Origin of the sequence: Arthrobacter sp. HMSC06H05, assembly GCF_001807395.1 — a bacterium.
In the GTDB taxonomy this organism is placed as follows: Bacteria; Actinomycetota; Actinomycetes; order Actinomycetales; family Micrococcaceae; genus Pseudoglutamicibacter; species Pseudoglutamicibacter albus.
Genome location: NZ_KV789002.1, coordinates 1 through 57,671 on the forward strand (window position 1 = coordinate 1; position 57,671 = coordinate 57,671).

51 protein-coding genes (1 of these 51 running past the window's edge) are annotated in these 57,671 nt (G+C 59.7%); 26 read left to right on the forward strand and 25 right to left on the reverse strand.

The features are described 5' to 3' along the window. Positions 1-23 precede the first annotated feature (23 nt). Both HMPREF3160_RS09100 and HMPREF3160_RS09105 read left to right on the forward strand, forming a co-directional pair. A complete protein-coding gene (locus HMPREF3160_RS09100; protein ID WP_070508103.1) occupies positions 24-353 on the forward strand; it encodes a hypothetical protein in 330 nt (109 codons plus the stop codon). Then, positions 354-1,661 (forward strand): hypothetical protein, encoded by a 1,308-nt coding sequence (locus HMPREF3160_RS09105; RefSeq protein ID WP_070508104.1) that lies wholly within the window; start codon positions 354-356, stop codon positions 1,659-1,661. A 252-nt stretch (positions 1,662-1,913) separates the two neighbouring features. Here the strand turns inward: HMPREF3160_RS09105 and HMPREF3160_RS09110 are convergent, their stop codons facing one another. The 3 genes from HMPREF3160_RS09110 to HMPREF3160_RS09115 are packed head-to-tail and all read right to left on the reverse strand — an operon-like array spanning position 1,914 to position 3,846. Next, positions 1,914-3,152 (reverse strand): class I SAM-dependent methyltransferase, encoded by a 1,239-nt coding sequence (locus tag HMPREF3160_RS09110; protein WP_070508105.1) that lies wholly within the window; start codon positions 3,150-3,152, stop codon positions 1,914-1,916. Continuing rightward, the gene (locus HMPREF3160_RS10250) at positions 3,149-3,493 is read right to left on the reverse strand and encodes a YigZ family protein (RefSeq protein ID WP_256174334.1); all 345 of its coding nucleotides are present in this window, start codon (positions 3,491-3,493) and stop codon (positions 3,149-3,151) included. Before HMPREF3160_RS10250 ends, HMPREF3160_RS09110 begins: the two co-directional genes overlap by 4 nt. Next, positions 3,391-3,846: an IMPACT family protein gene (locus HMPREF3160_RS09115; RefSeq protein WP_256174335.1), complete on the reverse strand. Its 456-nt coding sequence runs from the start codon at positions 3,844-3,846 to the stop codon at positions 3,391-3,393. Before HMPREF3160_RS09115 ends, HMPREF3160_RS10250 begins: the two co-directional genes overlap by 103 nt. A gap of 87 nt (positions 3,847-3,933) precedes the next feature. On the opposite strand from HMPREF3160_RS09115, the gene coaE reads away from it, so the two are divergent. The 3 genes from coaE to HMPREF3160_RS09130 all read left to right on the forward strand — a co-directional run bounded on the left by coaE (position 3,934) and on the right by HMPREF3160_RS09130 (position 7,913). Beyond that, entirely contained in the window at positions 3,934-4,581 is a 648-nt protein-coding gene (gene coaE, locus HMPREF3160_RS09120; RefSeq protein ID WP_070508106.1) for a dephospho-CoA kinase, read from the forward strand. 9 nt (positions 4,582-4,590) lie between these two features. Then, positions 4,591-6,681: an excinuclease ABC subunit UvrB gene (gene uvrB / locus HMPREF3160_RS09125; RefSeq protein ID WP_070508107.1), complete on the forward strand. Its 2,091-nt coding sequence runs from the start codon at positions 4,591-4,593 to the stop codon at positions 6,679-6,681. 158 nt (positions 6,682-6,839) lie between these two features. Continuing rightward, complete coding sequence (locus HMPREF3160_RS09130) at positions 6,840-7,913, forward strand: TerC family protein (protein WP_083285619.1); 1,074 nt, start codon at positions 6,840-6,842, stop codon at positions 7,911-7,913. 118 nt (positions 7,914-8,031) lie between these two features. On the opposite strand, the gene hemL is transcribed toward HMPREF3160_RS09130, so the two are convergent. From hemL to hemE, 8 genes are all read right to left on the reverse strand, one after another. After that, positions 8,032-9,333: a glutamate-1-semialdehyde 2,1-aminomutase gene (gene hemL / locus HMPREF3160_RS09135; RefSeq protein WP_035755682.1), complete on the reverse strand. Its 1,302-nt coding sequence runs from the start codon at positions 9,331-9,333 to the stop codon at positions 8,032-8,034. 17 nt (positions 9,334-9,350) lie between these two features. Continuing rightward, the gene (gene hemB / locus HMPREF3160_RS09140; RefSeq protein WP_035755612.1) at positions 9,351-10,364 is read right to left on the reverse strand and encodes a porphobilinogen synthase; all 1,014 of its coding nucleotides are present in this window, start codon (positions 10,362-10,364) and stop codon (positions 9,351-9,353) included. 41 nt (positions 10,365-10,405) lie between these two features. After that, positions 10,406-11,167 (reverse strand): uroporphyrinogen-III synthase, encoded by a 762-nt coding sequence (locus HMPREF3160_RS09145; protein ID WP_035755614.1) that lies wholly within the window; start codon positions 11,165-11,167, stop codon positions 10,406-10,408. A 78-nt stretch (positions 11,168-11,245) separates the two neighbouring features. Further along, a complete protein-coding gene (hemC, locus tag HMPREF3160_RS09150; protein ID WP_070508130.1) occupies positions 11,246-12,145 on the reverse strand; it encodes a hydroxymethylbilane synthase in 900 nt (299 codons plus the stop codon). A 15-nt stretch (positions 12,146-12,160) separates the two neighbouring features. After that, complete coding sequence (locus HMPREF3160_RS09155) at positions 12,161-13,360, reverse strand: ferrochelatase (RefSeq protein ID WP_083285620.1); 1,200 nt, start codon at positions 13,358-13,360, stop codon at positions 12,161-12,163. 26 nt (positions 13,361-13,386) lie between these two features. Further along, positions 13,387-14,085 carry a hydrogen peroxide-dependent heme synthase gene (gene hemQ / locus HMPREF3160_RS09160; RefSeq protein WP_035755616.1) on the reverse strand — a complete coding sequence of 233 codons (699 nt, stop codon included), beginning with the start codon at positions 14,083-14,085 and terminating at the stop codon, positions 13,387-13,389. 57 nt (positions 14,086-14,142) lie between these two features. Beyond that, on the reverse strand, positions 14,143-15,570 hold the full coding sequence (locus HMPREF3160_RS09165) for a protoporphyrinogen/coproporphyrinogen oxidase (protein ID WP_035755618.1): 1,428 nt from the start codon (positions 15,568-15,570) through the stop codon (positions 14,143-14,145). An 8-nt stretch (positions 15,571-15,578) separates the two neighbouring features. Beyond that, positions 15,579-16,667 carry a uroporphyrinogen decarboxylase gene (gene hemE / locus HMPREF3160_RS09170; protein ID WP_083285612.1) on the reverse strand — a complete coding sequence of 363 codons (1,089 nt, stop codon included), beginning with the start codon at positions 16,665-16,667 and terminating at the stop codon, positions 15,579-15,581. Between the two features lie 110 nt (positions 16,668-16,777). Between hemE and HMPREF3160_RS09175 the strand changes: the two genes are divergently transcribed. Further along, complete coding sequence (locus HMPREF3160_RS09175; RefSeq protein WP_070508109.1) at positions 16,778-18,235, forward strand: glutamyl-tRNA reductase; 1,458 nt, start codon at positions 16,778-16,780, stop codon at positions 18,233-18,235. A 28-nt stretch (positions 18,236-18,263) separates the two neighbouring features. On the opposite strand, the gene HMPREF3160_RS09180 is transcribed toward HMPREF3160_RS09175, so the two are convergent. The 4 genes from HMPREF3160_RS09180 to HMPREF3160_RS09195 form a co-directional block, all read right to left on the reverse strand. Further along, positions 18,264-19,652 carry an alpha/beta fold hydrolase gene (locus HMPREF3160_RS09180; protein WP_176744732.1) on the reverse strand — a complete coding sequence of 463 codons (1,389 nt, stop codon included), beginning with the start codon at positions 19,650-19,652 and terminating at the stop codon, positions 18,264-18,266. A gap of 77 nt (positions 19,653-19,729) precedes the next feature. Continuing rightward, positions 19,730-20,350, reverse strand: coding sequence for a hypothetical protein (locus HMPREF3160_RS09185; RefSeq protein WP_035755623.1), 621 nt, complete (start codon positions 20,348-20,350; stop codon positions 19,730-19,732). A gap of 36 nt (positions 20,351-20,386) precedes the next feature. Next, positions 20,387-22,951, reverse strand: coding sequence for a DEAD/DEAH box helicase (locus tag HMPREF3160_RS09190; protein WP_052048382.1), 2,565 nt, complete (start codon positions 22,949-22,951; stop codon positions 20,387-20,389). Next, positions 22,951-23,625, reverse strand: a complete 675-nt coding sequence (locus HMPREF3160_RS09195; RefSeq protein WP_083285614.1) for an MBL fold metallo-hydrolase — start codon at positions 23,623-23,625, stop codon at positions 22,951-22,953. Before HMPREF3160_RS09195 ends, HMPREF3160_RS09190 begins: the two co-directional genes overlap by 1 nt. Positions 23,626-23,699: 74 nt before the next feature. Between HMPREF3160_RS09195 and HMPREF3160_RS09200 the strand changes: the two genes are divergently transcribed. From HMPREF3160_RS09200 to secG, 11 genes are all read left to right on the forward strand, one after another. Further along, on the forward strand, positions 23,700-24,071 hold the full coding sequence (locus tag HMPREF3160_RS09200; RefSeq protein WP_052048368.1) for a GntR family transcriptional regulator: 372 nt from the start codon (positions 23,700-23,702) through the stop codon (positions 24,069-24,071). Positions 24,072-24,213: 142 nt separating this feature from the next. After that, positions 24,214-27,096: an excinuclease ABC subunit UvrA gene (uvrA, locus tag HMPREF3160_RS09205; RefSeq protein WP_052048369.1), complete on the forward strand. Its 2,883-nt coding sequence runs from the start codon at positions 24,214-24,216 to the stop codon at positions 27,094-27,096. A 189-nt stretch (positions 27,097-27,285) separates the two neighbouring features. Then, positions 27,286-27,954 (forward strand): lysophospholipid acyltransferase family protein, encoded by a 669-nt coding sequence (locus HMPREF3160_RS09210; RefSeq protein ID WP_052048370.1) that lies wholly within the window; start codon positions 27,286-27,288, stop codon positions 27,952-27,954. A gap of 101 nt (positions 27,955-28,055) precedes the next feature. After that, the gene (uvrC, locus tag HMPREF3160_RS09215) at positions 28,056-29,981 is read left to right on the forward strand and encodes an excinuclease ABC subunit UvrC (RefSeq protein ID WP_070490640.1); all 1,926 of its coding nucleotides are present in this window, start codon (positions 28,056-28,058) and stop codon (positions 29,979-29,981) included. A gap of 26 nt (positions 29,982-30,007) precedes the next feature. Continuing rightward, complete coding sequence (gene rapZ, locus HMPREF3160_RS09220) at positions 30,008-30,901, forward strand: RNase adapter RapZ (protein WP_070508111.1); 894 nt, start codon at positions 30,008-30,010, stop codon at positions 30,899-30,901. Positions 30,902-30,903: 2 nt separating this feature from the next. Beyond that, positions 30,904-31,944 carry a gluconeogenesis factor YvcK family protein gene (gene yvcK / locus HMPREF3160_RS09225; protein ID WP_035755630.1) on the forward strand — a complete coding sequence of 347 codons (1,041 nt, stop codon included), beginning with the start codon at positions 30,904-30,906 and terminating at the stop codon, positions 31,942-31,944. Between the two features lie 65 nt (positions 31,945-32,009). Continuing rightward, positions 32,010-32,990, forward strand: coding sequence for a DNA-binding protein WhiA (gene whiA / locus HMPREF3160_RS09230; protein WP_070508132.1), 981 nt, complete (start codon positions 32,010-32,012; stop codon positions 32,988-32,990). A 251-nt stretch (positions 32,991-33,241) separates the two neighbouring features. Continuing rightward, the gene (locus HMPREF3160_RS09235) at positions 33,242-33,871 is read left to right on the forward strand and encodes a superoxide dismutase (protein ID WP_070508133.1); all 630 of its coding nucleotides are present in this window, start codon (positions 33,242-33,244) and stop codon (positions 33,869-33,871) included. A 104-nt stretch (positions 33,872-33,975) separates the two neighbouring features. After that, a complete protein-coding gene (pgk, locus tag HMPREF3160_RS09240) occupies positions 33,976-35,214 on the forward strand; it encodes a phosphoglycerate kinase (RefSeq protein WP_070490638.1) in 1,239 nt (412 codons plus the stop codon). Continuing rightward, positions 35,215-36,024 carry a triose-phosphate isomerase gene (tpiA, locus tag HMPREF3160_RS09245; RefSeq protein ID WP_070490637.1) on the forward strand — a complete coding sequence of 270 codons (810 nt, stop codon included), beginning with the start codon at positions 35,215-35,217 and terminating at the stop codon, positions 36,022-36,024. A gap of 74 nt (positions 36,025-36,098) precedes the next feature. After that, positions 36,099-36,350, forward strand: a complete 252-nt coding sequence (gene secG, locus HMPREF3160_RS09250; protein WP_141739900.1) for a preprotein translocase subunit SecG — start codon at positions 36,099-36,101, stop codon at positions 36,348-36,350. 142 nt (positions 36,351-36,492) lie between these two features. On the opposite strand, the gene HMPREF3160_RS09255 is transcribed toward secG, so the two are convergent. The 3 genes from HMPREF3160_RS09255 to tkt form a co-directional block, all read right to left on the reverse strand. After that, positions 36,493-38,124 (reverse strand): hypothetical protein, encoded by a 1,632-nt coding sequence (locus tag HMPREF3160_RS09255; protein ID WP_070508134.1) that lies wholly within the window; start codon positions 38,122-38,124, stop codon positions 36,493-36,495. Positions 38,125-38,132: 8 nt separating this feature from the next. Next, positions 38,133-39,248, reverse strand: coding sequence for a transaldolase (tal, locus tag HMPREF3160_RS09260; protein ID WP_070508135.1), 1,116 nt, complete (start codon positions 39,246-39,248; stop codon positions 38,133-38,135). A gap of 127 nt (positions 39,249-39,375) precedes the next feature. Then, the gene (tkt, locus tag HMPREF3160_RS09265) at positions 39,376-41,478 is read right to left on the reverse strand and encodes a transketolase (protein WP_070508112.1); all 2,103 of its coding nucleotides are present in this window, start codon (positions 41,476-41,478) and stop codon (positions 39,376-39,378) included. 216 nt (positions 41,479-41,694) lie between these two features. On the opposite strand from tkt, the gene HMPREF3160_RS09270 reads away from it, so the two are divergent. After that, positions 41,695-42,681 carry a heme o synthase gene (locus tag HMPREF3160_RS09270; protein WP_035755640.1) on the forward strand — a complete coding sequence of 329 codons (987 nt, stop codon included), beginning with the start codon at positions 41,695-41,697 and terminating at the stop codon, positions 42,679-42,681. A 124-nt stretch (positions 42,682-42,805) separates the two neighbouring features. Here the strand turns inward: HMPREF3160_RS09270 and HMPREF3160_RS09275 are convergent, their stop codons facing one another. The 3 genes from HMPREF3160_RS09275 to HMPREF3160_RS09285 form a co-directional block, all read right to left on the reverse strand. Next, positions 42,806-43,768: a COX15/CtaA family protein gene (locus tag HMPREF3160_RS09275; RefSeq protein ID WP_035755642.1), complete on the reverse strand. Its 963-nt coding sequence runs from the start codon at positions 43,766-43,768 to the stop codon at positions 42,806-42,808. Between the two features lie 87 nt (positions 43,769-43,855). Further along, a complete protein-coding gene (locus tag HMPREF3160_RS09280; protein ID WP_035755643.1) occupies positions 43,856-44,611 on the reverse strand; it encodes an ABC transporter permease in 756 nt (251 codons plus the stop codon). 1 nt (position 44,612) lies between these two features. Next, complete coding sequence (locus tag HMPREF3160_RS09285) at positions 44,613-45,620, reverse strand: ABC transporter ATP-binding protein (protein WP_256174337.1); 1,008 nt, start codon at positions 45,618-45,620, stop codon at positions 44,613-44,615. Between the two features lie 77 nt (positions 45,621-45,697). On the opposite strand from HMPREF3160_RS09285, the gene HMPREF3160_RS09290 reads away from it, so the two are divergent. The 6 genes from HMPREF3160_RS09290 (at position 45,698) to HMPREF3160_RS09315 (ending at position 52,583) form a co-directional block, all read left to right on the forward strand. Continuing rightward, entirely contained in the window at positions 45,698-46,546 is an 849-nt protein-coding gene (locus HMPREF3160_RS09290) for a helix-turn-helix transcriptional regulator (protein WP_070508114.1), read from the forward strand. Between the two features lie 350 nt (positions 46,547-46,896). Beyond that, entirely contained in the window at positions 46,897-48,357 is a 1,461-nt protein-coding gene (gene sufB / locus HMPREF3160_RS09295) for a Fe-S cluster assembly protein SufB (protein WP_035755647.1), read from the forward strand. A gap of 1 nt (position 48,358) precedes the next feature. Next, on the forward strand, positions 48,359-49,654 hold the full coding sequence (sufD, locus tag HMPREF3160_RS09300) for a Fe-S cluster assembly protein SufD (RefSeq protein ID WP_070490631.1): 1,296 nt from the start codon (positions 48,359-48,361) through the stop codon (positions 49,652-49,654). A 32-nt stretch (positions 49,655-49,686) separates the two neighbouring features. Further along, positions 49,687-50,442, forward strand: a complete 756-nt coding sequence (sufC, locus tag HMPREF3160_RS09305) for a Fe-S cluster assembly ATPase SufC (protein WP_070508115.1) — start codon at positions 49,687-49,689, stop codon at positions 50,440-50,442. A gap of 6 nt (positions 50,443-50,448) precedes the next feature. After that, the gene (locus HMPREF3160_RS09310; RefSeq protein WP_035755651.1) at positions 50,449-50,778 is read left to right on the forward strand and encodes a metal-sulfur cluster assembly factor; all 330 of its coding nucleotides are present in this window, start codon (positions 50,449-50,451) and stop codon (positions 50,776-50,778) included. A gap of 251 nt (positions 50,779-51,029) precedes the next feature. Further along, a complete protein-coding gene (locus HMPREF3160_RS09315; protein WP_370977599.1) occupies positions 51,030-52,583 on the forward strand; it encodes an ABC-F family ATP-binding cassette domain-containing protein in 1,554 nt (517 codons plus the stop codon). 77 nt (positions 52,584-52,660) lie between these two features. On the opposite strand, the gene HMPREF3160_RS09320 is transcribed toward HMPREF3160_RS09315, so the two are convergent. The 3 genes from HMPREF3160_RS09320 to HMPREF3160_RS09330 are packed head-to-tail and all read right to left on the reverse strand — an operon-like array spanning position 52,661 to position 54,345. Next, positions 52,661-53,620: an SURF1 family cytochrome oxidase biogenesis protein gene (locus tag HMPREF3160_RS09320; protein ID WP_070508116.1), complete on the reverse strand. Its 960-nt coding sequence runs from the start codon at positions 53,618-53,620 to the stop codon at positions 52,661-52,663. Further along, positions 53,621-53,932 (reverse strand): hypothetical protein, encoded by a 312-nt coding sequence (locus HMPREF3160_RS09325; RefSeq protein ID WP_070508117.1) that lies wholly within the window; start codon positions 53,930-53,932, stop codon positions 53,621-53,623. It abuts the gene before it with no gap. A gap of 2 nt (positions 53,933-53,934) precedes the next feature. Beyond that, positions 53,935-54,345, reverse strand: coding sequence for a DUF3099 domain-containing protein (locus tag HMPREF3160_RS09330; protein WP_035755655.1), 411 nt, complete (start codon positions 54,343-54,345; stop codon positions 53,935-53,937). Positions 54,346-54,515: 170 nt separating this feature from the next. Between HMPREF3160_RS09330 and HMPREF3160_RS09335 the strand changes: the two genes are divergently transcribed. Together HMPREF3160_RS09335 and HMPREF3160_RS09340 are read left to right on the forward strand one after the other, a co-directional pair. After that, complete coding sequence (locus HMPREF3160_RS09335; protein ID WP_052048374.1) at positions 54,516-55,262, forward strand: beta-ketoacyl-ACP reductase; 747 nt, start codon at positions 54,516-54,518, stop codon at positions 55,260-55,262. Positions 55,263-55,315: 53 nt separating this feature from the next. Then, a complete protein-coding gene (locus tag HMPREF3160_RS09340; RefSeq protein ID WP_035755657.1) occupies positions 55,316-56,074 on the forward strand; it encodes an SDR family oxidoreductase in 759 nt (252 codons plus the stop codon). A 149-nt stretch (positions 56,075-56,223) separates the two neighbouring features. Here the strand turns inward: HMPREF3160_RS09340 and HMPREF3160_RS09345 are convergent, their stop codons facing one another. After that, on the reverse strand, positions 56,224-57,671 hold the 3' portion of the coding sequence (locus tag HMPREF3160_RS09345) for a VanW family protein (RefSeq protein WP_070508118.1). Its footprint extends 703 nt past the window's final position; the window shows 1,448 of its 2,151 coding nt (coding positions 704-2,151); its start codon lies beyond the right edge, outside the window; its stop codon occupies positions 56,224-56,226.

The window sequence follows — 57,671 nt, forward strand, 5'->3', positions numbered from 1 at the left end:
GTTCTTTCAGAAAGATGTGACACATGCACTTTGATATCCATCACGCGGCCGCTACGCAGACTGTTACAGCAACCAACAGCGCCGCTGATGATCTCCAGGCTGCGTTGCTTGAGCTCTCACAAGCGTTCGCAGCCGCTGGGCACGCTCTGCCGCAATCACCGGTTGTGACAAATGGTTTGGCCGCGGTCTTCATGGGCGCGATCGAACCCGGTTCCAACACTGTGATCAGCCGAGTTAACATGGCAACGAGCAGCACAAACGCCGCTCTGAGCTCGTATGCCCAAGGGGATCAGCAGATGTCTGCCAACGTGTGCCCAGTCCCAGGCAATATTGATATGCCGGGGGTGAACTGAGTGGGCTTCAACGTCGTAGAGCTTGACGACGGGGGAGCCGCCCGCGCAGCAGGTAGCGGAATCAGTTCAGCTGGTGATTCCATCGTTGCAGCGATGAACAGCGTTCAAAGCAGTTGGAGCCCCATCGGCGGCCAATACTTTGCCCCGGAAGCCGGGCAAGTCATTAACGCGATGACCGCTCCATCAACATTGAGCAGGCAGCTGGATGCAGCGACCATGAGTGTGAAGTCCGCTCTTGACGCGTACGGAGCCGAACTTGATGCCCTCAACAGGGATCGGGACCGGATCCTCGCGAAGATCGCGGTCTACAACGCCATGAACCCTCCACCAGACGACCTCGAAGGGCAGAGAGAAAAAGAGCGCCTCAGGCAAGAGATCGAGGCCGACTGCGCTCGGCTCGCTGAGAACAAAGACCGTGCACAGAACCAATGCCGCGGCGCGTTGCTGGGTATTACTGTGGGCGGTCACACGGCGAGCAGCGTTGCAGGTATCGACCTTGCTAAAGCCGATGAGGCTGGCGGCAATATGGTCGGTAGCTTCTTCAAGGCGCTGTGGGATCGGGTTGCGCGGAACAACAGCTACGGAGGCGCAGTAGGCCCTCTGATGCAAATTGGTCTTTTGACGATCGATAAATGGAAGTATGCTATCCAATACACCCAGCTATCCAAGCACTGGACCACCGTGAACTTGGACGCCGCCGCGAAAGGCCTGTGGAAGGCGCCTAAGACACTGGACAAATTTGCCGATAGCAGTTGGACCGCAATGATATTAGTCCACAAAGCTACCGGCTGGACGCCAATGGGCGCCTCCTGGAACCCGATGGCGAAGCCAAACGGCTTCAAAGAAAGCGTCAAAGCCTTTGGCGGGCGTACACTGATGCAGCTCAACACTTCCGAGAACCGAATCCCTGTCAATCCTGCATATCAGTCCCACCTCGACACCCTCGGTAAAGTCAGCAAGAACCTTGGACACGTGGGTACAGCCGTTGGCGTAGCCACAACGAGTGTTTCGAGCTGGCAAGCCGACTCGAAAGCCTATCCAGAGATGGGTGGAGTCGAGAAGGGCGCCCGTGCAGCAACGATGGCCGCGTCCTCCACCGCAGGTGGCATAGCTGGGGCCAAAGCCGGTGCAGCTGTAGGTGCCGCAATCGGCTCCTTCGGTGGTCCCGTAGGCACAGCTGCCGGTGCCGTCGTCGGCGGTATCGTCGGCGGTGTTGGTGGCGGTAAGGCCGGCTCGTGGCTCGGAGATAAGGCCAAGGACACTGTCGGAAATGGTGCGGCCTTTATATGGGATAAGGTCTCCAACTGACCCGGCACGATGCTCAACCGGCATGGTGTGGGAAAGACCCGGGGAAAGATCCGGGGACAGACCCGGCAGTGCACCCTGTGGGTGCCCAGGTTTATGCCTGGGCACCCACGGCCGTTAACAAGCCTTGCTCACTGAGAACTGACTTATTGACCTATCGGGGGCGTGCGACCATCGACCGCCGAAACTAGAGCACCAGCCTTAGCCGCCAGAACTCGACGAGTTCCGCGGCGGTTAGGTCTATTCCAGCAGGTTCTAGACCTTCGTCTCTGTGACCGTGAAGGTTGCATCACGTCCCAGCTGTCGAGTCTGACCAATGTTCCCTCGCAAGAACGCGCGGTACCGCAGATGCGAATTCCACACAGCGATGACGCGGCCGCCACGCCCCGCAATCTCACGGGCCGCAAACAACAGCTTCTCGCCAACGGCACGCTCTACGACAGCGCCTTGATGAAACGGCGGATTCACCAAGACAAGACGAGGTGAAACCTCAGCATGCGAAGGCTGCTCGCCCAGCGGTGGAATCAAGTGCTCGCCCGCGTCAGCCGTTACAGCCCGTACCTGCTCTGCAACCCCAGAGGCTCGGGCGCTCGCGGCAGTTGCTGCAACAGCTGCAGCCGAATCATCCGTCGCATCGACGCGAACATCCGGCCAACGCCGAGCCGCCCACACCGCAACCGTGCCGTTACCACAACCAAGATCAACAACCCGCTGGCCCGGCTCCGGATCAATATCGTGCTCAGAGATCATCTCCAGCATGAATGCAGTACCAGGATCCAAACGGTTCTGACCGAAAACCCGCGCATCCCCATGTAACGTGACTCTATTCCCGGCAACCAGCACAGTGCGCGGCTCGGGATACAGAACACGCCTGGCAGCATCAGAATCAACCGGCCCGGCATTAGAAACGAGCGAGCCCGCGCCGGCAGAAACCTTCAGAACGCGGGACTTCTTGCGTCCACGCTGCGGCTGAACCGGACCTAACCAACGCTCGAGAGGCTTATTCATCGCCGGTGTCATGTGCTTGTCCCGGCCGCCAGCCCACACCGTTGCGCTATCGGCTACAAGCCCGCGCAAGGCAACAGCCCAATACTCAACCTCAGCAACAGAGCGAGGCAATTGCCACAACACTAAACCGAACCCGCCACCGGCAGGCCGGCGAACCTCATCAAGCGAAGAAAACGCAGAAAACCCAGCCATGCCGAGCTCATCAGCGTTAGCTTTCAACGCGGTCAACAACGCAACAGAATCCTGAACCGAGACAACCCCACGCAAGCCAGCCTCAACAAGCCCGAGTGTCAAAGCGCCATATCGGTCACCCAAAACCAAGACGTGTTCCCCGCACAAGCCCTCGGTGGCTGCCTGCTGGAGGCCATGCTGAAGAAGTAGCTGGTCAGTGGCATCCCAGGCACGCAACTCGGGGGACTCGATGTCCGGCCACCGCCGCAACGAACCCCAACTCGCTGGAACCTGTGCCGCATCACTACCCGTCATTGGGACCACACCGCCCGCCCTTCAACGATCTTGGCCTCGCCGGCGAAAGCCGTTTGCACAGCAGCACGCGCCGTGGCGAGGCCATCTGGCGAATCAGCCACCGCAACAGTGATGCAACAACCCGTAGCGGAATATGTTGTATCCAGAATGCTGTAACCCAGCCCACGAACCACGTGCTCAGCACGCCCCGCTTGCGCCATATTCACCGACACCACAAGCTCACGCTTCCGGTGCCACGTCACAAAGCGGGCGCCATCCAGAGCCTGCGACACCGAGTCCGAATACGCGCGAACCAAGCCGCCTGCACCCAACAGGATCCCACCAAACCAGCGCGTGACCACCCCACCGCGACGATGTCCGTGAGGTCGCGGCGCTCATCGGAGGTTTCACGCTGTACCAGGGCCGTTAGCATCGGGATGCCGGCAGTACCTGCCGGTTCGCCGTCATCCGAGGATCGTTGCGTGTCCTGATCGGGGCCCAGAATGAACGCAGAACAGTGGTGCCGTGCATCATGAAACGAGCGGCGTTGCTCCTCGATCACAGCGCGGGCATCGTCCTCGGTGCGCACGGGAGCCAGGACGGTGCGGAACACGGAACGTTGAATCTCGATCTCGTGCACGTGTTCAGCTGCCAAACGCGTAAAGCGGGAGGCCCGCACGTGCGGGTCAGCAAGCTCAATCGGGGAGGAAGTCATCGTTTCCAGTCTAGATGCCAACTACAGTGGATGAAGGACCCAGCGAGCGGGACCCAGCCAGCAGGACTGAGCACTCATGGAGGCAACGTGACGGATCAGCCGAGCAACAACCCGCGCATCGGGCTCACAGGCGGGATCGCGGCAGGAAAGTCGACTGTTGCGCGGCGGCTCGCTGAGGAGCACGGCGCACTCATCATCGATGCGGACGCGATCGTGCGCAAGCTACAAGAGCCGGGAGGTCGTGGGCTGGCTGCGATCGTCGCGGAGTTCGGCGACGATATGCTGACCGCGGACGGCACCCTGGATAGGGCCCGCCTCGGCGCCTTGGTCTTCAACGACGAGGGTGCCCGGGCGCGCCTGAATGCGATCATCCACCCGATGGTGCGGGAAGAAGCGCAGCGGATCGCTGACTCTGCAACGCCGGGGCAGCTGATCATCGAGGACATCCCGCTGCTGGTTGAAAGCGGGCAGGCGGGCCGCTTCGATCACGTGATGGTGGTCGAGGCTCCGCTTATGGAACGGGTGCGCCGCATGGTCGAAGACCGCGGGATGCACGAGGACGATGCCCACGCCCGCATCAAGGCGCAGGCGACGGATGAACAGCGGCGTGAAGTTGCAACGCATGTGCTGGTCAATCACGGCTCGGTGGATGAACTGCATCAAGCGGTCGATGCGGCGGTCGCCACGATTCTCGCGGTGCCGCGTGACGCTGATAGCGGCAGGGGTACCGACTAGGCTTAACGCATGTCGTTGGCGCAGAAAATTGATCGTGTCGTCCACCCGTTCGAGGTGGTTTCCGAATTCGAGCCCGCAGGGGATCAGCCGCAAGCGATCGCGGAGCTCAAGCAGCGCATCGAAGGCGGGGAGAAGGACGTCGTCCTGCTGGGCGCGACCGGTACCGGTAAGTCCGCAACCGCCGCATGGCTCATCGAAGCGGTGCAACGACCAACCCTTGTCTTGGTGCAGAACAAGACGCTTGCCGCGCAGCTCGCCAACGAGCTACGGCACCTGCTACCGAACAACGCTGTCGAGTACTTCGTCTCCTACTACGACTACTACCAGCCGGAAGCCTACGTCCCCCAAACCGACACCTTCATCGAGAAAGACTCCTCGATTAACGAAGAAGTAGAGCGGCTGCGCCACTCCGCGACCAACGCGCTGCTGACCCGCCGCGACTGCGTGGTGGTATCCACCGTGTCCTGCATCTATGGCCTCGGTACCCCAGAGGAATACATCAAGCAGATGGTCACCCTGAAGGTGGGCCAGGAACTGGACCGGGACCAGATGCTACGCCAGTTCGTGCAGATGCAATACACCCGCAATGACGTGGACTTCCACCGCGGAACGTTCCGCGTGCGTGGCGACACGGTCGAGATCATCCCGATGTATGAAGAGCTCGCGGTACGCGTCGAATTCTTTGGGGATGAGATCGAATCGATCCAGACCCTCAACCCCATCACCGGCGACGTGGTGCGCGAAGAAAACGAAATGTACATCTTCCCGGCCTCCCACTATGTAGCCGGCGACGACCGCATGCACCAAGCGATCGGGACCATCGAAGACGAACTACGCGACCGACTCCAAGAGCTAGAGAGCCAAAACAAGCTTGTTGAAGCCCAGCGCCTACGTATGCGCACCACCTATGACCTGGAAATGATGCAGCAGATGGGCTTCTGCAACGGCATCGAGAACTATTCACGCCACATCGACGGCCGTGACGCCGGTTCCGCACCGCACTGTCTACTGGATTACTTCCCGGACGACTTCCTGTTGATCATCGATGAATCCCACGTGACCGTTCCGCAGATCGGCGGAATGTACGAAGGCGACATGTCCCGGAAACGGACCCTCGTTGAGCACGGCTTCCGCCTACCTTCCGCAATGGACAACCGCCCCCTCAAATGGGATGAGTTCCTCGAACGCATCGGCCAGACCGTCTACTTGTCTGCAACACCAGGCAAGTACGAGCTGTCCCAAGCCGACGGTTACGTTGAGCAGATCATTCGCCCAACCGGCTTGGTGGATCCGAAGATCACGGTCAAACCAACCAAGGGCCAGATCGATGACCTGCTCGGGGAGATCAACGAACGCGTCGCGCGCAACGAACGCGTGCTCGTGACCACCCTGACCAAGCGCATGGCCGAAGACCTCACCGACTACCTCGCAGAAAACGGGGTCAAAGTCGAATACCTGCACTCCGACGTCGATACGCTACGCCGCGTCGAGCTGCTCACCGAACTACGCATGGGTACCTTCGATGTACTCGTCGGCATCAACCTGCTCCGTGAGGGCCTCGACCTGCCCGAGGTATCGCTGGTCGCGATCCTGGACGCAGACAAGGAAGGCTTCCTACGCTCAACGACCTCCCTCATCCAGACCATCGGCCGCGCCGCACGTAACGTCAACGGCGAAGTACACATGTACGCCGATTCGATGACGGACTCGATGAAACAAGCAATCGAAGAGACCGAACGCCGCCGCGAAATCCAGATAGCGCATAACGAGAAACACGGGATCACCCCGGCACCTCTCAAGAAGAAGATCGCGGACATCACCGAACAGCTCGCTCGCGAAGACGCTGACACCAACGAACTACTCAGCAACTTCGACTACGGCGCCGGCCACCGCGGCTACAACGCCCTACAAGACGACAAGAAGACCGATGCGCGCGGCACCATCGCCGCACCGAGCGAAGACCTCGCAACGCTCATCGCGCAGCTCTCCGAACAGATGCACGCGGCAGCCGCTGACCTTCAATTCGAACTCGCAGCACGCCTACGCGATGAAGTCGCCGATCTGAAAAAGGAATTGCGCGCCATGAAGTCGGCCGAATAAGCCTCCCGTAAAATTAAACGGAATATAGGATTCACCGGACCAACCGGTGATGTGGGAAGGACCAAGTGGTCAATTTAACTGCTCTGACCGTCCTCGCGGCAAGCGAGGCAACAGCGAGCAAAACGACTCCAATCCCGTTGTGGTTCGAAGTCGGCTCGATGATCGTGCTTGTTGCGATTCTTCTGATCGATCTCATCGTGATCGGGCGGCGCCCGCACGTGCCGTCGATGAAGGAAGCCGGCATCTGGGTTGGCATCTATGTGGCGCTCGCCCTCATCTTCTTCGGGTGCATGTGGGCGTTCGCGGGGCAGATTGACGCGCTTCAGTTCCTGGCGGGCTGGATCACCGAGTATTCGCTCAGCGTCGACAACTTGTTCGTGTTCATCATCATCATGACGAGCTTCGCGGTTCCGCGTGAGCTGCAGCAGAAGGCGCTCATGATCGGTATTGTGATCGCGTTGATCGCGCGCGGCCTGTTCATCCTGGCCGGTGCGGTTTTGATCGAACGCTTCGTATGGGTCTTCTACATCTTCGGCGCGTTCCTGCTGTGGACTGCGGTCAAACAGGTCATGGACCATTCGGACGACGAAGAGGACCAGCCCGGCCTGGTCAAGCGCTTGACCTCCAAGCTCAACGTTGCCGACCACTATGACGGCTCCAAGCTGCGCACCACCGTCAACGGCAAGCGGATGTGGACGCCGATGGCTGCGGTCATCCTCGCGCTCGGTATCACTGACGTGATGTTCGCGCTGGACTCGATCCCTGCGATCTACGGCATCACGCAGTCGCCGTTCATCGTGTTCACGGCGAATGTGTTCGCGCTCATGGGTTTGCGGCAGCTGTACTTCCTGCTGGGTGGATTGCTGGACCGCGTGATCTACCTGACGCACGGAATTGCGGCGATTCTCGCGTTCATTGGTATCAAGCTGATCCTGCACGCACTGCATGAGAACGAGCTTCCGTTCATCAACGGTGGCAAGCCGGTTCCGGTTCCGGAGATTTCCACGGTCTTCTCGCTGGTCTTCATTGTTTCGGCGCTCGTGATCGCTGTTGTGTGGTCGTTCATTTCGCCGAAGGGCCGCGAGGTCGCGCACTGGGCTGCCGCTCGCGCCGCCGCACAGAAGCGCATCGAGGCTCGCAGGAAGGCCGCCGCGGAAGCCGCGAATGCCGCCGACCCTTCAGCACAAACAGACAAGAAGAAGCTCGGCAAAGGTAAGCCGAACGCACAGTAGCCACCGCTCGCATAGACAGAGGCTACAAAGCCATGCATAGCGATGGGGTGGTCATTCCAACTGGAATGACCACCCCATCGCTGTCAGCGCTTCCGAAGCTGCTACAGCTACTGGAGGTCTAGGCCTGTGCGGCCGCCTTCGCTGCTGTTGGCAGGGCCTCCAAGATGCGGTCCACAACCGCATCGTCGTGCTGTGCGGATACGAACCACGCCTCGTACGCCGACGGTGGCAGGTAGATTCCGGAATCCAGCATCGAGTGGAAGAACCGGCCGAATGCCTCGACGTCCTGTTGCTTGGCTTGCTCGTGGTTGGTGACCTCTCCGTCGCGGAAGAACACCGAGAACAACGTTCCTGCGGTGTTGATCGCGTGAGGAACACCGGCTGCTGTCAGCGCCTCGTCCACACCCTTCTGGATAGCTTCCGATGCGCGTGCAACAGCCGCGTGGGTATCGTCATTCAGTGCACGCAACGTGGCCAGGCCCGCTGCGGTGGCGAGCGGGTTACCCGAGAGCGTACCGGCTTGATAGACCGGGCCGTTCGGAGCCAAGCGATCCATGATCTCCTTGCGGCCACCGAACGCGCCGACCGGCATACCGCCGCCAATGACCTTTCCGAACGTCATGAGATCAGGTGCCCAGCCTTCGCCGTCCACGCCGTAATAGCCGGTTGAGGACGCGCGGAAGCCGGTCAAAACCTCGTCCGAAATCAGCAGTGCGCCAGCGGCGTGGGCGGTTTCTGCAAGGAAACGGTTGAAGCCGATGCCGTCTTCGGTGCCCGGGGTCAGAACGCCCGTGTTGCACGGTGCGGCTTCCGTGATGATCGCGGCGATCTCGGAACCGCGAGCAGCGAACAGCTCGCGTACGGCCTCGCGGTCGTTGTACGGCAGAACTACGGTGTCTTTCGCGGTTCCCTCGGTTACTCCAGCCGAACCTGGGAGCGCGAACGTCGCAAGACCCGAGCCGGCCTCAGCCAACAGGGAGTCGACGTGGCCGTGATAGCAGCCAGCGAACTTCACGATCACATCGCGGCCAGTGAAACCACGGGCCAAACGAATAGCTGACATCGTGGCTTCGGTACCCGAGTTGACCATGCGCATCTGCTCAAGGGGAGCGATCATCGAGGTCACAAGCTCAGCGAGCTCAACCTCGCCTTCGTGCGAAGCGCCGAAAGACAGTGAATGATCTGCTGCCGACTTAACGGCGTCGATCACGTCAGGGTGAGCGTGGCCCAGAATCATGGGACCCCACGAACCCACCAGGTCGACGTATTCGTTGCCGTCCGCATCGGTCACGTGCGCACCCTTACCTGCAACGAGGTACGGGGGAGTGCCGCCAACGGAACCGAACGCGCGCACCGGCGAGTTCACGCCCCCCGGAATAACCTTCTGGGCTCGTTCAAATACTTCAGCGCTATACGTCAGATCGCGGTGTTGAGTGGTCACAGGAACTCCTTCGGTGCTCGGCCGGAAGCCAAAAGTTCAGCGGCCTCCAGCGCGTAATAGGTCAGCAGGGTGTCAGCACCTGCACGTTTGAACGACAACAAAGACTCCAGCATGGTGCGTTCGCGGTCCAGCCAGCTCTGAGCGGCGGCGGCCTCGATCATCGAGTACTCACCCGAAACCTGGTAGGCGCCCACCGGGACAGGGGAGGCCTCAGCGACCGCACGCAAAACATCAAGATACGGCAAGCCAGGCTTAACCATGACCATGTCCGCGCCTTCAGCGATGTCCTGCTCGAGCTCCCACAGCGACTCACGCAAATTAGCAGGGTCCTGCTGGTACGTGCGGCGGTCACCTTCGAGGGAAGAGTTCACGGCCTCACGGAACGGACCGTAGAAAGCCGAAGCGTACTTAGCGGTGTACGCGAAGATGCTCGTGCCCTGGTACCCCTTATCATCCAGCGCCTCACGGATCACACCGATCTGGCCGTCCATCATGCCGGAAGGCCCCAGCATGTGCGCGCCAGCCTCGGCCTGCGCAACCGCCATGTCCGCGTAGATCGCAAGCGTTGCATCGTTATCAACCGTGGCAGGGGCGTCGCCATCCGTGGCGAGCACGCCGCAGTGGCCGTGATCGGTGAACTCGTCCAGGCACAGGTCGCTCATGACGACCGTGTCATCGCCGACTTCCTTACGCACCTCGCGCAAAGCCACGTTGAGGATCCCGTTCGGATCCACACCCGCGCTGCCAACGGCGTCCTTGGTCTCCGGAACACCGAAGAGCATGATGCCGCCCAGGCCCGCTTTCACGACGTCGTGGGCCGTGCGCTTGAGGGAATCCATCGAATGCTGGACCACACCAGGCATCGAGGTGATCGGGCGCGGCTCAGTCGCGCCTTCGCGGATGAAAACCGGGAGGACAAAATCGGCTGGACGCAGCGTGTTCTCGCGCACGAGAGCACGCACCGCCGCTGTTGAACGCAGACGGCGAGGACGATGATGTGGGAACGCCATGAACAGATGCTCCTTAGGTGATGGTTAAGACTAAATGGTGGTCAGGCTTGAGTGGTTTGTGTTGGTGAGACCGTGCGCAGTGCTGCGACGAGGTCGGCGGGGTAGGGGTGCTCTGCTTGCGCTGCGAGACGGTAGCCGTGTTCCTGGATGCGTTGGGCGGTGGGCTTGCCGATCGCAATGAGCTTGGTCGAGTCCGGCGGCTGATGCGCCAACACCAGATCAGCGATATACGGGCTGGTCAGCAACAATGCATGGAAGGCGCCAGCGCGGATGAGGCCTGGAAGTTCGGCAGGAAGTGGCGCTGGAACCGGGGCGTAGGCGTCGAACCGTTCAACATCCCACCCCAAGTGTGTGAGCCCATCTTTGACGGTGGGCCCAGCCTTGGCCGAGACCGGGTACGCGACCGAGCGTGGACCTTCTACATAGTGGGGGAACGATGCAACGAGGGCTTCGCCGGATCCCGCCGCTACGTGGTCAACGCGCACGCCGGCCTCTTCAAGGGCAGCGGCGGTGGCTCGGCCTACCGCGACCACGGAAACGCTGGCATGCGGCGCGAAGTTGCCCTGGGAGCTGAGTGCCTGGACCGTGGTTTTCGAGGTCACAACAAGATGAGCGTAACCCCCGCGGGCGAGCCTTTCGTTGAACGCGCTGATCAACGCTGCATCAGCATAAGAGAAATCAATGAAGGGATGAGCACACGGCTCAAGACCTGCGTCCTCAAGGGCCGCACACAAACGTGCCGCACGGCCAGCAGGCCGCGGAACTAGTACCCTCGGAACACTCACCCCGAGCCCGTCTGACACGCACCTATCCCATCATCGACTAACTCACTACCTGCACACGGCCGAAACAGCATTGCAGGTAGCCCAACAGTGTTGTACCTAGGCCTTCAACACGGTCCCGGCACCTGCATCGAGCAATTGCTGCGCCAAGACCGCGCCAAGCTCGACAGCGTTCTCTGTAGGACCTTCAACATGGTCAACCCACGTCTGCGAACCATCCGTCGCGAACGCGCCCCCACGCAACGTGAGAACACCATCCTCAACAGACGCGTAAGCACCCACGGGGGCAGAGCAACCGGCCTCAAGCGTACGCAGAAGCGAACGTTCAGCCAGCACCGCCGCACGGGTATCCGCGTGGTCAGCGGCAGTCAGGGCCTCCCCGTACCACGTACCTTCGGCAGCCTCGGCACGGATCTCAAGCGCCAACGCCCCCTGGGCCGGAGCCGGCAAGAACTGCTTGGGGTCGAAACGCTCGCTAATGTGTTCCTCAAGCCCCAAACGGTTCAGGCCGGCGGTCGCCAAAACCACGCCGTCGAGCTCACCGTCGGTCACCTTAGCCAAACGGGTATCAACATTGCCGCGGATCGGCACAACCTGAAGGTCGGGGCGGATCGCACGCAACTGTGCCGCACGACGCGGGGAACCCGTCCCCACCGACGCGCCAGCCGGAAGGTCCGCCAGTCTCATCCCGTCGCGGCTACACAACGCATCCGTGACGTCCTCGCGGTGCGGGATGCACGCCAACGCGATGCCATGCTCCGGAGCCGTTGGAAGGTCCTTGAGCGAGTGGACCACCGCATCGACCTCCTTGTTCAGCAACGCCTCACGCACAGCGTTCACGAACACGCCCGTACCCCCGATCTGCGAGAGATGACGGCGGTCCGTATCGCCTTTGGTCGTGACATGGACGAGCTCGAAACGGTCCTTGCCTACCGTCAGCTCAGCCGCCCAAGCAGCTTGCGTCAGAGCGAGCTTGGAAGCTCGCGTTCCGATGCGCATCACTTCACCCAAAAATCATTCACCAGCCTGTTGACGATCTTTATCACGCTGAGCCTTACGTTCAGCGATCATGACTGCAAGTTCGCTCGGCTCACCAGCATGGGCAACATCAGAATCCGAATCGACCGCGGAAGTCGTCGGCTTGATAGCACGCTGATTCGGGCAGCAACCGGCGCCACACACATCGAATGTTGGGCCGAAGCTAGTCACGCACTTGCGTGGGAACGTTGGATCCAGGCGCTCCTGAACCAGGTCAGCCAACGCTGCGATGAACTCAGGGGACTCACCCGCGGTAGGGATGCGCACGAACGCAAGCCCCGCCTCATCGGCCGACTCCTTCGCCTCAGTGTCGAGGTCCCACACCACTTCCATGTGGTCGGTCACGAAGCCGATCGGAACCACCATCACGGCCGTGCGTTTACCGGGAAGCTCGGCGATGACATCGTTGACATCCGGTTCAAGCCATGGAATGAACTCCGGGCCCGAACGCGACTGGTACACCAGCTGCCACTCGATGTCTCCCACGGACTCCATGACGTACTCAGCGGCCGCGATGTGCTGCTTTTCGTACCAGCCGCCTGAGCCTTGTTCCCAGGTTGCGCGCGGGCCAGAAGTCTCTGCCATCGTGTTAGGGATCGAATGGGTCGTAAACAGGATCTCGATCTGTTCGTCCTTGTGGCCTTCAGCACGGAACTTCTCGAGAGCCTCACGGATGTGCGCGGCAACCGGATCGAGGAAACCTGGGTGGTTGAAGAACACGCGCGCCTTACGAATATCCAGCTCCCCGGCGAGCCCCGTCTCATCCAGCGCGATACCGAAGTCCTCACGGTACTGACGGCACGAGGAATAGGAGGAATAAGCCGAGGTCACAATGCCAAGCGCCGCACGGTGCCCGTCAGCGTGGATCTGCTTGACGGTCTCAGCCATATACGGTTCCCAGTTGCGGTTGCCCCAGTAGATCGGCAAGTCGATGCCGCGGCGAACCAGCTCTTCCTTGAGCGCTGCGATCATCGCCTTATTCTGGTCGTTGATAGGGGACTTACCACCCATCGAACGGTAGTGAACCGCGACCTCTTCGAGGCGCTCATCCGGGATGCCGCGGCCGTGCACAACGTTCTTCAGGAACGGGATAACGTCGTCTTGGCCTTCAGGGCCGCCGAAAGACGCAAAGAGGATCGCATCGATCTTTTCGGCCTCCTCGATGTTGCACGGCATCGAGGTATCAGAAAAATCAACCGTGGTCACAGCAGTACGCCCGCCATTTCGTTGAGGTCATCGAACATGCGGCCGGTGTGGAACGGCAACTCATCACGAACGTGCAAGCGGGCATCGCTGTAACGCAGGGTACGCATCATGTCCACAAGCTCCGTCAGCTCATCAGCCTCGAAGGAGAGCAGCCACTCGTAGTCACCCAACGCGAACGCAGCAACGGTGTTGGCGTTGACGTTCGGATACTGGCGGCCGAGCATCCCGTGCTCACGCAGCATGCGGGAACGCTCTTCCTCTTCGAGGATGTACCACTCGTAGGAGCGGGTGAACGGGTAAACAGTGATCCACTTGCGTGGCGTGACGTCTGGATCCATGAACGCCGGCATGTGGGCGCGAGCGAATTCAGCGATCTGGTGGACACCCATCGCCTGCCACACACGGTCGAGGCCAGCAGCGGCTTCCGAATTCTCGAACTCGCGGATAGCCTTCTGAAGCTGCTCCGGATCATCGCCGGTCAGCCACACCATGACGTCATCCTCGGCGCGGAAACCAGAGACGTCGTAGAAGCCACGCACTTCCACACCGCGGGCCTCGATGGACTTGATGGTGGCCTCGATGTCTGCGACGACGCGTTCAACGTCTAAGTTTGCGTCGCTCAGGCCAGCGAGCTTCTGATAAACGTTATAAGAACAGTACTTCACCTGCGTTGTTGCAATGTCAGCTTTGCTCATAGTTATCTCTCCATCACAGACGGGCCTTGCCGGCCGCGGATTGGTGTTTGTTTAAGCCTATCGTTCGGTGGTACCGGAAGGTGCTGGGGGCACGTGGGTTGTTCGCGCGAAGCGAGCGATCGCGTCCAAACCCGTTCCCGCCCGCCAAGATCCGGTGAGTTCAAGCGTTGGGTCCTCACTGAGCGCGATGCTGAGCGCGGCAAGCGATTCCGCGTGGCCCGGCAGACGCCTGCGCTGGGTTACGGGCCAGTCTTGGATGAGCCAGTCACGGACCTCGATGTCTTCGGCGTCGACGCCGGTCATCGCGGCCAAATCCTTGACCGCTTGCTCCGGGAACAGTGCAGGGTCAGGGAGTTCACCATCAACAGGTGAATAGCTCAGCCGCACGAACACACGCCCCGGAACCTTGGATGCAAAACGTTCGATGTGTTCCCACTTGGCCGAAAGATGCGTCATCGCTTTAGCGCGCACACCGCGGGTGTCCGGCGGAACGAGCACTCCGTTGCCGCGCGGACTAAGCGCCAGCTTCGGGCTCACCACGCTCAACGCGACAAGCCGCACAGGGGAAGCAGGAGCCTCAGGGATGTGCCGGGCGATGTTAGACGCAGGTTCAGCAAGGAGTTCTCGGGCGGTGTCAGGGTCGGTTGCAAGCGCTACACTCGCGGCCTCGTATCGGCGGCCATCGTCTGCTTCTACCGTCCAGCCGCCGCTATGGTTGCGGCGCAACGAGGTCACGCGAACGCCAGTCTCAAGCGTTCCTCCGCGCTGAGCGAGGACATTCACGAGCCCGTCGATGAGCGCGGACATCGTCGGCACGGTCGCAGCAACCGCAGCCCCCGCCGTCTTTGCTGAATGGCTCGCGGACCTCCGCTTGTCCAGGATCGCACGCGCTCCGCGCCTGAGGCTTCCGTACTGTTTGACGTTATCGATCAGCCCAGGCACGAGCGCTTCGAGCTCGAGCGTGCGTGGATCCGCTGAATGCACGCCCGTGATCAGCGGAACCAATAGGCGGTCCGCCACGCGTTGACCCATACGTTTGGAAACATAATCATAGGTTGAGATGCCTGGCTTGGCGCCAAAGCTACCGGGTAATAGCGCATCGGCCCACGCGCGGATGGCACCCCACCGGCCCACGGCACGCTTGACGTCCTTGTTGAGCGGCTCGGTGGGGATACCCCATAGCGACGTGCCCGGGATCGGGAACGGGCCGTGGTTCGAATGGATCCAGGAAGCATTCCCTTGCGGGCTAACAACCTGATCACTCAGGCCGAGCGCTTCGATCCACTCCGACATCGCTCCGGTACCGATCGCATAGGATTCCGCGCCACCGTTGAGGCGCACCCCATCAAGCAGGATGTCAGAGACAGCTCCGCCAGCATGATCAGCGGCCTCCAGGACGGTAACGGTACGCCCAGCGTGGGCTGCCGCCAACGCGTGCAACAGCCCGGAGGGGCCACCCCCGATGACGAGATAGTCAGAGTTCATGGGCGGTGTCAGAGCTCATGGATGTATGAGACCAGGTCAGTCAAAACCTGTGCATCCGTTGTCGGTGGGACACCGTGCCCGAGGTTCACAACATGGCCTGGGGCCTTGCGTCCTTCCTCAACCACACGGCGAGCTTCAGCGAAACGGACCTCTTCAGTGGAGAACAGAACCGCAGGGTCGATGTTGCCCTGGACAGCGGTGGTTGAGTTCAGCTGGGCGAGCGCGGCAGGGATCGAGATGCGGTGATCCAGGCCCACCGCGGTCGCATCGACTTCCTCGATGGCTTTGAGCATGTGGCCGGAACCCAGCGCGAAATGCGTGCGAGGGGTTCCAAGGTCCGCGACGTGCTGCATCGAGATTTTGCTGAACGGCTGTGCGTGTTCGCGGTACGTCGCTTCCGAAAGTGAGCCGGCCCACGAATCAAACAGCTGAACCGAGGAAGCGCCGGCTTCCACCTGGGCGCGCATGAAAAGGCCCGAGGCGTGAGCGACCCACTCAGCGAGCTTGACCCACAAGCGCGGCTCGGCGGTCATGAGCGCACGAGTCTTGAGATGATCGCGTGAGGGACGGCCCTCGATCATGTAGGAAGCAACCGTGAAGGGGGCGCCCGCGAAACCGATGAGCGGGGTCGAACCGAGCTCATCAACCGTGAGCCTTACCGCTTCGCGGATACATTCCAGACCCTCTTGATACACATCATCGAGTGCCGGCAACGCATCGATGTCAGCCTCTGAGGCGATAGGGGAGTCAAGGACCGGGCCAACACCTGGCTCGATCTCCACACCGATCCCAGCGATTTTGAGCGGGGTCATGATATCGGAGAAGAAAATACCCGCATCAACGTTGTGGCGCCGCACCGGCTGGCATGTGATCTCGGCCACCATATCTGGGATCAAGCAGGACTCGAGCATGTCCGTGCCTGCGCGCACCTTCTTATATTCAGGAAGTGAACGCCCAGCCTGACGCATGAACCAGACACTCGGGGCGGCATCCGTGCTTTCGCCGCGCAAACGCTTGATAAGTGGGGCATCCGCGGTCCCGCCCTCAGCGGTGCTGCGATGCAAAGGATGAGATGAAGGCAAAGTCACAGTTGTCATTGTGTCCCCATTATCTCATTGCAAACCTGGGAGGATTCTGAATGACACCTGGCGTTCACATCCTGGTCGCTTTGGTGTCATCGTGGGCGGTGCGGACTAGAATATAAGGCATGCTTATCGCCCTTCGCGCAACTCACGATCGCCTGGGGCTGGACGCCCTCGAACGCATCACGCGAGGAGCCGACCAGCTTGACACGATTATCGAACGCCTCAACGAGTCCCATGCCGAGCAACCGTTGTCCGGGTGGGTCACGATGGCCACGTGCAACCGCCTAGAGATCTATCTTGACGCGGATCTCTTCCATGAGGCGGTCGATATTATCGCCCTGGCCGTCGCTGAGGCCTCAGGCTTGAGCCAGAGCGAAGTTGAGGACCTTTTGGTCGCTGACGCCGGCTCGTTGTCGGCCCAACACATGTTCACTGTGGCGGCGGGGCTGAACTCCCAAGTAGTCGGCGAAGGTGAAATCAACGGGCAAGTGCGCGCGAGCTTTTCCGAGGCGCTGGCTGAAGGGCGCACAACCTCGATGCTCAACGACCTGTTCCAGGGTGCGCTACGTACCGCCAAAAACATTAGCCACCGCACGACGATCGGCGCGGCTGGCCGCTCATCCGTCACTGTTGCGATCGATCAGGCAGAACCTACGACCGGTCCGTTGACCGGCGCTCGGGTGATCGTGGTGGGAACAGGCGCGATGGCGCGCATCGCGGCCTCTGATCTGAACCGCCGCGGCGTAGCTCGCTTGGACGTGTTGTCCGGTTCTGGCCGTGCCAAAAACTTTGCGACAACCCACAACGCGCATCCGCTGTCCACCGATGAAATGCCTGCAGCACTCGCGGCATCTTCACTCGTGGTTGCTTGCTCTGGCCGCGGCACCGCGCAGATCTTGACTCAGGATGTTCGCGACGCGATGCAGCTGCGCGAGCTATACAACGCCGAACACGCTTCAGCCAAGCTCGGCGAACTCGTGATCCTCGACATGTCTTTGACCTCTGACCTGGAAGAGGAAGTGCGCTCGATCCCGGGCGTGCGGGTTCTAGGCCTCAAGGATATTTCGGCAGACGCCTCTGACCAGGAAGAGATCGAGCGCGCACAAGAGATGATCAACGCTGGGGTGGGCCGTTTCGAGTTGCGTCAGCAGATCCGTCGCCTCGACCCTGCGGTATCCGCCCTGCGGCGCTCGGTCCGCGCCGAGATCGAACGCGAGATCGAGGGGGTACGCAACAACCATGACGAGGAAACCGTCAAAGTTGTTGAACGTGCCCTGGGCCGCGTATATAAGCGGCTACTGCATTCGCCTATGATGCGCGCCCAAGAACTCGCGCGGGAAGGCGAGGGTCAAAAGTTCATGTCCGCTGTCCACACGCTCTTCGGTGTGGACCTCGAACAGGGCGGACGGGTACCTAACGACCCTGCCTCGATCCAGGCCCGCGAAACACTGCGCGATGTTGCCGATCACGACCAAGATGCACCAGCGCACGCGATGCCGTTATCCGAGATCCGTGACGCGTTCGTGGACTATGAAGAGACCGCGACCGTGATCGAAGAAGAACTCAAAGAGAAACGCTAAAACCCTGCGGTGTTGAACTGTTGAAACGCTAGCGGCCGATGCGTTCTCTGAGCTCCCCGAGCACTGTTGCCGGGTCGTCGGAGAGGCCATCGTGGTGGTGATCCGCTGATTCCCACACGTTGATGCCGCGGATTCTGGAGGCCGTTTCAAGCGAGAGCTCACGGTCCACATAAATGTCCGGGGTATAGACCGCGGCGGCGACGGGAACCGTGTTGTTCGCCAGTTGCTCGTAATTGTAGAGCGGGTTCCATCCGCTGTATTCATGCAGCGCATGAGCGAGTTGCTCAAGCGGCTGCAGAGCCGGGTCTTGCTCGAAATCTTCAGGCAACGCTGCCTCACCTATCAGCTGCGGAACATCGGCACTAGGCAACGTTTGAGGGTGTGTCTGTCGTTGCGAACGCGAAGCCGCCCACCGTGTCGCAGGGCCGGACGTGTAGATCGCTTCTTGGAAGAGCCAATAGATCGGGTTGCGTGCGTGATCCACCTGCGAACCCAGAAGCGAGAGCATCACAGGGGAGATGCCACCATGTGAGAGGGCGTCTTCTAGCCCGAAACGCAATTGTTGAACACGCGAATTACCGCCCAATAGCATCCCGAGTCGCTGGATAGTCAGTTCGGTCACGACATGGCCGTTAGCTAGGCGGTACGGATGCCCGGCATCGCGAGCGCGGCGCGCTTCAGCGTACAGATCTCTCAACTGTGTTGCGGCATGCGGCCAAGCCTCGAAGACCTCGGCCTGACGTTCAGCAGTACGAGCGTATGTTGCGTCATAGACCCGCTTCGGATCACCTTCGATGAGCCCAAGCCCGCCGGTGATCATCGAACCAGCCAGCGCGTCCGGGGCGAAGCTCAGGTAGCTCATCGTGATGAAGCCACCGTAGGACTGGCCCAGCGTGAACCAGGACTCGACACCCATAGCCAGGCGGATCGCCTCAGCGTCAGCAACGATGTCTGTGGCCCGGAAGTGAGACAAGAACTCGATCTGTCGGGTGATCTGTCGCGGCTCAGGCTCGCCCGAACCGATAGCATTCAGCGTCGCAGCGCTGATCGGAGAGGAACCACCGGTGCCGCGCTGATCCAGCAACAACACGCGGAAGTGCGGCAGCAGCTCACCAAGCCAGCCTGAGGACGGATTAACGGGACGCAGAGCTTCGAAGCCTGGGCCGCCCTGTAAATAAACAAGCCACGGCCGCTGTTCCGCATCCGCATCGGTTGAACGAACCTCACGCGCCCGCACCGTCACGCTCTGAGCATCGAGTGACGCTCCAGAGCTGTGCGTCGACGAGTTAGTAGCTAAGTGCTCGGTTCCGTGGACGAGCGGTACTTCGTATAGAACCGAAGACACGACAGCGCCCCGCCAAGCAGCCGCATCATCACGGCGAAGAAGCTTAGCGGGGCGAGGCGTCAAAGAAGTCAAAACAGTGCTGACCTTCGGTTGGCTCGAACGGTGAAGAGATGCTAACGGTGAAGAGATGCTCACCGCGCAGATAGAAATTAGTCGGCTTTACGCAATACGAGCTTGTCCTGACCATTGGTCAGTTCAACACCGTTGGTCGCCTCGGAAATACGCAGCTTACCGGAGGTCAAGAAATCCCCCAGGTCCTCAGCGGCGGTGAGAGCTTCGCCCTGGCAGTTGGTGACATTGCTGTAAGACTGCGTCACCGTTGCATCAGAACCCTGAACATCGACGTCATAGGTTTCGTTAGCGCACTGGTCGATCACTGCCAACGTGCCCTTACCGGAGCCCGAAGGGGTCAACATGAAGCCACCCAGCTTCGCTTCAGACACAGCGCCCTTGACAGTGAAAGACTTCACGGTCAAGTGAGTGTTTTCAGAGAAACCAAGAGCGGACACGCCAGAGTCCTTGCCGGACTCCGTCGAGGAAGCCTCGCCCGAGGCTGCTTCCGACGTTGGTTCAGCGTGAGTGTTTTCACCCTGATTGGTGTTTTCACCCTCAACAGAGCCGTCCTTCTGATGGAACTGAGAGGACTCTGGGGTTGGGGAATCAAGGGTCGTTGGGTGCTTAGGGGCACAACCGGCCAGGGAAGCAACTACCAACGATGCAGGCGCCAAGAGCGCAACTGCGCGAACAGTGCGAGTGGAAAGTCGTGACATGGGAACCATTCTATCGCTAATTTATGTTTGACATGTTCACCGGCGTTCGCCTGTGCCGTCGATGCGGCCGATCGCCGTGACAGTGAGCGCTAATTCGCCACGCTCATCCGTAGCATCCAAATCAACAACCGCATCGAAACCCCAGTCGTGATCACCCTCCGGGTCAGCGAACGTCTGGCTGACCTTCCAGATCGGCCGACCATCGGGGTCTGTCGCCTCAACAATCTGCAACAGTTCAGGGGAGCGGCCGCTCGGGCCATCGTCGATGTCCTCATGCTCAGCGAAGTAGTCATCCATCAGATCAGCCCACGCATCGGCATCGAAACCAGATTCGCCATCCAGCTCACCCAGAGCAATATCCTTCTCAGCCCCGAACAGTTTGACGCGAGAGAACATCGCGTTGCGCACCATGACCCGCAAAGCACGCTTCTGCTGTGACAAGCGCGGCGGCTCGGCCGGTTGCTGAATCGACTGATCCTGCGGCACCTCACCCGAAGCTAAGGCCTCCCACTCGCTCAACAGCGAAGAATCGACCTGCTCGATCATCTGACCTAGCCACTCGGTGATGTCCTCAAGCTCCTCAGTTACAGCTGAATCCGGCACCGAGCTACGCAGGGCCTTATACGCATCCGTGAGATAACGCAGCAGAATCCCCTCAGCCCGCGTCACCTGATAATTGCGTACATACTCGCCAAAGCTCTGACCCGTCTCATACATTTCACGGACCACTGACTTAGGGGAGAGCTCATAGCCAGCCAACCAGCCAGCGCCCTGCCGGTAACGTTCAAAAGCCACCTCAAGGTCTTCCCGCAAAGGCTGTGGGTGCGTGATCTCATCAAGCCGATTCATACGCTCGTGATATTCGAGGCCATCGGCACGCATCTGCGCCATCGCCTCACTCTTGGCCTTCTTGACCTGTGCCCCGATAATAGGGCGCGGATCCTCAAGGGTCGCCTCAAGAATGGAGACAACATCGACTGCGTAATCAGGTGAATCGCGATCCAGCATCTCTAACGCGGCGATAGCGAAGCTAGAGAGCGGCTGATTCAGGCCAAAGTCTTCCGGCAAATCAACCGTGAGGTGAAGCCGGTTGCCGTACTCATCTGGCTCGCCGCGCTCCAAAACATTGGTCGCCAGTAGCTCCTTGATGATCCCTAAAGCCTTCTTGACGTGCTCCCGGTTACGGATGGGTGGTTCGTGATTTTGCGTCAAGATATCGCGAGCATGTCTGAACGCATCGCCTTCATAAGCGAGCAGGTTCAAGATCATCGCGTGGGAGACCTGAAAAGACGAGGTCATCGTCTCCGGCTGAGAGGCCACGAGCTTCTCAAAGGTCTTCTCACTCCAGGACACGAAGCCATCAGGGGGAGACTGCTTCTTAACCTGGCGCAGCTTCTTCTGATCATCCCCGTGCCGAGCACGGGCTTTCTCCATAGCCTTCGCGTTAGCGATCTCATGCTCCGGGGCCTGCACCACCACATCACCGGCAGTGTCGAAACCCGCCCGGCCTGCACGCCCAGCCAACTGATGGAACTCCCGCGCATTCACATGCCGGGTGCGTCGACCATCGAACTTAGACAACGCGGTCAAAACCACAGTACGGATCGGCACATTGATGCCCACACCGAGCGTGTCAGTACCGCAAATGACCTTGAGCAAACCAGCCTGGGCAAGCTGTTCAACGAGCCGACGATACTTAGGGAGCATCCCCGCGTGATGCACCCCGATGCCGGCACGAATCATCTTCTTCAGCGTCTGTCCAAAACCCGAGGCGAAACGGAAGCCACCCAGAAAATCCGCGATACGGTCCTTCTCCTCGCGGCTAGCAACATTGAGCGAAAGCAAACCTTGAGCTTGCTCGATCGCCTCACGCTGGGAGAAATGCACAACATAGACCGGGGCGCGGTGAGTTTCGACCAGTTCCTTGAGCGTCTCGCCGATCGGCTCCATGCCGTAATGATGGTGCAGGGGAATAGGGCGTTCGGAGCCTGAAACCGTCACAGCAGGCCGGCCCGTGCGTTGTTTGAGGTCCTCTTCAAAGAACGTCGTATCGCCCAACGTTGCCGAAAGCAACAAGAACTGCGACTGCGGCAAACCCAACAGTGGAACCTGCCACGCCCAGCCGCGCTGCGGGTCAGCATAGAAGTGGAACTCATCGGCGATCACGACACCGCAATCAGCGTGTTCGCCTTCGCGTAACGCCATGTTCGCGAGGATCTCCGCGGTACAGCAAATAATCGGTGCCTTTGGGTTCACGCTCGCCTCACCCGTGAGCATGCCCACGTTCTCGGCACCGAAAACCTTGATCAAGTCAAAGAACTTCTCAGAAACCAACGCCTTGATCGGGGCTGTATAAAACGAACGCTCACCGCGGGCCAAAGCCGCAAAATGCGCCGCGATAGCAACCATCGATTTACCCGAACCCGTGGGGGTCGCAAGAATTACATGCTTACCCTCAACAAGCTCCATGACCGCTTCATCCTGAGCCGGGTACAGCGTCAACCCACGGTTTGAAACCCACTTCAGGAACGCATCGTAGATGGCCTCCGGAAGGTTCGTCTCCGAGGCATTCGGGACCAGATCAGACAGGTTCACGTTCATCACCAGCCGCGGGCACGCCACTCAGGCAAGCTCGCACGCTCATCACCTAGCGTGGTGCCATCGCCATGACCCGGTAAAACAACCGTTTCATCCGGATAACGGCCGAACAGTTTGGACTCAACGTCGTCAATCAGCGTTGCGAAACGCTCCGGATCATTCCATGTATTACCCACGCCACCAGGGAAGAGGGAATCGCCCGTGAAGAGGTGCTGAACCCCATCGATCGTAGTGGCCAACGCAATCGAGCCAGGGGTGTGTCCACGCAACCAGATCACATCCAACGTGACCCCGCCAGCGTCCACCGTGTCACCATCATCCACAGTCTCCGTGAATGTGACGCCCCGCATCTCTTCAACCGCAGGAATATCCAGCGGATGCCCGACGAGCCGGGTACTTTCCCCGGTCAGCTCCGGCAAAGCGCCAGTGTGGTCATGGTGCTGATGCGTAATCACGATGCTCGGCGCGGCATCAGCACCGACGGCCGCGCGCAAAGTCTCAGGCTCAGCAGGGGCATCGATGAGCAACACATCCTGCGGATCAGTCAGCGACTGCAGAATATAGGCGCGGTTATCCATATCGGACACCGCGACCATGCTGAGCCGAGTCTTGTCATCCGAGGCAATAACCTGTGCTTTTGATCCTTGCGAAGAGTTACGTGGAGATGCTGGAGCCATGCCCAGTAGTATACCCTGATACATATCTCGTATTGTGTTGTGTCAAAGGCACTAAAACCGCCGGAAAGATGACTATGACGATCCTCGCCGACTTCACGGTCAGCAGTGAAGACATCCCGCCGTACCGCCAAGTGCGCCGCGCAATTGCCCAAGACATCCGAGAAGGCACGATCGCCGTCGGAACGAAACTACCGACAGTCCGCTCACTCGCCGCCCAACTCAACCTCGCGACCAACACTGTTGCCCGAGCCTATAAGGAGCTCGAAGAACTCGGCCTCGTGGAAGGCCGAGGGCGCGCTGGCACGATCGTGACACCCGGAGCCGGGCGAACATCAGCGAAAATCGCATCCAATGCAACATGGTTCGCTCGCTCAGCCGAAGGCGCAGGCCTGAGCCTTCAAGCGGCCCTCGACCTCGTACGCGCCGCCTGGCCATCTAATAAATAGCCAGCCACGCAGTATTGAACTAACCAGTATTGAACTAGCCGGGCCTCAGCATTGAACTAACCGGGGTTCAGCCGCGCGGAGTGCGCGGTGCGCGACCGCGACGCAACCAGTTGCGCAACTGACACTTACTACCATTGGAGCTGTGACTTCTTCTGTGACCACACCTTTCAGCACTCGCCCTGACAGAACCCGCGTTGTTGTTCAGGGAGCCCGCGAACACAACCTTAAAAACGTCGATGTGACGCTGCCGCGCGACGCCATGATCGTCTTCACGGGATTGTCTGGCTCCGGTAAGTCTTCCCTGGCCTTTGACACGATCTTCGCGGAAGGCCAACGCCGCTACGTCGAGTCTCTTTCGGCTTATGCCCGCATGTTCCTCGGCCAGGTTGATAAGCCTGACGTCGATTTCATCGAAGGCCTTTCACCGGCGGTTTCGATCGACCAGAAATCAACCTCAAAGAACCCGCGCTCCACGGTTGGCACCGTGACAGAAATTCACGACTACCTGCGCTTGTTGTTCGCGCGCGTCGGAATCGCACACTGCCCAGAGTGCGGCGAGAAAATCACGGCTCAGACTCCGCAGCAGATCGTGGATCAACTCATGCGGGAAGAAGACAAGACTCGCATCGCCGTCATGGCCCCCATGGTTCGGGAGCGTAAAGGCGAATTCCAGGACCTCTTCGCGCAACTATCCCAAGACGGTTACGCCCGCGCCCGCGTGGACGGCGAAACCATCCAACTCTCTGATCCGCCTAAGCTCGCCAAGCAGTACAAACACACGATCGAAGTCATCGTGGACCGCATCGCGATCAAAGAATCCGCGATGCAACGCCTCACCGACTCGGTTGAGACCGCGCTCAAGCTCGCCGACGGCCGCGTGATGATCGACTTCGTGGACCGCGACGCGGATGCAGCCGACCGCACCCGTACGTTCTCCGAACGCCTCGCATGCCCCAACGACCATCCGGTGCAGCTTGAAGAGATCGAACCACGCACCTTCTCCTTCAACAACCCATTCGGTGCATGCCAACGCTGCGACGGCATCGGGCATCAGCTCGAAGTGGACCCTGACCTCGTGGTTCCAGACCCATCCGCAACCCTGGCTGAAGGCGCGATCGCGCCGTGGGCCATCGGCAGCTCGGTTGCCAAGTATTGGGTGCGCGTCATGGCTGGGCTGGGTGAAGAACTCGGCTTCGACGTCGATACGCCTTTTGAGAAGCTACCGAAGAAGGCTCAGAAAGCGCTACTGCACGGCAAGGACTATAAGGTCACCGTGGCCTACCGCAACCGTTTTGGCCGCGAACGCCGCTACACGCAGGGTTTCGAAGGTGTGCTCGGATACATCAAACGTAAGCACGGCGAAACCGAATCCGATACCGCTCGTGAACGCTACGAAGAGTACATGCGCAACGTCCCGTGCCCGGAGTGCAACGGCGCTCGCCTGAACCCTGCGGTGCTCGCCGTGCTGGTCGGTGGGAAATCGATCGCAGAAGTTTCAGAAATGGCGCTCGATGAGGCTTATGAGTTCGCCGCGAGCCTCGAACTCAACGAGCGTGAAGCTAAGATCGCAACCGAGGTTCTCAAAGAGATCCGCGCTCGACTGAAGTTCATGCTCGATGTCGGCTTGAACTACCTCAACCTCTCCCGCGCCTCCGCCACGCTTTCGGGCGGTGAGGCCCAACGCATCCGTTTGGCGACCCAGATCGGTTCAGGACTGGTCGGTGTGCTCTACGTGCTCGACGAACCATCCATTGGTTTGCACCAGCGCGATAACCGCCGCCTCATCGAGACCCTGACGCGCCTACGCGATCTCGGCAACACGCTGATTGTGGTTGAGCACGACGAAGAGACCATCGAAGAAGCCGACTGGATTGTCGATGTGGGGCCAGGCGCTGGCGAGCACGGCGGGCAGATCGTGCACTCGGGATCGCTCGCCGAGCTGAAGGAAAGCACCGAATCGGTTACGGGCGCTTATCTTGCTGGCCGTCGAAGCATCGCGGTTCCGGAGAAGCGCCGCAAACGCGATAGGAAGCGCCAACTCAAGATTGTTGGGGCACGTGAGAACAACCTCAAGAACGTGACCGTGAACGTCCCGCTTGGCATGCTGACCGCTGTCACGGGTGTTTCTGGCTCGGGTAAGTCCACGCTCATCAACGACATTCTGTATCGGGTCTTGGCGACCAAGCTCAACAAAGCGAAGTTCGTTCCGGGCCGCCATACCCGCGTCGAGGGCCTTGAACACCTCGATAAGGTGATCCACGTAGACCAGAGCCCGATCGGGCGGACGCCGCGCTCCAATCCGGCCACCTACACGGGTGTCTTCGATCATGTTCGTAAGCTCTTCGCCGAAACCCCGGAAGCGAAGATGCGCGGCTATTTGCCGGGGCGTTTCTCCTTCAACGTCAAGGGTGGGCGCTGCGAAGCGTGCAAGGGCGATGGAACCATCAAGATCGAGATGAACTTCCTGCCGGACGTCTATGTTCCGTGTGAAGTCTGCCACGGTGCCCGTTATAACCGCGAGACGCTGCAGGTCAAGTACAAAGGCAAGTCCATTTCCGATGTGCTTGATATGCCGATCGAGGAGGCCGCTGACTTCTTCTCCGCCTTCAGGCCCATCGCTCGCCACCTCGACACGCTGGTCGATGTGGGGCTCGGTTATGTGCGGCTCGGCCAGCCCGCCACCACGCTTTCGGGTGGTGAGGCTCAACGCGTCAAGCTCGCCTCCGAGCTGCAGAAGCGCTCGAACGGGCGCAGTATCTATGTTTTGGATGAGCCGACCACAGGCCTGCACTTCGAGGACATCAACAAGCTTCTGCGCGTGGTGCAGGGGCTGGTGGATAAGGGCAACTCGGTGGTTGTGATTGAACACAACTTGGATGTGATCAAGTCTGCGGACTGGATTATCGACTTAGGCCCCGAAGGTGGTTCTGGTGGCGGGACAATCGTCGCGGAAGGAACGCCGGAGGACGTGGCAAAGGTTTCCGAGTCCCACACGGGCTTCTTCCTCAACGAGATCCTGAACTAACCCGCCCGGGTGCCTGCGCCTGCTAGGTGCGGCCAAGCATGCCGGAATCGGCATGAACCTGCGCCTTGTAATGCTCCGCTGTGATAAACAAAAGGCGGGCCATCCGTGGCACAATTGCAAACGGAAAACTTCTAGAGCAATAAGAAAAGCATGCCTTTCAAGGCATGCAGATAAGGTGACGAATCCAGGATGGCAAGCATCGATTTCTTCAAGCCCGTGGTAGCGCGGGCTATCAAGCTTGTCTTCAGGCCGACCATCACAGGCCTTGAGAACATTCCCAAAGAAGGACCGTTCATCGTCGCTTCGAACCACTTGTCGTTCTTCGACTCGGTCATCATCCAGGCGTTGATGCCGCGCAAGGTCGCGTTCTTCGCTAAAGCCGAATACTTCACGACTCCGGGCATTAAAGGTCGGATCATGAAAGCGTTCTTCACCTCGGTTGGCTCGATCCCGGTCCAACGCGGGCAACAGGCTGCCTCAGTGGCCGCGCTGGATAAGCTCGTTGAGATCCTCGACAAAGGCTCCGGAGTAGGTATCTATCCGGAGGGGACCCGCTCCCGTGACGGCCGCCTGTACCGGGGGCGCACTGGCGTAGGCTGGTTGACCCTGGCCACCGGAGCGCCAGTGGTTCCTGTAGGGCTCATTGGTACAGATAAGCTCCAGCCTGCCGGATCCAACCGGATCCGGCGCCATAAATTCGAACTCCACGTGGGTGCGCCGCTGGCTTTTGAACATCCTGGCGCTAAGCACCCGTTGCCGCTACGCCGTAAAGTAACTGATCAGGTGGTCGATGCGATCGCACAGATCACGGGGCAAGAACGCGTGGGGGAGTACAACAAAGCCCCAACAGCCCAATAAAGCCACGGCATCCCAGTAAAAGCTTCGATGTTCCAGTAGCGAAGCACCAATAGCGAACCCTAAGTAGTGACCGCAGTAGTGACCTAGGCGAGGTGAATCAGGTGGCCGATCCGGCATCGTACCGCCCCGAATCATCTCAGATCCCTACGAGCCCGGGCGTCTATCGTTTCCGAGACCCTGCTGGCCGCATCATCTATGTCGGCAAGGCGAAGAACCTTAGGAACCGGCTCAACTCCTACTTTGTGGCCCCGGAACAGCTCTCGCCTAAGACGTACACGATGGTGCACACCGCATCGTCTGTTGAATGGACGGTGGTGGGTTCCGAACAGGAATCGCTGCAGCTTGAATACACGTGGATCAAACAGTTCAATCCACGTTTCAACATCATGTTCCGGGACGATAAGTCCTATCCTTACCTGGCCGTCACGGTTTCTGAGAAGTTCCCGCGCGCCCAAGTGATGCGTGGTGACAGGCGTAAGGGGACCAAGTATTTCGGGCCGTTTTCCCCGGCGCGTGCGGTGCGTGAAACCCTCGATCTGTTGCTTCGTGTTTTCCCGGTGCGTACCTGTTCAGCGGGCGTTTTTCGCCGGGCAGAGCGCTCGGGGCGCCCGTGCCTGCTCGGATATATCGACAAATGTTCCGCCCCGTGTGTGGGGCGGGTCAGCGTTGAGGAGCATCGTGAGCTTGTCAACGGCTTGATTCGGTTCATGAGCGGCGACGGCAAGCCCGCAATCCGCGAGCTCGAAGCGAAGATGAGGCAAGCCGTCGCTGAGCTCGATTACGAATCTGCCGCACGGCATCGCGATGACATCCAGGCGCTTCAGAAGGTCTTTGAACGCAACGCTGTTGTGCTGGATGAATCGACGCACGCGGATATTTTCGGTATCGAACAAGACGACCTGGAAGCGGCAGTCCAGGTGTTTCACGTCCGCCACGGGCGCATCACAGGCCAGCGAGGCTGGGTCATGGAGAAGGTTGAAGACCTCGAACCGCCGCGGCTTGTTGAGCAGCTGTTGGAACAGGTTTATGGCGCTTATGATGATGCCGACCGGATCCCACGTGAAGTATTGGTCCCTGAACTGCCTACGCGTTTCGAGGCGCTGACCGGCTGGCTCTCTGAGTTGCGCGGCGCGAAAGTCTCTTTGCGCGTTGCCCAGCGCGGAACCAAGCGTGAACTCGCTGAGACCGTGCATGAGAACGCCATCCAGGCGCTCAAACTTCACAAGATCAAACGTGCCGGGGACATCACGGTGCGTTCAGCTGGCCTGCAACAACTCCAAGAAGCTCTCGGGCTTGCTGAGCCACCGCTACGCATTGAGGGCTATGACAACTCTCATTCGTCCGGAACCAATGTTGTGGGTTCGATGGTCGTGTTCGAAGACGGGCTGCCGAAGAAGTCTGATTACCGCAGGTTCATGGTCAAAGGTGACGCTGCCCGTGATGACACGGCCTCGATGTATGACGTCATCTCGCGCCGTTTTCAGCGCTACCTCGAAGACCTTGCGGAGGCCGAGACTCACACTTCTGGTGAGATCACTGCCGAAGAAGCCGTGAAGGGTCAGGCCCCTAAGTTTGCCTACCCGCCCTCGCTGGTTGTGGTCGATGGCGGCCCACCTCAGGTGGCGGCTGCCCAGCAGGCTCTACTGGATTTGGGGATCACGGACATCGCGGTGGTCGGGTTGGCTAAGCGTCTTGAGGAGGTGTGGGTCCCCGGGGACGACTACCCGGTGATTCTGCCTCGGCAATCTGAAGGGTTGTTCTTATTACAACGCGTGCGTGATGAATCACACCGTTTCGCGATCACGTTCCACCGAGAACGCCGAGGCAAGTCGATGCTTGAGTCCATGTTGGATACGGTGGATGGGCTCGGCCCCGCCAAGCAAAAGGCTCTACGGGATGCGTTTCCGTCGCTGAAGAAGATGCGGGCCGCGAGCGTTGAGGAGCTTCAAAGCGCTAAGGGCGTTGGTCCTGCGTTGGCTCAGAAGATCTACGATGCGCTTCATGCTGATGAGACCGAGGCACGCTAGGGACGGCGGTTGGGTAGCCTTGGGTTATGCAGATTGAGCAGCCGGCTGAGGTACCGCAGAAGAACACGATCGTTGTCATGACCAGCATGTCTGGGGCAGGCCGCACTACGGCAGGCCATGCTTTAGAGGACATGGGCTGGTACGTGGTGGATAATCTTCCGCCACAGATGTTGCAGACCCTCGTAGATGTCTTGTCGCGATCGCGTAGCCAAGAGTTCAAGATCGCGGTTGGCGTAAACGTCCGGTCCCAGCAGGTTCTGGATGATCTGAGTAGCACGCTCGCGCAGATGGACACTGACGGCGTGGAGTATCAGCTCCTGTTTATCGACTGTGACGATGCAACACTCGTGCGCCGCTTTGAACAGGGCCGCCGCCCGCACCCGTTGCAAGGTAGCGGGCGCATCGTTGACGGGATCGCGGCCGAGCGCGCCCTAACGGCGGGTCTGCGTGAGCGGGCCGATTTCACGCTTGACACCACAACGATGAACGTGCATGATTTCAGCCGCTCCGTCCACGACCTGTTCAATGAGCAAGGCCCCGTGGTTTTGACGCTCAACGTGATCAGCTTCGGCTTCAAATACGGTGTCCCGATGGACGCTAACTTCATGGCTGATGTCCGTTTTGTTCCTAATCCGCACTGGGTTCCTGAACTGCGTCCACTCACCGGTCAGGATCATGACGTTTCGCAGTATGTGTTGCAAGCGGAGGGCACAACAACGTTCATTGAGCACTACGTGGGTGCGCTCGAATCGGTGTTTGATGGCTACCGCCGGGAACGGAAGCATTATGCGACGATCGCGATCGGGTGCACGGGTGGTAAACACCGTTCGGTGGCGATTGCAACCGAGGTTGCTCGCCGTCTTGATCAGAACCCTGATCTGAAGGTTGTTCTTTCACACCGGGACTTGGGGAGGGAATAGGCATGGATATACCGACACATGCGATCCCGCTGGTCGCTCCGCGTTTGCGTCCTAGCCAGCGTCGCTCGCGGTGGAAGATCACCGCACTCGGCGGCGGGCATGGACTGCATGCCTCGCTGAAGGCTTTGCGTTTGCTTGATGCTGACCTGACGGCCATCGTGACGGTTGCCGATGACGGAGGTTCTTCAGGCCGGATCCGTGACGAGTTCGGTGTGCTGCCGCCAGGGGACCTGCGGATGGCGCTTTCGGCGCTGTGCGATGACAGCGAATGGGGCCGCACCTGGGCCCGGGTCATGCAGCACAGGTTCACAACGCTTCCAGATTCTCCTCGCAGTATGGAAGGTCACGTTCTGGGTAACTTCCTCATCGTGACCTTGTGGGAGATGCTGGGGGATGCGGTCGAAGGCCTGAACTGGGCTGGCCAGTTGCTTGGTGCCCGCGGCAGGGTCCTGCCGATGTCGACCGATCCGTTGCGCATCAAAGGCACCGTTGTGAGGGAACAAGATGGTCAGCCGATAGCTGAGGTGTATGAGGGCCAGGTTGCGTTGGCGAAAGCGGCGCACCGTGGTTCCGTGACCGATATCTGCTTGCTTCCTGAAGATGCGAGCGCGACCCCGCAGGCTGTGGAAGCCATCAGCGAAGCGGACTGGAATGTGCTGGGGCCAGGCTCGTGGTACACGTCGGTTATGCCGCACCTGTTGCTCAATGACAGCCGGCGGGCGCTCGCTGAATCGCAAGCCCGCACGCTTGTGACGATGAACTTGTCGTCTTCAACGTTTGAGGCCTCCGGGCTGAGGTCTGCTGATCACCTCAAGATTCTGCGCCGCTACGCTCCTGAGCTGCACATCGATGCGGTGCTCGCTGATCCATCGACCCTCGATGATGAAGCGTATTTCTGCCAGGTCGCAGAGAACATGGGCACTAAGGTGTTCTTCGACCGTGTCGAATCGAAGGCTAAAGAGTCTGTGCATGATCCATTGCGGCTCGCGGCCGCATATAAGGATGTTTTTTCGCACTTCGAGTCCGGGGGTGTCTCCGGTTAGACTTATGGTTTTTGTAAGACCTATTTTTGTATGGTCTGTGTAATCCGAAGGGGATGTCAGCTTTCATGGCATTGACGAATGCAGTCAGAGACGAGCTGGTTGCCGTGGACGTTACGGTGACGTCCCAGCGCCGTGCCGAGGTAGCTACCATGCTCCGTTTGGCTGGTGGTTTGCATCTGGTTGCCGGGCGGATCGCGGTTCAGGCAGAGGTAAGTGGCGAGGCGATTGCGCGCCGTATCCAGAAGACCCTAGGTGAGGTTTTCAACGTTCGATGCGCCATGCGGCTCGTCAGCGGTGGCGGGCTACGCAACTCTGAGCGTGTTGAGATGCAGGTTCTGGGCGATGGAGCATCGCTGGCTCGGCAGACAGGTTTGGTTGACGGCATGGGCCGCCCGGTGCGTGGCTTGCCTCCTTCGATCGTCAACGGTTCGGTCGCTGATGCGGCGGCCGTGTGGCGCGGAGCGTTCCTCGCGTCGGGCTCACTGACCGAACCTGGCCGCTCCTCCGCGTTAGAGATCGTGTGCCCCGGACCCGAAGTCGCGTTAGCGCTCGTGGGGGCCGCACGCCGCCTGGGCATCACCGCTAAAGCGCGCGAGGTCCGCGGGCAAGATCGCGTTGTCTTGCGTGACGGTGAAGCGATCGGTCTCATGCTTCAAAAAATGGGTGTCGTGGAAGCAGTCAAGGTCTGGGAGGAGCGCCGGGCACGTAAAGAAGTGCGTGCCAACGCGAACCGTCTAGCGAACTTTGATGACGCGAACCTACGCCGCTCCGCGCAAGCCGCGGTCGCTGCTGGTGCACGCGTTCAGCGCGCCCTGGAGATCCTCGGTGATGAGGTACCGGAACACCTCCGGGATGCCGGTTCCTTGCGCATCGAGCACAAGGAAGCAAGCCTCGATGAGCTTGGCCGGCTAGCGGACCCGCCGCTGACGAAGGACGCGATCGCTGGCCGTATTCGCCGCCTGCTGATGATGGCCGATCGCGTTGCTGATGAACGCGGGATCCCGAACACCACAACCGCAGTTCCTGCGGATATCCTCGACGACTAACCCAGGTGGGGCCGTCCATCCCGGCGTGCGGAACAGGATGACACCGCAACGCGCAAGATAAAGCGCGGCCCGGGAATAAGAGCGGGGTTGTGTTGGTTACACCCGGATGAGGGCGTCCTCAGGGATGGCTCCCAACAGTTTGCGCTACCCCTACTCGCACTGCCCAGACGTCAGGGGAGTAGAGGCGTTGCAAGAGTACATCTGTATGACCGGCATGGAGATTCCTGCTGGTTGAACCCATGGAGGTTAACTTGACTCAGTACACGCTTCCGGACCTGGACTACGACTACGGTGCACTTGAGCCGCACATTTCCGGCAAGATCATGGAGCTGCACCACTCCAAGCACCACGCAACCTACGTCAAGGGCGCCAACACCGCCCTCGAACAGCTGGCAGAAGCACGCGATAAGGGTGATCTGTCCAACGTCAACAAGCTCACCAAGGACCTCGCGTTCAACCTCGGTGGTCACACCAACCACTCGATCTTCTGGAAGAACCTCTCCCCAGAGGGTGGCGGCGAGCCAACCGGTGAACTTGCTGAGGCCATCAACGAGCACTTCGGTTCTTTCGAGAACTTCAAGAAGCACATCAACGCCGCAGCACTGGGCATCCAGGGCTCCGGTTGGGCTCTTTTGTCCTATGAAGGCATCGGCGGCAAGTTGCTGATCGAGCAGTTGCATGACCAGCAGGGTGATGTCCCAGTAGCAACCCAGCCACTACTGATGCTGGATATGTGGGAGCACGCTTTCTACCTCGACTACCTCAACGTCAAGGCTGACTACGTTGATGCGTTCTGGAACATCGTCAACTGGGACAACGTCTCCGAGCGCTACGCAGCAGCTAAGGAAGGCGCATCGAAGCTGGTTCTGCCAGGCGCCTAATCAACGCAACTAGAGCGTGAGTGTCTCGCCGCTCTCGTCCGCTTCGTCGCGGATGAGAGCGGCGAACATCGTTAACGCGGGCGTTATCCCGTAGGCTTAGATGTATGCCTGCCTTTACTCTTGAGGATTTGATGTCCAAAGGCGTCAAGGGCCGTACGGTTCTTGTACGCTCCGATTTGAACGTTCCACTCGACGATGACCGCAACGTCACCGATGCTGGCCGCGTTAAGGCCTCGATTCCGGTGATTTCGCGTCTGAGCAACGCTGGTGCCCGGGTGATTGTGATGGCACACCTGGGTCGGCCGAAAGGGGAGCCTGATCCGGCGCTTTCGATCCGCCCGGCAGCTGAAAAGCTCGCTGAGCTGAGCGGCTTGAACGTCACGGTCGCTGAAGACGTTGTAGGGGAGTCCGCGCAGTCCTTGGCTCAGGAGCTTGCCGATGGTGAGGTTCTGGTGATCGAGAACGTTCGCTTTGAAGCTGGCGAGACGTCCAAGGATGACGCCGAGCGTGAGGAACTCGCGAAGCGCTACGCCGCACTTGCCGGCGAGGACGGCGCGTATGTGGACGATGCGTTCGGTGCGGTGCACCGTAAGCATGCCTCGGTTTTCGATATCGCACGCCTTCTGCCGGCGTACCAGGGGGACCTGGTTCGTGATGAACTTGAGGTCTTGAAGCGTTTGACGGTTGAGCCTCAGCGCCCCTTCGTTGTAGTTCTGGGTGGGGCGAAGGTCTCTGACAAGCTCGCTGTGATCGAGCGTTTGCTCACCGTTGCTGACCAGATTCTGGTGGGCGGCGGAATGGTCTTCACGTTCTTGAAGGCTAAAGGCTATGAGATCGGTAGCTCGCTGGTTGAAGAGGATCAGCTTGAGACGGTCAAGGGTTACCTTGACCGTTCCGGAACCGAAGGGCACGCCGAGATCATCCTTCCAAGCGACATCGTGATGGCTGATTCCTTCGCTGCTGATGCCGCCCACGAAACCCGCTCGGTTGAAGACCTGACTGGCGGCAGCATCGGGCAGGCCGGCATGGGCTTGGATATTGGCCAGGTTTCCGCTGGAACCTTCGGAGAGAAGATTGTCACCGCAGCCACGGTGTTTTGGAACGGCCCGATGGGCGTGTTCGAGTTCCCGGCATTCGCTGCGGGTACGCGCGCTGTAGCGAGCGCGCTGGAGCGCTCTGAGGCGTTCACGGTCGTGGGTGGCGGCGACTCGGCTGCTGCGGTTCGTAGCCTGGGCCATCACGATGCTGATTTCGGGCACATCTCAACCGGTGGTGGCGCATCCCTTGAATACCTTGAAGGTAAGGAACTTCCAGGGCTGACTGTTCTGGAGGAGAGCAACTAGATGGCACACATCACCAACGGTGAATTCGCTCGCCGTCCACTGATTGCCGGCAACTGGAAGATGAACATGGATCATCGCCAGGGCATCACGTTGCTTCAAAAAACGGTGTGGACGTTGCAGGACGCGAACCATAACTTTGATCGAGTCGAGGTAGCGGTCTTCCCGCCGTTTACTGACCTGCGTAGCGTTCAGACGCTGGTTGCGGGGGACGATCTCCCGGTGGTCTATGGCGCTCAAGACATCTCCGAGCATGACGAGGGGGCGTACACGGGCGAGATTTCCGGGCAGTTCCTGGACTCCCTGGGGTGCACCTATACGCTCGTGGGCCACTCGGAACGCCGCACACTGCATCAGGAAACCGATGAGGTAGTTTCCGCTAAGACAGCCGCGGCGCTGCGCCACGAGATCACGCCTGTGGTGTGCGTAGGTGAACCGCTTGAGGTACGCCAAGCGCAGCAACACGTTGAGCACACGCTTGAACAGGTCAAAGCCGTGATCAGCTCGCTGGATGTGCACACGGTCTCGAAGCTCGTGCTCGCTTATGAGCCGGTGTGGGCGATCGGGACCGGCGAGGTCGCTGGACCGGAAGACGCCCAGGAGATGGCTCACGCTATCCGGGAGTGTGTCAACCAGATCCACGGCGAGGATGCCGCTAACGGCGTACGTATCCTGTACGGTGGGTCAGTGAAAGCAACTAACGTCGCGGAGATCATGCAAGAAGCCGATGTTGACGGTGTTCTTGTGGGAGGCGCAAGCCTCGATGCCGTGGAATTTGCTAATATTGCTAGGTTCGAACAGCACTACGCATAGACGCGGAGTGCGAAGCGAACACTTTGAATCAGTTTTGACGTATTTAGAAGCTCGAGGAGATCATGTCGGGTTTGATCAACGCCTCGCAGGTCACCCTGCAGATCCTTGTACTTATTACCAGCATCCTGCTGATTATGACGGTGCTGTTCCATAAGGGCCGTGGCGGCGGCATCTCGGATCTGTTCGGCGGCGGTATGGCCTCATCGATGCAGTCTTCCGGTAGTGCTGAGCGAACGCTGAACAAGATCACCGTTACGATCTCGATCGTGTGGGCTGTGTGCATCGTTCTGCTTGCTCTTCTGATGCGGCTGAACGTCGAGGCCTAGACAGCCTGAGCAACATAGACGTTGGAGGCGGACCATTTCGGTCCGCCTCCAACGTGTTTAAGCCCGCCGCGGCAGGCTCGCTTGGATATCGAGGTTGCTTGGGTACTGAGGCTCGCTTGGGCTTCTAGATGTGATTCAGTGTTCAGGAGCGCTTGAGTATCTCGGTGAGCTTGTCCACGATGTACGGCAATCCTACCGCTGGGTCGTCGGCTTTGATCATGAGGACGGGACGTCCGCGCCCGGCGAGCACGCGTGCGTCTCCGGTGGCTTGTGCTGCAAGCTGTTCACCGCCGGTATGGTCCAGGCCAGGGATGTCGATGTCGTTGACGGTTCCGGCGAGGATGTGTATGAAGATACCTTCCGCTGGACCGCCCTTGTGGGCTTGTCCGGTCGAGTGCAGGAAACGGGGCCCCCAACCGAATGCGGTTGGACGTTTGAAGATCTCTAAGAGGGCCGTCTGCAAGGTAGCGGCGATCTCACGGTGCTTGTTGCGGTCAGCGAACACGTTGACCGCAACATAGCTACGCGATGTGGAGGCGGCACCGAGTTCCTCGATAGCCGAGGAAAGGTCGGTGATGTTCGCGTTGTTCGCCCAATCGCCGTATGCGGCGATACGGACCGGACCGTCAGCGATGTTCGGGGGAGTCTGAGCGTTGCCGGGTTCGCCCGCTAGGAGGCTGCGAGCTGCCACTTTGGAGGTCTCGACATCCGGCTGGTCGAATGGGTTGACGCCGATCAGACGGCACGCCACCGCGACCGCGTACTCCCACACCATGAATTGTGCAGCGATCGAACCCGCGACGGTGATGCCTGGGCCCGCGGGCGTGTGGGCGCCATCGTTGGTGCCTTGCAAGTAGACGTGCAGAACATCCTCTGCCTCATCTAGTAGCGCATCCTCGGCTGATGAGGCCAACTGTACGGTGGGCACAAGCCCCAAACCCTGTTTGCCAGTGGATTCGGCTACGAGCTGTTCGATCCACGCACTGAATCCTGGCAGGTGGGTGGTGTCATCATGGATCACAAGCTTATTTCGCTGTGGATGCTGGCCCGCTAAAGCCGCGCCCAAGATGAGTGCGGGGTTCTCGCGATGATCCCGGATGCATTCGGCTTGCGCCGCCATCGCCTCATCGAGTAGGCGCTCAACATCGACGCCGGCGAGACCGGTTGGCACGAGCCCGAAAGCAGCCAGAGCAGAGAAACGACCACCAACCGTTGGGTCTGCGGTGAACATCGTGAGCCTGTGCTGATGCGCTAGTTGCTCAAGCGGGGAGTCAGGGTCAGTAATGACCAGAACGTGCTCAGTGAGCCTCAAACCAGCCCGCTGGACGGCCTCGCTGAAAACCCGGAAAGCAACGTCCATCTCAAGGGTGCTTCCGGATTTAGAGGCCACGATCATCAGCGTCGAATCAAGGTGTGTCAGTGTTGCGGCGAGCATCCCAGGATCGGTTGAATCGATCACGCTGAGCTCCACACCTGCTGCGCGAGACACAACCTCTGAAGCCAGCGTGGAACCACCCGTGCCCGCCAGGATGATCCGTTTGATGCCGCGTTCTTTCAGCTCATCCCGCAACTCGATGATGGGGTCAATGAGCGGGCCAGACGCAGGAAAAGGGTTCGCCCAGCCAAGCCGATGCACAGCCTCGAGTGCGGCTTTCTTGCCCCACAGGGAAGAGTCCTTAGCCGCAAGGCGGGAAGCCACACGGTCCTTGACCAGCTGAGGCACTAAAGCGTTGACCGCCTCCTCGGTTTCGAGGTGGGCGGTTGTCGAAAGCATCGTCATCTCTAGCGTTCCGATGCAGCCTGAAGTTCAGCCTCGAGCCGCGTCAGCAGGTCCTTCCATGCTGCAACAAACTTCTGGACGCCTTCGGTCTCCAGCTTTGCGATGACCTCGTTGTAGTCGATTCCGAGTTCACTGAGCTCATCGAGGATCACGTCTTGCTCACGGTAGGTTCCGCTCACTGTGTCCTTACCGTCACCGCCGTGATCAGCTACCGCCTTGAGTGTGGCCTCAGGCAACGTCGTGACAGTCTGAGCGGCAACGAGCTCATCCACGTAGAGCGTGTCTGCGTAGTCGGGGTTCTTGACCCCGGTCGAAGCCCACAGGGGACGCTGCGGATGCGCACCTTGAGCCGCGAGTGTCTTCCACCGCTGGGTCAGCGATACTTCACGGAAAATCTCGTAGGCCAAACGCGCGTTAGCCAGCCCCGCTTTACCTCGCAGCGCAAGAGCCTCAGGGGAACCGATCGCATCCAGGCGCGCATCCACCTCGGTATCCAGACGGGAAATGAAGAAAGACGCAACGGAATGGATGCTGGCCAGGTCCAGCCCGGTATCCCGGGCCTTCTCAAGGCCACGCAAGAAAGCGGAGAGAACCTCGCGATAACGCTGCAGACCAAAAATCAAGGTCACGTTGACGCTGATACCGCGGGCAAGGCACTCGGTGATGGCAGGCAGACCCTCATCCGTTGCCGGGATCTTGATCATGACGTTGGGACGGTTCAGGGACTCCCACAACGCTACTGCCTGATCGATCGTTGCCTGCGTATCGAAAGCGTGGCGTGGATCCACCTCGATCGAGACACGACCATCCACGCCGTCCGTCGCATCATAGATAGGCCGCAACAAGTCAGCGGCCTGCGCGACGTCCTTCGAAGTGATCGCAACCACCGCATCGTCGACTGAAGCGTTCTGAGCGGCCTGCTCAGCGATGTCAGCGGCATAGCTTTCCGAATCAGCAAGCGCGGAGGCGAAAATCGCAGGATTAGTGGTCACACCGGTGACGTTCACCTCACGCATCAAAGATTCCAGCGAGCCGCTCGTGATGCGGTGACGAGACAAATCATCAAGCCAAATGGAAACACCGGCATCGGAAAGGGCCTGCGTATGAACGTTAGACATGAACGGGGACAACTCCTGAATCAAGAACAGTTCAAGTGTAAAAACAGCGGTGAGCGCCCGGCACACACGCGTGCCTCTCGGGCGTGCTTGCGGCTCGCGGGGCGAGCGCACACACGTTATTCCATCGTTAGCGGGCAGCGAGGGCTTCTGCAGCCTCGACAACAGCCTCAGAAGTGATACCGAACTTACGGTACAGCGTGTCACCGTCCGCGGAGGCGCCGAAGTGATCCAAGCCAACGATGCGGCCGTTGCTACCAACCCATTCGTACCAGCTCATCGGGTGAGCCGCTTCCACCGCTACACGCGCAGTGACCTCAGATGGCAGGACCTTTTCGCGGTACTCGGCATCCTGGGTGCGGAACCATTCGATGCACGGCATCGAAACCACGCGGGCGGCGATCCCGCGTTCGACCAGCGTCTTCTGTGCCTCCACGGCGAGGCCAACCTCGGAGCCTGTACCGATCAGGATGACATCCGGGGTGACGTCCTCGCCGTCGCGGGTCGCTTCACGCAGGATGTATGCGCCGCGTTCAGCATTCTCGGCTGCGGCGAAACCGTCTTCCTCACGCGGCAGGGTCTCTACACCTTGACGGGTCAAGACGATCGCGGTCGGGTGATCGGTGGTCTCAAGCATCTTCTTCCACGCGACTGAGACCTCGTTGGCGTCCGCTGGGCGGATCACATCAAGGTTCGGGATCGCGCGCAAGGAAGCGAGCTGCTCGACCGGCTGGTGGGTCGGGCCGTCCTCACCCAAACCGATCGAATCGTGCGTCCACACGTAGATCGAGGGGATACCCATCAGCGCGGACAAACGCACTGCAGGGCGCATGTAGTCGGAGAAGATCAGGAACGTGCCTGAGTAGGCCCTGGTCGGGGAGGAGGTCACGATGCCGTTGACGATCGCACCGGCAGCGTGCTCACGGATACCGAAGTGCAGGTTGCGCCCGCCCGGGCACGCCTCATACATGCCGGTAGCCCACGTGGACGGGTTGAAAGACTTAGCGCCGTTGATGAACGTGTTGTTCGAACCTGCAAGGTCCGCTGAGCCGCCCCACAGCTCGGGAAGCACAGGGGCCAGTGCGTTGATGACCTTGCCGGAGGCGGCACGGGTAGCGATCGTCTCACCGGCCTCAAAGTGAGGCAGGGCTTCAGTCCAGCCCTCAGGCAGCTCGCCCTTCTCAAGGCGGTCATACAGCGCTACAGTGTCACCCTCGGAGCGCGCGCGCCACGCATCCATCGCGGCGTCCCATTCCTTACGCAACTGTTCACCGCGTTCTTGAGCCTTGCGCGTGTAGGTAAGCACTGCATCGTCAACAACAAAGCTGCGCTCAGGGTCAAAACCCACCGCTTTCTTCAAACCAGCGACCTCGTCGCCGCCGAGCTTGGCGCCGTGGATACCGCCGGTGTTCTGCTTGGTGGGTGAAGGCCAACCGATTACGGTGCGCAAAGCGATCAGCGAAGGCCGGTCGGTTTCTGCCTTAGCGGCCTCGATCGCCTCGTTCAGTGCCTCCATGTCCTCGACGTAGTCGCCAGTGCGCAACCAGTCGACGCGCTGGGTGTGCCAGCCGTAAGCGCGGTAGCGGGCTTCGACGTCTTCAGTGAACGCTACATTCGTGTCGTCCTCGATGGAGATCTCGTTGTCATCCCAAATGACCACGAGCTGACCCAGCTGCTGGTGACCAGCCAGCGAAGACGCCTCGGATGTAACGCCTTCCTGCAGGTCGCCATCGGATGCGATCACATAGATACGGTGGTCAAACGGCGACTCACCAGCAGGGGCATCTTTATCAAATAGACGACGCATGCGGCGCTGAGCGTAAGCGAAACCAACAGCTGAAGCCAAGCCCTGACCCAGCGGGCCCGTGGTGAACTCAACGCCTGCAGTGTGACCGTACTCTGGGTGGCCCGGGGTCAACGCATCCCAGGTGCGAAGAGCTTTCATATCATCAAGGCTCAGACCGTAGCCGGTCATGAACAGCTGTGTATAGAGAGTCAGCGAAGTATGACCAGGGGAGAGGATGAAACGGTCGCGGCCCGCCCACTGAGGGTCCTGAGGGTTGTGGCGAATATGCTTCTGGAACAGTAGGTGGGCTACGGGTGCGAGCGAGATGGCGGTGCCTGGGTGACCATTGCCCACCTTCTCAACCGCATCAGCGGCCAAAACTCGTGCGGTATCTACCGCGGCGGCATCTTCTTGTGTCCAGGTGAAGGTCTGGCTCGCCGAAGGCATTAATGGTCCTTTCGAACTACTCGCTAACAGAACGGTCACTTAACGCTGAAGATCAGTGACGTATCGAGGCTGTATCTAAGCCTACCCGCAGATGTCAGGGAAGCGAGCGCATAGGACGGTAGAATAGGTGGAAGAATGCAGGAATCGTCTCTTCCTGTGCCCCGCATCACTGCGCCCCGCGGTTTGGCGCGACCCAACGTCATGAGGTAACAGTCAATGTCCACCTTGAGCCATCAGGAAACGTCTACTCCCGCTGTGCCGCGCCATCAGCGCCAGCCCGGCGAGACACATGGCGTCTTCCTCTCGCGCAAGGCTAAAGCGTACTTGGCTCTGACCAAGCCGCGCGTGATCGAGCTGTTGCTTGTGACCACGTTGCCGACCATGATCTTCGCTCAACGCGGCTGGCCGGACCTGGTTGCGATGCTGGCAACCAACATCGGTGGGGCGATGGCTGCCGGTAGCGCTGGCGTGTTCAACTGCTATTTTGACCGGGACATGGACAAGGTCATGAACCGGACCAAGAACAGGCCGCTGGTGACCGGGGAAATCACGCCGAATGCCGCACTCGTGTTCGGGTGGATTCTAGGTGTTGCCTCGATCGCGGTGTTGTGGGCTGGAACCAACCTTCTGACTGCCGCGTTGGGTCTTGCTGCGATCCTCTTCTATGTGGTCCTCTACACACTGATCCTTAAGCGCAAGACCACCCAAAACATCGTGTGGGGCGGCATCGCAGGCTGCATGCCTGTTCTGATCGCGTGGGCTGCTGTGAAGAACACGATCGAGTGGCCTGCCATCGTCTTGTTCCTCATCATCTTCTTGTGGACCCCGCCGCACTACTGGCCGCTGTCCATGAAGTATTCGGAGGACTACGAACGCGCCGACGTTCCGATGCTGGGTGCTGTTGCCCAAGGTCGCACGGTGTCCGCTCAGGTTGTTGTGTACGCGTGGGCTACGGTCGCGTGCTCGCTGTTGCTGATCCCGATGGGGGACGCCGGCATCGTGTACACAGTGGTTGCGCTGGCCTCGGGTGGATGGTTCATTTGGGAATCCCATATTCTACACCGTGAAGCGGCACAGGATCACAGCGCGAAGAGCCTCAACCGGAAGGCTATGCGCGTGTTCCACCTCTCGATCATGTACCTCACGCTTCTGTTCATTGGCCTGGCGATCGACCCGTTCGTCGGATCGCCGCTTCTGGGCTAGAACGTATGTAGTTGCAGCCCCTATTTAGACCTAAACAGAGCCGCGCTTCACTCGCTGAGTGAAGCGCGGCTCTCTCATTTGGTTGGGTTTCGCGTGGCTGGTGTTGCCGTGCGTCTGGTGCTGGCTAGTTGACGGTACGGTCCCACACGTTGGTCACCGCGGAGAGCAGTAGTGCCGAGCCGAGCATATGTGCCAGAACCAGGCCGATCGGAAGGCCTGAGAAGTGCTGCCAATAGCCGATGCCTGCCTGGATGAGGATCACGCCGATCGCCATGAGGTAGGCGTTCTTGAGGCTCGCGATGTTGCGGCGCATCACAATGACAAGGCCAACGATGATCAGCAACGTCATCGCGTAGACGGGGATGGTGTGCATCCGAGTCACGATGAGGGCGTTGAACGTGTGTCGTGGCGCGCTTTCGTCACCTGCGTGCGGGCCGGTGCCGGTCACGGTAGTTCCCATCACGATGATCCAAGCGGCCAGAGCCCATGCAGTCGCTGCGATCACACGCAGCGGGCCAAACACTGGCTGCGGAGTGAACGGCACGTTTTCCTTGAGGGCTACAGAGCTTTCGACGCCTGGGTTGCGGTAGGCGCGGCCGGTGCGGTTGACGAGCAGAACCGCGAGAGCCACGCACGCGGCGGATGCAAGGAAGTGCAGTGAGACGACCCAGGGGTTGAGCTTGGTGAGAACCGTCATGCCGCCGATCACAGCCTGTGCCGGGATGATGCCTAGAAGCGCCCAGGACAGCACGAAGATGTTCTTGTGAGCCTTGCGGGAACGCCACGCGGCAACGATCATCGTGACTGCGATCGCCGCAAGCACGAAGGTCAGGGTGCGGTTGCCGAATTCGATGAGACCGTGGATACCCATTTCCGGGGTAGGGGTCATGGTTTCAGGCGTGCACTTGGGCCATTCGGAACAACCGAGGCCGGATTTGGTCAACCGGACGGCACCACCGGTCACGATGATCCCGATCTGTGAGATCAGGGAAGCGATTGCTAGACCGTGAGCGGTTTTCGTCACCGGCTGGTAGCCGCTGGCTTGTGCGCCAGTTGGCTGGGTTGGCGACGAGGTGGTCGCTGTCATGACGGTTCCTTTCTGGGGCTCGGTGTGAGGTTCGGTTGTGGGCTCGAATGGGGCAGGCTCATCATCAAGAAGCGCAATGCCGCACCGTCAATTCTCCCACCTAAAGTTGCGTATTGCGGCCGCGACGAGGATCAGGGCCCACCCGGCGAGCACGATCGTGGCTTGGATGTTGATGTGGCCGTGTGCAAGCGCGTCGCACATTCCTTCGCCGAGCGCTGCGGAAGGCAAGAGCTGTACGAAACCTGCGAGCGCATCGTGCAGGCGGGTCAGGGGCATGAGCACGCCGCCGATCGCAGCGATCAGAACGAGGCCGATGTTGGTGATGGCGAGCGTTGCTTGTGCTCGCACGGTTCCAGCGATCAGTAGGCCCAGAGCAGTGAATGTGATGACGCCAAGAACCCCGATGAGAACGGCCCATCCGAACGTGGGTTTTGGTTGCCATCCGAGGAACACCGCGACGGTGCTGAGCACGGCCACGTGGAGTAACGCGACTATGGCGACGGCCGTGATCTTGCCGAGGATGAGCCCTGACTTGCCGAGGGGAGTTGTGGCCAGCGCACGCAACACGCCGTACTGTCGGTCGAAGCCGGTTTGGATCGCTTGGCCAGTGAAGCCCACGCTCACGAGTGCGAGTGCGAGCACGCCCGGGGTTGCAGCGTTGATGCGGGTGTCCGCGATGCCGTCGAGTACCGATGTGGTGGTCAGAGCCCCGAGTGCGAGCAACGGCAGGATGAGGGAGACCAGGAGTTGCTCCGCATTGGTCACGATGATCCGGGTTTCGTAGCCGGCATGGCGCAGGATCCGGGTGAGCGCGGGAGCCGGAAGGCTTGCAGTCGTAGTCATGTCAGGCCTCGCCTTCGGTGGATTGCGATGCGACCTCAAGGAAAACGTCCTCGAGGCTACGGCGTCCCAGGTGCATACTGGTGGGCATGAGGTCTGCCTTCTCGAGCGCAGATGCTAGTACGCGCAGCTGCTGGGGAGCCGTCACATCCTCGATAGTCCATGCGCCTGGTCTTGTGTTGGTTGCGGTGAGGTGCACGCCGGTTTGGTCAAGGATGCGTGCGAGGTCAACGGCCTCGGGGAGAGTGAGAGTGAGGCTTGCCGTTGAGTCGGCGTCTAAGAGGTCAGACACACTCGACTGCTTCACGACGCGTCCGCGGTCCATGATGAGGATGTAATCGGAGAGCCGTTCGGCCTCTTCGAGCAGGTGGGTTGTGAGGACAACCGCCGCGCCATCGCTTGTGAGTTCTTTGATGATGTCGAAGACAAGCAGGCGTGACTGTGGGTCAAGCCCAGCACTTGGCTCATCGAGGAAGAGAACTTCGGGCCGCCCCAGCATCGCCATCGCGAGGGAAACCCGCTGTTTCTCGCCACCTGAGAGGCGCCGGATGGAGCGGCGCGCGAGGTGCGCGATGTTGAGTTGCTCCATGAGCTCAGGCAGCGGGCGGGGATTCTGGAACAGGCCCGCAACGTGTTTGAGCAGACGTAGTGGGGTCTGTGCTGGTGGTAGTCCACCGTCTTGCAACATGACGCCTACACGGGAGCGCAATGTGGCAGACGCACCCCAAGGGTTCTGGCCCAGCAAAGAAATCTTTCCGGCGTCAGGCTTTTGCAAGCCCTGGCAGCACGCGAGTGTTGTGGATTTACCTGCACCGTTCGTTCCGAGCAGGGTCGTCACCTGCCCACGCGTCGCGGTGAAGGACACGCCTTGAACTGCCTTGATAGGGCGGGTTTTCGAACCGAAAGTTTTCGCAAGCCCCGAAACCTCGAGGGCAACATCCGCAGCCTGCGTTTCGGGCGCGGAAACCTGGGGTAAATGATGTTGGGCCACGGTGCCATCGTATCGAGCCACGCGCGCGATCCCGGATCGAGTAGTTACGATGGTGGACAGTTGCGTTAACCCTCAACGAGGAAAGGTGGCAAACGTTCATGTCTGCCCAGTCCAGCAACTCTGCCCAAGCTAGCAACTCTGCCCAGACGAGCAACGATGCTGTTGATCGCGATACGCGGGATGGGGCCGCTGAACGCGAGCCGCACCTTGCCCCGGAAGAATCCACGCGCGACCGCGTGTTGCATAGCGTCATGATGAACGGCCCCATCACCGCGGCCAAACTCGGCAAAGAACTAGGCCACACCGCAGCCGCGATCCGCCGCCACCTCGACAAACTCGAAGAAGAAGGCCTCATCGAAGTCAAAGAGAGGGGGCACAAGCCATCCCGAGCCGGACGCCCCGCACGCCACTACGTGGTCAACCCACAAGGCCAATCCCAGTGGGGCTCCCGAAACGCGGATGTAGCGATCAAAGCCATATCCCGTCTATACGCACTAGGCGGGGAACGCGCAGTAGAAGAGTTCGCACGCGAACTCGCACTCGAACAAGAAGCCCGCTACACCGCGATGCTTGAAGGCACCGAAAAAGGGCCCGAGCGCATCGAGGCACTAGCCCGCGCGCTCGCCGCCGACGGCTACATGGGATTCACACGGGACGTCTCGATCCCTGCCGGCAGGACCCCGATGCGGGCTAAACAGATCTGCCAGGCTCACTGCCCGGTGGTGGATATCGCAGCGGCGGTGCCCGCGATTTGTGATGCGGAAACGGAAATGTTCCAGCGGGTCTTAGGTGTGGATGTGCGGCGGTTGTCGACGATGGCGGCCGGCGGGCACGTCTGCACCACCCACGTGCCTGTTGAGCGCGGCTCTGCCGGTAGGGGTACGCCCGTTCCGCGGGAGAAAGTCACCCGCGTGGCTGGGCCGCGGCGCCCATCGGGTGATAAGTAGGCCTTGGACAGCGCATGACGGATCGTGACCACAGCGAATCGCGAGCATAGTGGTCGCCAGCACAGCGGATCGCGGTAGGTATATCCCATGAATGAACTGAGGTGTGGCTTAGTTGACGCAGATGCCGAATAACGCAACAGTTAACTTCGGTAATTCAGTTTTTTGGGCTGCGGGGCGGAATAAATCCCACACCGCCACCGTTGTACCGCAATGGCAACTCGCGCGCTCAACGTTGACAGCGTATCTGGGCGCAGACGCCGAACACTGGTATCGGCGTCAGAGGAAAACATCTCATTGGAACAAACATCAGTGACCCGACGCTGGCGAGTGCCAGCAGAGAAGAGGACGCGATGACGGATCAACAGGCGCCTAGCGCAAAGGATCCAGGTGTAATCGCCGAAATCCTCGAGGCGAACCCGGAACTCGAGGGTATTGGTAACTACGAATACGGTTGGGTTGACTCCGACGCCGCCGGACAGGACGCAGAGCGTGGCCTCGACGAAGACCGCGTGCGCTCCATCTCGGCTAAGAAGGACGAACCCGAATGGATGCTCAACAGGCGTCTGCGCGCACTGAAGTACTTTGAACGCAAACCGATGCCAACCTGGGGTCCAGACCTCTCCGGCATCGACTTCGACAACATCAAGTACTTCGTCCGTGCTTCCGAAGGCCAGGCCCAAACCTGGGAAGACCTTCCAGAAGATATCCGCAACACGTACGAAAAGCTTGGCATCCCAGAGGCAGAGCGCAACCGCCTCGTAGCCGGTGTTGCCGCCCAGTACGAATCCGAGGTTGTCTACCACCAGATCCGCGAGGACCTTGAAGAACAAGGTGTCATCTTCCTTGACACTGACACCGCTTTGAAAGAGCACCCGGAGTTCTTCGAAGAGTACTTCGGCACCGTGATCCCAGCTGGCGATAACAAGTTCGCGGCACTCAACACCGCAGTGTGGTCCGGCGGTTCCTTCGTCTACGTCCCGAAGGGTGTACACGTCGAGATCCCGCTGCAGGCCTACTTCCGCATCAACACGGAGAACATGGGCCAGTTTGAACGCACCCTCATCATCGCTGACGAGGATTCCTACGTTCACTACATTGAAGGCTGCACGGCCCCGATCTATAAGTCGGACTCCCTGCACTCCGCTGTGGTTGAGATCATCGCGAAGAAGGGTGCCCGCGTTCGCTACACGACCGTCCAGAACTGGTCGAACAACGTGTACAACCTCGTCACCAAGCGCGCAGTATGCGAAGAAGGCGCGGTCATGGAATGGGTCGATGGCAACATCGGTTCCAAAGTCACCATGAAGTACCCGGCTGTCTACCTCACTGGTGAACACGCCCGCGGCGAGACCCTTTCGATCGCGTTCGCTGGTGCCGGCCAGCACCAGGACACCGGCTCGAAGATGGTGCACATCGCACCAAACACCTCGTCCTCGATCGTCGCGAAGTCGATCGCCCGTAACGGCGGCCGCTCCGGCTATCGCGGCCTCGTGCAGGTGCGTGAAGGTGCCCACGGTGTCAAGAACAACACCGAATGTGATGCGCTCTTGGTCGATACGATCTCGCGTTCGGACACCTACCCGTACATCGACATCCGTGAGGACGACGTACAGATGGGCCACGAAGCCACAGTTTCGAAGGTTTCCGAAGACCAACTGTTCTACCTCATGGCCCGCGGTATTCCTGAAGACGAAGCGATGGCGCTCATCGTTCGCGGCTTCGTCGAGCCGATCTCCCGCGAGCTCCCGATGGAGTACGCGCTTGAACTCAACCGTCTAATTGAACTTCAGATGGAAGGATCTGTTGGCTGATATGTCTGAGACGACTTCCACACAGCGTCCACAGGGCGCACCACTGATCGCGGGCTTCACGGAGGAAGGCGAAGACCTATCCCCGATGAACGCTGATCAGGCTCACGGCGGTAGCCCCATCGCAGGGGCTGCCGTGAAGAGCCACTCCCACGGCGGGGCAGCCGAGGGCTGGGGCGGCGCTAACGATTCTTCGCGTGCCGGCCGCGCCACGAGCTTCAACGTTGAAGACTTCCCGCAGCTCACCGGCCGTGAAGAGGATTTCCGCTTCACCCCACTGCGCCGCCTGAAAGGCCTCCACAAGGATGATCTGACAGGTACTGCACCGAGCCTGAACCAAGAGGTCCTCACCGGTACCGGCGAGGTCCGCATCGAACAGGTCGCCCAGGATCACGCGGCCGTTTCCTTCATGGAGCCAGAAGACCGGCTCTCGGCGAACGCCTACGCAGCCGCCAAACACGTGGATCTCGTGACAGTTCCCGCTGAAACCGACGGGCTCGTCACCAAGCTCACGCTACGTGGTGAGCATCAGGACCCGGCAGGCCAGCACATCACGGTTGTAGCCGAGCCCGGCTCCAAGGCAACCGTCGTGTTTGACCACGTAGGTTCGGCGGTTCTGACCCAGCACATCGAATACGACGTCAAGGACGGCGCTGAGCTGACCATCGTTTCGCTACAGAACTGGGAAGGCGACGCCGTGCATGCTGCGAACATGCAGGCACGCCTCGGCGCTGAGGCCAAACTCAAGCACGTGGTGGTGACCTTCGGTGGAGACCTGGTCCGCCTGACGCCATCGGTACGTTTCGCGGGTGAACGAGGCGAAGCCTACGTCTACGGGTTGTACTTCACCGACGCGGGCCAGCACCAAGAACACCGCCTGTTCATCAACCATGCATCCGCCAACTGCACGTCCGATGCCCTCTATAAGGGTGCGTTGCAGGGCGACGGTGCGCACTCGGTGTGGGTTGGCGACGTCCTCATCCCGGTTGCCGGTGAAGGCACCACAACCTACGAAGCCAACCGTAACCTCGTGCTGTCCGAAGGCGCACGCGCCGACTCGGTGCCGAACCTCGAAATCGAGACCGGCGTCATCGAAGGTGCAGGCCACGCGGCAACCACGGGTCGCTTTGATGACGAGCACCTGTTCTACCTCATGGCCCGCGGTATCGACGAGAAAACGGCGCGCCGCTTGGTGGTCCGTGGCTTCCTGAACGAAATCATCCAGAAGATCGATGTTCCAGAGATTGAGGATTCCCTCAACACGACCATCGAGGCCGAGCTGGCCGTCAACGATAACTGACCTTCACTTCTCATAAGGAGAATCGACTTTTCATGAACACTCTTGAAATCAAAGACCTGAAGGTCGGCATCGAGACCGATCAGGGATTCAAGGAAATCCTCAAAGGAGTCAACCTGACCATCAAGCCAGGTGAGACCCACGCGATCATGGGCCCTAACGGCTCCGGTAAGTCCACGCTCGCTGCAACCATCGCAGGCCACCCGTCTTACATCGTGACCGGCGGCTCCATCACCCTCGACGGTGAGGACGTCTTGGAGATGGAAGTTGACGAGCGCGCTAAAGCCGGATTGTTCCTCGCGATGCAGTACCCAGTCGAGGTGCCGGGCGTTACCATGACGAACTTCCTGCGTACCGCCAAGACTGCACTCGATGGCGAGGCACCGAAGTTGCGCACGTGGGCTAAGGACGTCAAGGGTGCTTTCGAAGCGCTCAAGATGGATCCAGAGTTCGCTAACCGCAACATCAACGAAGGCTTCTCCGGTGGCGAGAAGAAGCGAGCTGAAATCATCCAGATGGAACTGTTCAAGCCAAAGTATGCGGTACTTGACGAGACCGACTCCGGCTTGGACGTCGATGCTCTGCGCATCGTTTCCGAAGGTGTGAACCGTGTCCAGGAAAGCAACAACATGGGTGTCATGCTGATCACGCACTACACCCGCATCCTGAACTACATCAAGCCTGACTTTGTGCACGTGTTCGTTGACGGCCACATGGTTGATCAGGGCGGCCCAGAGCTCGCTACCAAGCTTGAAGAAGAGGGGTACGACAAGTACCTCGCTAAGGCGTGATCCCTCATGGCTGAGAACGCAAAAGATCTGGCACCCATCGAGGATGTCACCGAGGCGTTGCATGAGGTGATTGACCCGGAGCTTGGCGTCAATGTGGTTGACCTCGGGTTGCTCTACGGCATGGCATATGACGACGAGGGTGCGCTCGTGATCGACATGACGCTCACCACGGCGGCGTGCCCGCTCTCCGATGTGATTGAAGATCAGATCGACTCGGCTATTGGCACCATGGTTGATGAATACCGCGTCAACTGGGTGTGGATGCCGCCGTGGGGTCCTGAACGGATCACCGAAGACGGCCGCGACCAGATGCGCGCGCTCGGATTCAACATCTAAGCAGAACGTTGTCTAGAGGCTCACGCTTGGGCTAGGACTGTGCGGGGTTGAGTATCTATACGGTGCTCAACCCCGCACAGCTTTAACTATTAGCGACCAGGAAGTCACGCGTGAAGGTGCCCGCGCGGTGAAAGGCGCAGCGTTTTCGCGCCAACCCCTGGGTAGACTAGGAAAGTTCGTTTTCAGCCGTATTGGGGGTTGTCTTGATTTCCGTGGACAATGTGGAGCTGCGCGTGGGTGCGCGCCTGCTCATGGACGAGGTCTCGTTCAGGGTTGACCGCGGAGACAAGATCGGCTTGGTGGGGCGTAACGGCGCCGGAAAAACAACGTTAACGAAAGTGTTGGCTGGCCAGGGGCTCCCGGCCGACGGCAGCATCGAACGCCGCGGAGAGATCGGCTATCTTCCGCAGGACACCCATCTTCCGGATATGCAACAGCTGGCTCGCGACCGCATCTTATCGGCCCGTGGCCTCGATAACGTCATAACCAAGTTGCGTGAATCGCAAGCACAGATGGCCAGTGATGACCCGGCTATTGCGCAGAAGGCGATGCGCCGCTATGACCGCTTGGAGGCCCAGTTTTTAGCCGCGGGAGGTTATGCGGCTGAATCAGAAGCGGCAACCATCTGCAATAACCTCGACTTACCTGAGCGGGTCTTGGCTCAACCGATCGGTACGCTCTCGGGTGGTCAACGCCGCCGTGTTGAGCTTGCCCGCATCCTGTATTCGCAAGCCGACACGCTGCTATTGGATGAGCCGACCAACCATTTGGATGCAGACTCGATCATCTGGCTGCGGGAGTTCCTGCAGGCCTATGAGGGCGGGTTCGTGATCATTTCCCACGATACGGACTTGCTGGAGGCGGTTGTGAACAAGGTGTTCCACCTGGACGCCAACCGTGCCACGATCGACCAATATAACCTCGGGTGGAAGAAGTACCTGGAGCAGCGGGAAACCGATGAGCGGGCCCGCCGCCGTGAAGCCGCCAACGTCCAAAAGAAGGCATCGGCGTTGTTGGCTCAGGCAGATAAGATGCGTGCTAAGGCTACCAAGGCTGTGGCGGCGCAGTCCATGATCAAACGCGCGGAACGCATGTTGCGGGGCATCGAGCCTGAACGGCAAGCGGATAAGGTTGCGGCGCTTCGCTTCCCGGACCCGGCCCCGTGCGGGAAAGTGCCTATCTCTGCGGAAGGTTTGAGCCGCTCCTACGGTTCACTCGAGATCTTCACTGGCCTGGATCTTGCGGTCGACCGTGGTTCCCGTGTGGTCGTGTTGGGTCTCAACGGTGCCGGTAAAACCACGCTGTTGCGCCTGCTTGCCGGGGTTGATGAACCGAACTCTGGGCAGGTCGTTTACGGGCATGGATGCAAGATCGGTTATTTCGCTCAGGAACACGACACGATCGATGGTGAGAAAACCGTGTTGGAGAATATGCGCCGCACCGCACCGAGCCATTTAGGGGATGCCCAAGTGCGTTCGATCTTGGGTTCGTTCTTGTTCTCTGGTGATGACGTGGACAAACCCGCACGTGTGCTCTCAGGTGGCGAGAAAACCCGCCTAGCTTTGGCGATGATCGTGGCTTCGCATGCGAACGTGTTGCTCCTGGACGAGCCCACTAACAACCTTGACCCGGCCTCTCGTGAACAGATCCTTGGTGCGTTGGCAACCTATGAGGGCGCGGTGATCTTGGTGTCCCACGATGAGGGAGCGGTAGCCGCGCTCAACCCTGAACGGGTCCTGCTCTTGCCAGATGGCACCGAGGACTTGTTCAACGACGAATACCTCGAGCTCGTTTCCTTAGCATAGAGAAGACGCAACTGGATGCGTTTGCTCTTGAACGGACGCTGAGCTTTTCAACGGACGCCGGGCTCTTGAACGGATGCCTAGGTCTTATCCGACATCCACGTGTGGTCTTCTCGTTGCGGTTCGGCTAGGGGAGTTTCATCCTCATAACCTTGCGCGTCGAGGTAGGCGTCTTCGATGTCTTCATCGTGTGCCGAACCGTCACGGCGTGGGCGGCGCTGTTTCTTCTGAGCCACCCGCCGGGCTTGGAACATCGGCTCAGACGTGCCCTCGCCATCGACCCCTGTAGCACCGGCGGCTTGGGCTTGCTTGCGTTCAGCGTTGATTTTGGCCTGTTGTCGTGCCGCATATCCGAAACCGATGAAGAACAAGAGGCCGAAAGCCATCCACTGTAAGGCATAGGACCAATGCATGCCTTCGTCTTCGGACGGCTCTTGCAGTAGTGCTGGAGTTTCAACGCTTGGCTCTTCCGAAGCAAGCCAACCGTAGGCGCCCGGGGCGATATCCAGTCCCGTCAGCTGGGCGGCCCCAACCAGATCAACTGAGGCGATCTGCCCGGCAGGGGCATCCCTGCCAATATTAGGTTCACCACGCACCAAACGAACCACGATGCTCGCCTCACCTTGGGGAGGTGCGGGCACGTTGTCGGGGTGCTGGTCAGGGCCGTCGCCGTTGGGCATCCAACCGCGGTCAACAGCGAGGATCACGCCGTCATTGGTTTCGAATGGAACCAGTTGCTCCATACCGACCCGACCGTTGCCAGAACGCATACGCACCATGAGCTGTTGATCGCTCAGGTAGCGGCCCTCGAGCCTAACCGGAGTGTACTGCTTGTCTTCTGGCAGGGACTCAAGCCACGGGCTATCAGGGGCTAGCTCGATCGGGGTAGCGTTCCAGTTCTGTTCGATGAGCCGGTTCGTTTGCGCGACATCGGCCCGGCGGTCCCACTGCCACCAGCTCAACCCAGCGCAAATCGCTGCGAAGAACAGGACCATCAGAAGCCAGCCGATCCAGCGAGTGGAAGCTAAAAACTTATACACCTAGGGCTCCTCCCTCTGAGTCGCTGAGTCTTCATTCGAGGCGTGCAGCTGCGCTGTGTGCAATGTCGCTACAGGGACAACGTTTTTGAGGAATAGGCGAGCGTTGAGGAATTCGCTGAGATACTCGCGGTGCTCATTGCACGCAAGCCATTGTTTGCGGCGGTCAGGGGAGTGGACCTTCGGGTTGTTCCACTCCAGAACATAGCTCGCTTCCGCCTTACAGCCTTTGCGGGAGCACGTGAGTTTTGAGGCTTCCTGCGCCGCTGCATCATCGTCTTTGTGCTGACCTGATAGAAAACCGAGCACATCCATAATCAGGCATGCCCCGCATCGTTGTTTCCAGCCGCTTGTGAACGTTGGTGTTGCTCGCTATGAACCTGGATGACCTGTTCGGAGGCCTTATCCTCTTGGTCTTCGACGTAGGTGCTCGGCAACTCAGTAGGTGCCTGTTGATCTGCCCACGTGGGGTCAGCGGTGTCGGAAGGCTGGATCGCGTTCGCGCTCACGACGGCGAACCAGGGGATCACGGTAGCGAACAGTAGAAGACCAAGGCCCACCCATAGGTTCCCGTAGTAGGCGATGATACCGCCGAGCGGGAAGCAAATGACGCGCAGAGTCATCTTGAGCGCGTACATACGGTGACGATGGCGTGCCTCAAGCGACGCCGCCTCTTGGGCGTCGGTGATCGAGTATTCCGCAGCTACGGTCGCATCCTTTTTAGCCATCGTATCTATTATGGACTCCCACTCGTTCGATGCCGGCATCCTAGGTACGCATCACGGGTGTTGGCTTCCTGCCAGCTTGCGCACCGCACTCGGTAGACTGAACACGTACATCACATTGGCTTATTGCACACCCAGGGAACGGGTGTGCGCTGACCTGCTCAAGGAGATGCATGAGCGCGAGTGCCGCGACCACGAAAACCACGGATACACCCGCACGCACTGTATTAGTGACCGGTGGTAACAGGGGGATTGGTTTGGCGATCGCTGAGCAGTTCCTCAAAGCCGGTTACCAGGTGGCGGTGACAACTCGGTCTGAGCCTGCACCGGTTGAGGGGATTCTTTCTGTCAAGGCCGATGTGACCGATAGCGGCAGCGTTGATGCCGCGATGGCTGAGGTTGAGCAGAAACTCGGCCCGATCACCGTGGTGGTTGCCAACGCAGGTATTACTCGCGACACTCTTTTGATGCGGATGAGCGAATCCGACTTCACCGATGTTGTGGACACGAATCTCACGGGTGCGTTCCGTGTGGTTCAGCGCGCCACGAAAGGTATGGTCAAGGCTCGTTTCGGCCGCGTGATCCTCATATCCTCTGTTGTTGGTTTGCTGGGTGGGGCAGGCCAGGTCAACTATTCAGCATCGAAAGCCGGGCTCGTCGGGATTGCGCGTTCCGTTACTCGTGAACTGGGTTCGCGCGGCATTACCGCGAACGTGATCGCCCCCGGCTTCATCGAGACAGACATGACTGAGGCTCTTGACGAGGATCTGAAGAAGCAGTACAAGCAACAGATCCCAGCGGGCCGTTTCGCTTCCTCTGAAGAAGTAGCCAAGGTCGCAGTGTGGCTGGCATCGGAAGACGCCGGCTATATCTCTGGCGCGGTTGTACCCGTCGATGGCGGGCTGGGGATGGGGCACTAGGCCCCGGCCTAGATTCTCTTTGCTCTGAGACGTTTTACTGAAAGTAGGTTTGCATGTCCAAGCTTGAAGGCAAGGTAGCGATCGTTACTGGTTCCAGCCGTGGAATCGGTGCGGATACCGCGAAGATTCTCGCGGCTGAAGGTGCCGCTGTCGTGGTGAATTACCGCGATAAAGCGCCGCGGGCGAATAAGGTTGTCAAAGCCATCGAGGAAGCCGGTGGCCGCGCGGTAGCGGTCAAGGCGGACCTCACGGTCGCAGAGGATCGTGAAGCGCTCGTGAAAGCCGCTGTAGAGAACTTCGGCCACCTCGACATTCTCGTGCTCAACGCATCGGGCGGTATGGAGTCCGACCGTGGCGAAGACTACGCGATGCGCCTGAACCGTGACGCTCAGGTGGGTATGCTCGATGCCGCGTTCCCGTCGATCCGCCCGGGCGGCCGCGTAGTGTTCGTGACCAGCAATCAGGCCCACTTCATCGAAACCCACCCAACGCTTCCGGCCTACGAGATGGTTGCCAAGTCGAAGCGCGCAGGTGAGACCGCGTTGAGAGAGCGTGAACACGAGTTCGCTGAAGCCGATATCACGTTCGTGGTGGTCTCGGGTGACATGATCGAAGGCACCATCACCGCAACGCTTCTGGACCGCGTTGAGCCAGGTGCGATCGAAGCGCGCCGCGAGGAAGCTGGCCGCTTGTACTCGGTTGCTGAGTTCGCTCAAGAGGTTGCTCGGATGGCTATGGATGACGTCGAGCACATGCACACCGAATACGTCGGTGGCGCTAAAGGCTTCCTCGATAAAGGTTTTAACCTCTAAGGGATATCCGCTGACGAAGGCCCTTAGGCCTCAACGTAGGGGCTAGCACATGTGAAGGGGCGACCACTTGTCCAAAGTGGTCGCCCCTTCGCGCTGTTCCGCAGGACTGCTTGCTGAGCTCGTTGCGGTTGCCTATCTTGTGCTACAGCCTAGTCCTTGCTGCAGGTTACGTTAGGCCAGCCCTCATAACGTGTGGTCTGGGAGTCCTTGAGAACTTCGCCGGTATCAACGTTGGTGCGAGTTCGCGTGACATTAACGGTGAAGCCCTTCTTGCCGCTGGATTCCGGGATACAGTTCGGATCGTCCGAGGTCAGCGTTGGGCCAGACGTGTAGTCGTAGAAGTCGCTCGTGGTGGTTTTCACTTTCCAGGTCTTATGGCCAAACACGGCGGTGTTAACCTTGTTGTTCTCCAGCCACATCGCGACCACGACGGGAGCCTTGGTGTTGTTCTTCCACTTGACGTTGATCGAGCCTTCCCAATATGTGGATTCACGTCCAGCTGGGTAGCGGTCGAACCAACGGTTGTGTGGCCTCCACTCCTGGATGTCCATGCCTGCGAGGTATCCGGCGTTATACGCCATCGTCGCGATCTGCGAAAGGCCCCCGCCGACTGCCTTGGTCGAGACGCTGTTGACCACCACACCGGATGAGTAATAGCCGTTTGCTTCCGTAACTGGGCCGAACTTGGTGGCAAGATCGAAAGACTCACCGGGCAGGATGACGCTACCGTTGATGCGTCGTGAACCGGCTTCGAGGTTCTTAGTCCGGGTTGGGTCATAAGGGTACGGTGTTGCGAACTCAGCGACCTTGGTAACGTTCCACTTCTTCGCTTGCGCGGTGGTTACGGATGGTTCCTGGGCTTTGAACGGCACGTCCGCGATGCGATCAGACGTGGATGCGGCGGCTTCGCGGACCTTTTTGCCTAGCTCCTCAGTATCTAGTCCTTTACCGCTTTTGCCCGGTACTATCTCCGCTTTCGCGTTCGAGCCTGTCCCGACCAGTTTGAGGCTTGCGTCTTGTGCCGTGGTGTTGAGCTTAGGGTTGGCTTTTTCTACCGCGGATTTCAACGCCTCATCGTCCGTTTTCAGTTCGGGGGAGGAGTCCTTGACGTCTACGACGGTAGCCTGAGCGAGAGTAGCCACGCCCAGTTCGGCCCGCTCGCCTCCGGCTTTCACCGTGACTGGGCCAGACAGGTATGGGTCCACCGTGGTTTTGATGAATTCGTTCCATTTTTCGGTGGTGACGTCGGGTTCGATGACGTTAGATGCGACCTCGATTTTGCGTTCTTTGGCAAACGCGTTCTTGGTGATGCTATTCCGGGCGAGCTGCTCGCTGACGTCGTGGCCGTCTTTCGGTTGAGTGAACTCAGGGCCGCCTTCGGTGAGGCTCAGTTTTCCTTCGACCGGGTCATTGGTGAGTGCATCAGAGATCTTCTCTGCGCTGGACTTGAGGGCTTGTTCATCGAGGGTCTGCTTGACATCGAGCTCTTGGGTTCCTGATAGACGTTCGAGAATGATCTTCGGGTTCCACGTCCACCCAGACAGATCTGCAAGTGTCGCCTCAACGTCGATTCCGACGCCGGCTTTAGCGGGGGTCA

Coding starts and splice junctions, on each gene's coding strand:
- HMPREF3160_RS09100 (WP_070508103.1), top strand. CDS start 24: ATGCACTTTGATATCCATCACGCGGCCGCTACGCAGACTGTTACAGCA.
- HMPREF3160_RS09110 (WP_070508105.1), bottom strand. CDS start 3,152: ATGACGGGTAGTGATGCGGCACAGGTTCCAGCGAGTTGGGGTTCGTTG.
- HMPREF3160_RS09115 (WP_256174335.1), bottom strand. CDS start 3,846: ATGACTTCCTCCCCGATTGAGCTTGCTGACCCGCACGTGCGGGCCTCC.
- uvrB (WP_070508107.1), top strand. CDS start 4,591: ATGTCGTTGGCGCAGAAAATTGATCGTGTCGTCCACCCGTTCGAGGTG.
- HMPREF3160_RS09130 (WP_083285619.1), top strand. CDS start 6,840: ATGATCGTGCTTGTTGCGATTCTTCTGATCGATCTCATCGTGATCGGG.
- hemB (WP_035755612.1), bottom strand. CDS start 10,364: ATGGCGTTCCCACATCATCGTCCTCGCCGTCTGCGTTCAACAGCGGCG.
- hemC (WP_070508130.1), bottom strand. CDS start 12,145: ATGCGCATCGGAACGCGAGCTTCCAAGCTCGCTCTGACGCAAGCTGCT.
- HMPREF3160_RS09155 (WP_083285620.1), bottom strand. CDS start 13,360: ATGCCGTGCAACATCGAGGAGGCCGAAAAGATCGATGCGATCCTCTTT.
- hemQ (WP_035755616.1), bottom strand. CDS start 14,085: ATGAGCAAAGCTGACATTGCAACAACGCAGGTGAAGTACTGTTCTTAT.
- HMPREF3160_RS09165 (WP_035755618.1), bottom strand. CDS start 15,570: ATGAACTCTGACTATCTCGTCATCGGGGGTGGCCCCTCCGGGCTGTTG.
- hemE (WP_083285612.1), bottom strand. CDS start 16,667: ATGACAACTGTGACTTTGCCTTCATCTCATCCTTTGCATCGCAGCACC.
- HMPREF3160_RS09175 (WP_070508109.1), top strand. CDS start 16,778: ATGCTTATCGCCCTTCGCGCAACTCACGATCGCCTGGGGCTGGACGCC.
- HMPREF3160_RS09185 (WP_035755623.1), bottom strand. CDS start 20,350: ATGTCACGACTTTCCACTCGCACTGTTCGCGCAGTTGCGCTCTTGGCG.
- HMPREF3160_RS09190 (WP_052048382.1), bottom strand. CDS start 22,951: ATGAACGTGAACCTGTCTGATCTGGTCCCGAATGCCTCGGAGACGAAC.
- HMPREF3160_RS09195 (WP_083285614.1), bottom strand. CDS start 23,625: ATGGCTCCAGCATCTCCACGTAACTCTTCGCAAGGATCAAAAGCACAG.
- HMPREF3160_RS09200 (WP_052048368.1), top strand. CDS start 23,700: ATGACGATCCTCGCCGACTTCACGGTCAGCAGTGAAGACATCCCGCCG.
- HMPREF3160_RS09210 (WP_052048370.1), top strand. CDS start 27,286: ATGGCAAGCATCGATTTCTTCAAGCCCGTGGTAGCGCGGGCTATCAAG.
- rapZ (WP_070508111.1), top strand. CDS start 30,008: ATGCAGATTGAGCAGCCGGCTGAGGTACCGCAGAAGAACACGATCGTT.
- yvcK (WP_035755630.1), top strand. CDS start 30,904: ATGGATATACCGACACATGCGATCCCGCTGGTCGCTCCGCGTTTGCGT.
- whiA (WP_070508132.1), top strand. CDS start 32,010: ATGGCATTGACGAATGCAGTCAGAGACGAGCTGGTTGCCGTGGACGTT.
- pgk (WP_070490638.1), top strand. CDS start 33,976: ATGCCTGCCTTTACTCTTGAGGATTTGATGTCCAAAGGCGTCAAGGGC.
- tpiA (WP_070490637.1), top strand. CDS start 35,215: ATGGCACACATCACCAACGGTGAATTCGCTCGCCGTCCACTGATTGCC.
- HMPREF3160_RS09255 (WP_070508134.1), bottom strand. CDS start 38,124: ATGCTTTCGACAACCGCCCACCTCGAAACCGAGGAGGCGGTCAACGCT.
- tal (WP_070508135.1), bottom strand. CDS start 39,248: ATGTCTAACGTTCATACGCAGGCCCTTTCCGATGCCGGTGTTTCCATT.
- tkt (WP_070508112.1), bottom strand. CDS start 41,478: ATGCCTTCGGCGAGCCAGACCTTCACCTGGACACAAGAAGATGCCGCC.
- HMPREF3160_RS09270 (WP_035755640.1), top strand. CDS start 41,695: ATGTCCACCTTGAGCCATCAGGAAACGTCTACTCCCGCTGTGCCGCGC.
- HMPREF3160_RS09275 (WP_035755642.1), bottom strand. CDS start 43,768: ATGACAGCGACCACCTCGTCGCCAACCCAGCCAACTGGCGCACAAGCC.
- HMPREF3160_RS09280 (WP_035755643.1), bottom strand. CDS start 44,611: ATGACTACGACTGCAAGCCTTCCGGCTCCCGCGCTCACCCGGATCCTG.
- HMPREF3160_RS09290 (WP_070508114.1), top strand. CDS start 45,698: ATGTCTGCCCAGTCCAGCAACTCTGCCCAAGCTAGCAACTCTGCCCAG.
- sufB (WP_035755647.1), top strand. CDS start 46,897: ATGACGGATCAACAGGCGCCTAGCGCAAAGGATCCAGGTGTAATCGCC.
- sufD (WP_070490631.1), top strand. CDS start 48,359: ATGTCTGAGACGACTTCCACACAGCGTCCACAGGGCGCACCACTGATC.
- sufC (WP_070508115.1), top strand. CDS start 49,687: ATGAACACTCTTGAAATCAAAGACCTGAAGGTCGGCATCGAGACCGAT.
- HMPREF3160_RS09310 (WP_035755651.1), top strand. CDS start 50,449: ATGGCTGAGAACGCAAAAGATCTGGCACCCATCGAGGATGTCACCGAG.
- HMPREF3160_RS09315 (WP_370977599.1), top strand. CDS start 51,030: ATGGACGAGGTCTCGTTCAGGGTTGACCGCGGAGACAAGATCGGCTTG.
- HMPREF3160_RS09325 (WP_070508117.1), bottom strand. CDS start 53,932: ATGGATGTGCTCGGTTTTCTATCAGGTCAGCACAAAGACGATGATGCA.
- HMPREF3160_RS09330 (WP_035755655.1), bottom strand. CDS start 54,345: ATGGCTAAAAAGGATGCGACCGTAGCTGCGGAATACTCGATCACCGAC.
- HMPREF3160_RS09335 (WP_052048374.1), top strand. CDS start 54,516: ATGAGCGCGAGTGCCGCGACCACGAAAACCACGGATACACCCGCACGC.
- HMPREF3160_RS09340 (WP_035755657.1), top strand. CDS start 55,316: ATGTCCAAGCTTGAAGGCAAGGTAGCGATCGTTACTGGTTCCAGCCGT.